The 51,942-nt window shown below is 70.7% G+C and carries 71 protein-coding genes (2 of these 71 cut by a window edge); 18 read left to right on the top strand and 53 right to left on the bottom strand.

What is annotated here, in order from left to right:
• The 13 genes from ABZX10_RS17045 to ABZX10_RS16985 form a co-directional block, all read right to left on the bottom strand.
• A protein-coding gene (locus ABZX10_RS17045; RefSeq protein WP_355542256.1) for a WXG100 family type VII secretion target crosses the window boundary here: on the bottom strand, positions 1-226 show its 5' portion. 86 nt of this gene lie to the left of the window's left edge; 226 of the gene's 312 nt are visible here — the first part of the coding sequence; it begins with the start codon at positions 224-226; its stop codon lies beyond the left edge, outside the window.
• Positions 227-295: 69 nt separating this feature from the next.
• Positions 296-1,039: an ESX secretion-associated protein EspG gene (locus ABZX10_RS17040; RefSeq protein ID WP_355542253.1), complete on the bottom strand. Its 744-nt coding sequence runs from the start codon at positions 1,037-1,039 to the stop codon at positions 296-298.
• A complete protein-coding gene (locus ABZX10_RS17035) occupies positions 1,036-1,989 on the bottom strand; it encodes a PPE domain-containing protein (protein ID WP_355542250.1) in 954 nt (317 codons plus the stop codon). Before ABZX10_RS17035 ends, ABZX10_RS17040 begins: the two co-directional genes overlap by 4 nt.
• 2 nt (positions 1,990-1,991) lie before the next feature.
• Complete coding sequence (locus ABZX10_RS17030) at positions 1,992-2,303, bottom strand: PE domain-containing protein (protein WP_355542247.1); 312 nt, start codon at positions 2,301-2,303, stop codon at positions 1,992-1,994.
• A 70-nt stretch (positions 2,304-2,373) separates the two neighbouring features.
• Positions 2,374-3,726, bottom strand: coding sequence for a hypothetical protein (locus ABZX10_RS17025; protein ID WP_355542244.1), 1,353 nt, complete (start codon positions 3,724-3,726; stop codon positions 2,374-2,376).
• Positions 3,727-3,729: 3 nt separating this feature from the next.
• Positions 3,730-4,029 (bottom strand): hypothetical protein, encoded by a 300-nt coding sequence (locus ABZX10_RS17020; protein ID WP_355542241.1) that lies wholly within the window; start codon positions 4,027-4,029, stop codon positions 3,730-3,732.
• 115 nt (positions 4,030-4,144) lie between these two features.
• Entirely contained in the window at positions 4,145-4,447 is a 303-nt protein-coding gene (locus ABZX10_RS17015; protein ID WP_355542238.1) for a YbaB/EbfC family nucleoid-associated protein, read from the bottom strand.
• A gap of 4 nt (positions 4,448-4,451) precedes the next feature.
• The gene (locus ABZX10_RS17010) at positions 4,452-4,745 is read right to left on the bottom strand and encodes a hypothetical protein (protein WP_355542235.1); all 294 of its coding nucleotides are present in this window, start codon (positions 4,743-4,745) and stop codon (positions 4,452-4,454) included.
• 17 nt (positions 4,746-4,762) lie between these two features.
• Positions 4,763-5,971 (bottom strand): type VII secretion-associated protein, encoded by a 1,209-nt coding sequence (locus ABZX10_RS17005; RefSeq protein WP_355542232.1) that lies wholly within the window; start codon positions 5,969-5,971, stop codon positions 4,763-4,765.
• Between the two features lie 105 nt (positions 5,972-6,076).
• The gene (locus ABZX10_RS17000) at positions 6,077-6,535 is read right to left on the bottom strand and encodes a prevent-host-death protein (RefSeq protein ID WP_355542229.1); all 459 of its coding nucleotides are present in this window, start codon (positions 6,533-6,535) and stop codon (positions 6,077-6,079) included.
• Between the two features lie 62 nt (positions 6,536-6,597).
• Entirely contained in the window at positions 6,598-7,242 is a 645-nt protein-coding gene (locus ABZX10_RS16995; RefSeq protein ID WP_355542226.1) for a DedA family protein, read from the bottom strand.
• A gap of 69 nt (positions 7,243-7,311) precedes the next feature.
• Positions 7,312-8,133 (bottom strand): tRNA pseudouridine(38-40) synthase TruA, encoded by an 822-nt coding sequence (gene truA / locus ABZX10_RS16990; protein ID WP_355542223.1) that lies wholly within the window; start codon positions 8,131-8,133, stop codon positions 7,312-7,314.
• Positions 8,130-9,011 carry a GntR family transcriptional regulator gene (locus tag ABZX10_RS16985; protein ID WP_355542220.1) on the bottom strand — a complete coding sequence of 294 codons (882 nt, stop codon included), beginning with the start codon at positions 9,009-9,011 and terminating at the stop codon, positions 8,130-8,132. The genes truA and ABZX10_RS16985 overlap by 4 nt, the downstream gene beginning before the upstream one ends.
• Before the next feature lie 96 nt (positions 9,012-9,107).
• Here ABZX10_RS16985 and ABZX10_RS16980 point away from each other — a divergent pair, with 96 nt between their 5' ends.
• Both ABZX10_RS16980 and ABZX10_RS16975 read left to right on the top strand, forming a co-directional pair.
• A complete protein-coding gene (locus ABZX10_RS16980; protein WP_355542217.1) occupies positions 9,108-10,295 on the top strand; it encodes an FAD-dependent monooxygenase in 1,188 nt (395 codons plus the stop codon).
• A 97-nt stretch (positions 10,296-10,392) separates the two neighbouring features.
• Entirely contained in the window at positions 10,393-10,854 is a 462-nt protein-coding gene (locus ABZX10_RS16975) for an SRPBCC domain-containing protein (protein ID WP_355542214.1), read from the top strand.
• Between the two features lie 126 nt (positions 10,855-10,980).
• Here ABZX10_RS16975 and rplQ read toward each other — a convergent pair whose 3' ends face one another.
• The 6 genes from rplQ to rpmJ all read right to left on the bottom strand — a co-directional run bounded on the left by rplQ (position 10,981) and on the right by rpmJ (position 14,570).
• Entirely contained in the window at positions 10,981-11,688 is a 708-nt protein-coding gene (rplQ, locus tag ABZX10_RS16970; RefSeq protein ID WP_355542211.1) for a 50S ribosomal protein L17, read from the bottom strand.
• 34 nt (positions 11,689-11,722) lie between these two features.
• Positions 11,723-12,781: a DNA-directed RNA polymerase subunit alpha gene (locus tag ABZX10_RS16965; RefSeq protein ID WP_168547344.1), complete on the bottom strand. Its 1,059-nt coding sequence runs from the start codon at positions 12,779-12,781 to the stop codon at positions 11,723-11,725.
• An 80-nt stretch (positions 12,782-12,861) separates the two neighbouring features.
• Positions 12,862-13,467 carry a 30S ribosomal protein S4 gene (gene rpsD, locus ABZX10_RS16960; protein WP_068573269.1) on the bottom strand — a complete coding sequence of 202 codons (606 nt, stop codon included), beginning with the start codon at positions 13,465-13,467 and terminating at the stop codon, positions 12,862-12,864.
• 21 nt (positions 13,468-13,488) lie between these two features.
• Positions 13,489-13,902 (bottom strand): 30S ribosomal protein S11, encoded by a 414-nt coding sequence (gene rpsK, locus ABZX10_RS16955; RefSeq protein WP_068573267.1) that lies wholly within the window; start codon positions 13,900-13,902, stop codon positions 13,489-13,491.
• Positions 13,902-14,273: a 30S ribosomal protein S13 gene (rpsM, locus tag ABZX10_RS16950; protein ID WP_068522639.1), complete on the bottom strand. Its 372-nt coding sequence runs from the start codon at positions 14,271-14,273 to the stop codon at positions 13,902-13,904. Before rpsM ends, rpsK begins: the two co-directional genes overlap by 1 nt.
• Before the next feature lie 183 nt (positions 14,274-14,456).
• The gene (gene rpmJ / locus ABZX10_RS16945) at positions 14,457-14,570 is read right to left on the bottom strand and encodes a 50S ribosomal protein L36 (RefSeq protein WP_013127970.1); all 114 of its coding nucleotides are present in this window, start codon (positions 14,568-14,570) and stop codon (positions 14,457-14,459) included.
• 227 nt (positions 14,571-14,797) lie between these two features.
• Here rpmJ and ABZX10_RS16940 point away from each other — a divergent pair, with 227 nt between their 5' ends.
• Positions 14,798-15,523, top strand: a complete 726-nt coding sequence (locus tag ABZX10_RS16940) for a S1 family peptidase (RefSeq protein ID WP_355542204.1) — start codon at positions 14,798-14,800, stop codon at positions 15,521-15,523.
• A gap of 74 nt (positions 15,524-15,597) precedes the next feature.
• Here the strand turns inward: ABZX10_RS16940 and infA are convergent, their stop codons facing one another.
• On the bottom strand, positions 15,598-15,819 hold the full coding sequence (gene infA, locus ABZX10_RS16935; RefSeq protein WP_005140011.1) for a translation initiation factor IF-1: 222 nt from the start codon (positions 15,817-15,819) through the stop codon (positions 15,598-15,600).
• 108 nt (positions 15,820-15,927) lie between these two features.
• Positions 15,928-16,473, bottom strand: a complete 546-nt coding sequence (locus tag ABZX10_RS16930) for an NUDIX domain-containing protein (RefSeq protein WP_355542199.1) — start codon at positions 16,471-16,473, stop codon at positions 15,928-15,930.
• A gap of 60 nt (positions 16,474-16,533) precedes the next feature.
• On the opposite strand from ABZX10_RS16930, the gene ABZX10_RS16925 reads away from it, so the two are divergent.
• The 3 genes from ABZX10_RS16925 (at position 16,534) to ABZX10_RS16915 (ending at position 18,737) form a co-directional block, all read left to right on the top strand.
• Positions 16,534-17,835, top strand: a complete 1,302-nt coding sequence (locus tag ABZX10_RS16925; RefSeq protein WP_355542196.1) for a bifunctional o-acetylhomoserine/o-acetylserine sulfhydrylase — start codon at positions 16,534-16,536, stop codon at positions 17,833-17,835.
• Between the two features lie 243 nt (positions 17,836-18,078).
• Entirely contained in the window at positions 18,079-18,318 is a 240-nt protein-coding gene (locus tag ABZX10_RS16920) for an AbrB/MazE/SpoVT family DNA-binding domain-containing protein (RefSeq protein ID WP_355542193.1), read from the top strand.
• Positions 18,315-18,737, top strand: coding sequence for a PIN domain-containing protein (locus ABZX10_RS16915; protein WP_355542190.1), 423 nt, complete (start codon positions 18,315-18,317; stop codon positions 18,735-18,737). Before ABZX10_RS16920 ends, ABZX10_RS16915 begins: the two co-directional genes overlap by 4 nt.
• 4 nt (positions 18,738-18,741) lie before the next feature.
• On the opposite strand, the gene ABZX10_RS16910 is transcribed toward ABZX10_RS16915, so the two are convergent.
• From ABZX10_RS16910 to rpsH, 11 genes are all read right to left on the bottom strand, one after another.
• On the bottom strand, positions 18,742-19,407 hold the full coding sequence (locus tag ABZX10_RS16910) for a hypothetical protein (RefSeq protein WP_355542187.1): 666 nt from the start codon (positions 19,405-19,407) through the stop codon (positions 18,742-18,744).
• 66 nt (positions 19,408-19,473) lie between these two features.
• The gene (locus ABZX10_RS16905) at positions 19,474-20,250 is read right to left on the bottom strand and encodes a MerR family transcriptional regulator (RefSeq protein WP_355542184.1); all 777 of its coding nucleotides are present in this window, start codon (positions 20,248-20,250) and stop codon (positions 19,474-19,476) included.
• 59 nt (positions 20,251-20,309) lie between these two features.
• On the bottom strand, positions 20,310-21,104 hold the full coding sequence (map, locus tag ABZX10_RS16900; RefSeq protein WP_355542181.1) for a type I methionyl aminopeptidase: 795 nt from the start codon (positions 21,102-21,104) through the stop codon (positions 20,310-20,312).
• A complete protein-coding gene (locus ABZX10_RS16895) occupies positions 21,101-21,646 on the bottom strand; it encodes an adenylate kinase (protein WP_355542178.1) in 546 nt (181 codons plus the stop codon). The genes map and ABZX10_RS16895 overlap by 4 nt, the downstream gene beginning before the upstream one ends.
• Entirely contained in the window at positions 21,643-22,962 is a 1,320-nt protein-coding gene (gene secY, locus ABZX10_RS16890; protein WP_355542175.1) for a preprotein translocase subunit SecY, read from the bottom strand. The genes ABZX10_RS16895 and secY overlap by 4 nt, the downstream gene beginning before the upstream one ends.
• Before the next feature lie 313 nt (positions 22,963-23,275).
• Positions 23,276-23,734, bottom strand: coding sequence for a 50S ribosomal protein L15 (gene rplO, locus ABZX10_RS16885; protein ID WP_355542172.1), 459 nt, complete (start codon positions 23,732-23,734; stop codon positions 23,276-23,278).
• 3 nt (positions 23,735-23,737) lie between these two features.
• Positions 23,738-23,917 carry a 50S ribosomal protein L30 gene (gene rpmD, locus ABZX10_RS16880; protein WP_355542169.1) on the bottom strand — a complete coding sequence of 60 codons (180 nt, stop codon included), beginning with the start codon at positions 23,915-23,917 and terminating at the stop codon, positions 23,738-23,740.
• A 3-nt stretch (positions 23,918-23,920) separates the two neighbouring features.
• Positions 23,921-24,565, bottom strand: a complete 645-nt coding sequence (rpsE, locus tag ABZX10_RS16875; protein ID WP_355542167.1) for a 30S ribosomal protein S5 — start codon at positions 24,563-24,565, stop codon at positions 23,921-23,923.
• Positions 24,566-24,608: 43 nt separating this feature from the next.
• The gene (rplR, locus tag ABZX10_RS16870; RefSeq protein WP_355542164.1) at positions 24,609-25,025 is read right to left on the bottom strand and encodes a 50S ribosomal protein L18; all 417 of its coding nucleotides are present in this window, start codon (positions 25,023-25,025) and stop codon (positions 24,609-24,611) included.
• 3 nt (positions 25,026-25,028) lie between these two features.
• Positions 25,029-25,568: a 50S ribosomal protein L6 gene (gene rplF, locus ABZX10_RS16865; RefSeq protein ID WP_068573241.1), complete on the bottom strand. Its 540-nt coding sequence runs from the start codon at positions 25,566-25,568 to the stop codon at positions 25,029-25,031.
• Between the two features lie 15 nt (positions 25,569-25,583).
• Positions 25,584-25,982: a 30S ribosomal protein S8 gene (gene rpsH, locus ABZX10_RS16860; protein WP_068533016.1), complete on the bottom strand. Its 399-nt coding sequence runs from the start codon at positions 25,980-25,982 to the stop codon at positions 25,584-25,586.
• 825 nt (positions 25,983-26,807) lie between these two features.
• On the opposite strand from rpsH, the gene ABZX10_RS16855 reads away from it, so the two are divergent.
• Complete coding sequence (locus tag ABZX10_RS16855) at positions 26,808-27,518, top strand: hypothetical protein (protein WP_355542159.1); 711 nt, start codon at positions 26,808-26,810, stop codon at positions 27,516-27,518.
• Here ABZX10_RS16855 and ABZX10_RS16850 read toward each other — a convergent pair.
• A complete protein-coding gene (locus ABZX10_RS16850; RefSeq protein WP_355542156.1) occupies positions 27,502-28,368 on the bottom strand; it encodes a hypothetical protein in 867 nt (288 codons plus the stop codon). The two genes, ABZX10_RS16855 and ABZX10_RS16850, sit on opposite strands and share 17 nt — an antisense overlap.
• A 130-nt stretch (positions 28,369-28,498) precedes the next feature.
• Here ABZX10_RS16850 and ABZX10_RS16845 point away from each other — a divergent pair, with 130 nt between their 5' ends.
• The 4 genes from ABZX10_RS16845 to ABZX10_RS16830 all read left to right on the top strand — a co-directional run bounded on the left by ABZX10_RS16845 (position 28,499) and on the right by ABZX10_RS16830 (position 32,462).
• Complete coding sequence (locus ABZX10_RS16845) at positions 28,499-28,867, top strand: DoxX family protein (protein ID WP_355542153.1); 369 nt, start codon at positions 28,499-28,501, stop codon at positions 28,865-28,867.
• A gap of 307 nt (positions 28,868-29,174) precedes the next feature.
• Entirely contained in the window at positions 29,175-30,890 is a 1,716-nt protein-coding gene (locus ABZX10_RS16840; RefSeq protein ID WP_355542150.1) for a VWA domain-containing protein, read from the top strand.
• Positions 30,887-31,672, top strand: coding sequence for a hypothetical protein (locus ABZX10_RS16835; protein ID WP_355542147.1), 786 nt, complete (start codon positions 30,887-30,889; stop codon positions 31,670-31,672). Before ABZX10_RS16840 ends, ABZX10_RS16835 begins: the two co-directional genes overlap by 4 nt.
• Positions 31,673-31,703: 31 nt before the next feature.
• Positions 31,704-32,462: a hypothetical protein gene (locus ABZX10_RS16830; protein ID WP_355542144.1), complete on the top strand. Its 759-nt coding sequence runs from the start codon at positions 31,704-31,706 to the stop codon at positions 32,460-32,462.
• A gap of 117 nt (positions 32,463-32,579) precedes the next feature.
• Here the strand turns inward: ABZX10_RS16830 and ABZX10_RS16825 are convergent, their stop codons facing one another.
• The gene (locus ABZX10_RS16825) at positions 32,580-32,942 is read right to left on the bottom strand and encodes a hypothetical protein (RefSeq protein WP_355542141.1); all 363 of its coding nucleotides are present in this window, start codon (positions 32,940-32,942) and stop codon (positions 32,580-32,582) included.
• 113 nt (positions 32,943-33,055) lie between these two features.
• Positions 33,056-33,571 (bottom strand): OsmC family protein, encoded by a 516-nt coding sequence (locus ABZX10_RS16820; RefSeq protein WP_355542138.1) that lies wholly within the window; start codon positions 33,569-33,571, stop codon positions 33,056-33,058.
• Positions 33,572-33,678: 107 nt separating this feature from the next.
• Between ABZX10_RS16820 and ABZX10_RS16815 the strand changes: the two genes are divergently transcribed.
• Positions 33,679-34,908 carry a hypothetical protein gene (locus ABZX10_RS16815; protein ID WP_355542135.1) on the top strand — a complete coding sequence of 410 codons (1,230 nt, stop codon included), beginning with the start codon at positions 33,679-33,681 and terminating at the stop codon, positions 34,906-34,908.
• Here the strand turns inward: ABZX10_RS16815 and ABZX10_RS16810 are convergent.
• From ABZX10_RS16810 to ABZX10_RS16775, 8 genes are all read right to left on the bottom strand, one after another.
• Positions 34,905-36,083: a cellulase family glycosylhydrolase gene (locus tag ABZX10_RS16810; RefSeq protein ID WP_355542132.1), complete on the bottom strand. Its 1,179-nt coding sequence runs from the start codon at positions 36,081-36,083 to the stop codon at positions 34,905-34,907. The two genes, ABZX10_RS16815 and ABZX10_RS16810, sit on opposite strands and share 4 nt — an antisense overlap.
• Before the next feature lie 197 nt (positions 36,084-36,280).
• Complete coding sequence (locus ABZX10_RS16805; protein WP_355542129.1) at positions 36,281-37,006, bottom strand: hypothetical protein; 726 nt, start codon at positions 37,004-37,006, stop codon at positions 36,281-36,283.
• Positions 37,007-37,036: 30 nt separating this feature from the next.
• Positions 37,037-38,377 (bottom strand): phosphatase PAP2 family protein, encoded by a 1,341-nt coding sequence (locus ABZX10_RS16800; protein WP_355542126.1) that lies wholly within the window; start codon positions 38,375-38,377, stop codon positions 37,037-37,039.
• A 167-nt stretch (positions 38,378-38,544) separates the two neighbouring features.
• Positions 38,545-38,730 (bottom strand): type Z 30S ribosomal protein S14, encoded by a 186-nt coding sequence (locus tag ABZX10_RS16795; protein ID WP_068522657.1) that lies wholly within the window; start codon positions 38,728-38,730, stop codon positions 38,545-38,547.
• Between the two features lie 3 nt (positions 38,731-38,733).
• Positions 38,734-39,297 (bottom strand): 50S ribosomal protein L5, encoded by a 564-nt coding sequence (gene rplE / locus ABZX10_RS16790; RefSeq protein WP_126196451.1) that lies wholly within the window; start codon positions 39,295-39,297, stop codon positions 38,734-38,736.
• 1 nt (position 39,298) lies between these two features.
• Positions 39,299-39,604 carry a 50S ribosomal protein L24 gene (gene rplX, locus ABZX10_RS16785; protein ID WP_355542116.1) on the bottom strand — a complete coding sequence of 102 codons (306 nt, stop codon included), beginning with the start codon at positions 39,602-39,604 and terminating at the stop codon, positions 39,299-39,301.
• Position 39,605: 1 nt separating this feature from the next.
• Entirely contained in the window at positions 39,606-39,974 is a 369-nt protein-coding gene (gene rplN, locus ABZX10_RS16780; protein ID WP_068573225.1) for a 50S ribosomal protein L14, read from the bottom strand.
• 131 nt (positions 39,975-40,105) lie between these two features.
• Complete coding sequence (locus ABZX10_RS16775) at positions 40,106-40,333, bottom strand: hypothetical protein (protein WP_355542113.1); 228 nt, start codon at positions 40,331-40,333, stop codon at positions 40,106-40,108.
• On the opposite strand from ABZX10_RS16775, the gene ABZX10_RS16770 reads away from it, so the two are divergent.
• Positions 40,332-40,619: a hypothetical protein gene (locus tag ABZX10_RS16770; RefSeq protein WP_355542110.1), complete on the top strand. Its 288-nt coding sequence runs from the start codon at positions 40,332-40,334 to the stop codon at positions 40,617-40,619. The two genes, ABZX10_RS16775 and ABZX10_RS16770, sit on opposite strands and share 2 nt — an antisense overlap.
• Positions 40,620-40,669: 50 nt before the next feature.
• On the opposite strand, the gene ABZX10_RS16765 is transcribed toward ABZX10_RS16770, so the two are convergent.
• Entirely contained in the window at positions 40,670-41,080 is a 411-nt protein-coding gene (locus ABZX10_RS16765) for a PIN domain-containing protein (protein WP_355542107.1), read from the bottom strand.
• Positions 41,077-41,289 carry a type II toxin-antitoxin system VapB family antitoxin gene (locus tag ABZX10_RS16760; RefSeq protein WP_355542104.1) on the bottom strand — a complete coding sequence of 71 codons (213 nt, stop codon included), beginning with the start codon at positions 41,287-41,289 and terminating at the stop codon, positions 41,077-41,079. Before ABZX10_RS16760 ends, ABZX10_RS16765 begins: the two co-directional genes overlap by 4 nt.
• Positions 41,290-41,416: 127 nt before the next feature.
• On the opposite strand from ABZX10_RS16760, the gene ABZX10_RS16755 reads away from it, so the two are divergent.
• From ABZX10_RS16755 to ABZX10_RS16740, 4 genes are read left to right on the top strand one after another with little or no spacing between them, the layout of a single operon-like run.
• Positions 41,417-42,442 (top strand): DUF559 domain-containing protein, encoded by a 1,026-nt coding sequence (locus tag ABZX10_RS16755; RefSeq protein ID WP_355542101.1) that lies wholly within the window; start codon positions 41,417-41,419, stop codon positions 42,440-42,442.
• A 16-nt stretch (positions 42,443-42,458) separates the two neighbouring features.
• Positions 42,459-43,160, top strand: coding sequence for a hypothetical protein (locus tag ABZX10_RS16750; RefSeq protein WP_355542098.1), 702 nt, complete (start codon positions 42,459-42,461; stop codon positions 43,158-43,160).
• The gene (locus ABZX10_RS16745; protein WP_355542095.1) at positions 43,157-46,468 is read left to right on the top strand and encodes a DUF87 domain-containing protein; all 3,312 of its coding nucleotides are present in this window, start codon (positions 43,157-43,159) and stop codon (positions 46,466-46,468) included. Before ABZX10_RS16750 ends, ABZX10_RS16745 begins: the two co-directional genes overlap by 4 nt.
• Positions 46,465-46,704, top strand: coding sequence for a hypothetical protein (locus tag ABZX10_RS16740; RefSeq protein ID WP_355542092.1), 240 nt, complete (start codon positions 46,465-46,467; stop codon positions 46,702-46,704). Before ABZX10_RS16745 ends, ABZX10_RS16740 begins: the two co-directional genes overlap by 4 nt.
• 191 nt (positions 46,705-46,895) lie before the next feature.
• Here ABZX10_RS16740 and ABZX10_RS16735 read toward each other — a convergent pair whose 3' ends face one another.
• Entirely contained in the window at positions 46,896-48,308 is a 1,413-nt protein-coding gene (locus tag ABZX10_RS16735) for a DEAD/DEAH box helicase (RefSeq protein WP_355542280.1), read from the bottom strand.
• Positions 48,309-48,644: 336 nt separating this feature from the next.
• On the opposite strand from ABZX10_RS16735, the gene ABZX10_RS16730 reads away from it, so the two are divergent.
• Positions 48,645-49,259, top strand: a complete 615-nt coding sequence (locus ABZX10_RS16730) for a hypothetical protein (RefSeq protein ID WP_355542089.1) — start codon at positions 48,645-48,647, stop codon at positions 49,257-49,259.
• Between the two features lie 103 nt (positions 49,260-49,362).
• Here ABZX10_RS16730 and rpsQ read toward each other — a convergent pair whose 3' ends face one another.
• The 7 genes in view from rpsQ to rplB are tightly spaced (at most 14 nt apart) and all read right to left on the bottom strand, a layout consistent with a single transcriptional unit that may run on beyond the window.
• On the bottom strand, positions 49,363-49,647 hold the full coding sequence (gene rpsQ / locus ABZX10_RS16725) for a 30S ribosomal protein S17 (RefSeq protein WP_355542086.1): 285 nt from the start codon (positions 49,645-49,647) through the stop codon (positions 49,363-49,365).
• The gene (gene rpmC / locus ABZX10_RS16720) at positions 49,644-49,874 is read right to left on the bottom strand and encodes a 50S ribosomal protein L29 (protein ID WP_013128010.1); all 231 of its coding nucleotides are present in this window, start codon (positions 49,872-49,874) and stop codon (positions 49,644-49,646) included. Before rpmC ends, rpsQ begins: the two co-directional genes overlap by 4 nt.
• Positions 49,874-50,290, bottom strand: coding sequence for a 50S ribosomal protein L16 (gene rplP / locus ABZX10_RS16715; protein ID WP_068573209.1), 417 nt, complete (start codon positions 50,288-50,290; stop codon positions 49,874-49,876). The genes rpmC and rplP overlap by 1 nt, the downstream gene beginning before the upstream one ends.
• 4 nt (positions 50,291-50,294) lie before the next feature.
• On the bottom strand, positions 50,295-51,104 hold the full coding sequence (gene rpsC, locus ABZX10_RS16710) for a 30S ribosomal protein S3 (RefSeq protein ID WP_068573207.1): 810 nt from the start codon (positions 51,102-51,104) through the stop codon (positions 50,295-50,297).
• A gap of 2 nt (positions 51,105-51,106) precedes the next feature.
• Complete coding sequence (gene rplV / locus ABZX10_RS16705; RefSeq protein ID WP_355542080.1) at positions 51,107-51,508, bottom strand: 50S ribosomal protein L22; 402 nt, start codon at positions 51,506-51,508, stop codon at positions 51,107-51,109.
• Positions 51,508-51,789, bottom strand: a complete 282-nt coding sequence (rpsS, locus tag ABZX10_RS16700) for a 30S ribosomal protein S19 (RefSeq protein WP_068573204.1) — start codon at positions 51,787-51,789, stop codon at positions 51,508-51,510. Before rpsS ends, rplV begins: the two co-directional genes overlap by 1 nt.
• Before the next feature lie 14 nt (positions 51,790-51,803).
• On the bottom strand, positions 51,804-51,942 hold the end of the coding sequence (gene rplB, locus ABZX10_RS16695; protein WP_355542076.1) for a 50S ribosomal protein L2. 698 nt of this gene lie beyond the right edge of the window; only the last 139 of its 837 coding nucleotides appear in the window; the start codon falls outside the window, past its right edge — the gene reads right to left on this strand; the stop codon is at positions 51,804-51,806.

The raw sequence follows: 51,942 nt of genomic DNA, 5'->3' as shown, positions 1-51,942 counted from the left end.
TGAGCATGGTGCTGATGTCGTCCAGCGCGGTGTTGATCTTGGCCGCGCTCTCGTCCCAGCGCGCCATCACGCCGAGGAACGCCACCTGCGCCGCACCCGCCCACACGCCCTGCGTGGCCTCCACGTCGCCCCGCAACTGCCCGAGCGTGCCCTTCATCTGAGCGCCGAGGTCGTCCAGCGTCCCGGCGCCGGTCTTCATCGCCGCGAGTTCGGCCTTGGTCGTCATGTCGTACTCCTCCCCGCCGGACGTGCCGGCACGTCGCGACCCGCACCGGTTGGCACGAGCCGTCCCCGGTCACGGCGTCCAGCCGCCCCCCGGAAGTTCTTCGCAGGCGCTCCGCAGCGCCCTACCGATCCGATGCGCGCTCCCCTCCGCCACCGCCATCCACGCTCCGGCGCCCGTCCCGCCCGCCGTGCGGACGACGACGCGGCCACTCGGCGCGTCGATCACCGCGACGACACCCGCACACCGGGACTCGCCCGCGTGCACCGTGAACTCGACGCTGCGCCGCGACCGCGTGAACACCCTCGCGATCAGCCGCGCCGGATCCACCCCGACCCCGATCGCTCGGAGCCCGGCCGCGACCTCGGATGCATCCCCCGCACTCAGGGCCTCCATGCCCGACGCGGCGGGAAAGGACGCCGCGACAGCCGGATCCGCGGGCGCACCGGCGCCGAGCAACGGCGCGACCAGCACGCCCAGCCGGTCCGCGGAGCCGTCGCAGTGCGGCAGATCCACGGTCGCGGTACCCGCGCTACGGATCACGCGCGCCGTCCGATGTCCCGAACGGGCCAGGCACAGCCTCGAACCCAGCGCATCGGACGCGCGCCCTTCGATCCGCACCTCGGGCGCGGCGAGGACGCCCAGGGCCGCGATCTCGTCGTCGTCCAGGTCGTCGTCCTGCTCCGGCCGCGTCGGCCCGCCGAGCGCCGGTCCACCGGATTCGACGGTGTGCCGAGGATCCGGCGGAGTCCACAGCACGGGCGGCACGTCCGTACCGAAACGGGCTGTGAGCGCGGCGACCGCGTGCACGCTCACAGCTCCTCCACCAGGCTCTCGCCGTGGGCGCCGAGCACCGCGGGCGCGGCGTGCACCACGAAGGCGTCGACCGCATCCTCGTCACCCTCGGAGGACATGGCGCCCGGTGTGTGGGTGACCGCGTGCTTCGCCCCGGCACCCGCCGCCGCTGCGCCCATCAGCCCCGCGGGCATCATCGGAACGCCGCGCCCGCCTGTGGCGGCCGTGTTCCCGGTCGGGCCCGGACGTGCGCCGGTACCCACCTGATCGCGCTGCAGCGCGCTCGCCGGGAACGCGGACAGCGGCGCGGCCGGAACGCCGACACCGCCGGCCGCGCCGCCGCGGCCTCCTCCCGCTCCGGATCCCTTGTCCTTGCCGGACTTCTCGCGCCCCGTGGCCGTCGTCGGGGGCGGCGCGAACTCCCAGGGCGCCCGGAGCGGCTCTGCGGCGCGCTCGAATCCGACCATCACCGCGGCCGCCGTACCGTGTGCCTGCTGCTCGGTCCGTTCCGCATCGGCTGCGGCGCCCACCAGTGCCGCGACGGCGGGCTCCGCGCCGCCGGCGTCCGCCGCGGCCCGAGTGTTCTCCCGGTCCGTACGCATCCTCGTGGCCTCCGCCACCGAGGGCATCGCCCGCGCCGCGGTCTCGTAGGCCGACGCCTGGCCCGCGAGCTTCGCGGCGTACTCCGCGAGGTCGGCCGCATGCCGCGCCAGCCAGCGCGCGTACTCCGGGAGCGGGCCGGTGCGCCGAGCGTCCATGTCCGTGCGCCCCGTGTCCACGGCACCGTCGAGCTGCACGACCAGCCGGTCGAGCTGGACCGCGGCGGCGCCGTAGGCGGACGCGAGCCGCGCGGTCTCCTGCGCGGCGGTGGTGAGCGGCTGCGCGCCGGCGCCACCCAACAGCTCACTCGCGAGCCGCTCGGTGGAACGGGAGTACCAGTCGACGCCGGTGAACCCCGGATCGCGGGGCACCGTCAGACCGCCAGACCGACGACCGCCGCGAGCTCGCCGTCCGTGCGTTGGACGGCCGAGACGTGGCCGCTCACCGCCTCGCCGAGCCTACGCAGCTCGGCGGTGGACGTGGCCGCGGCGCTGGACTGGGCCTCCCCCATCCGGCGCGCGGTGTGCGCCACCGCGACCGACACCTCGTCCCGCCCCGTGGCGGGCGGCGCCGCGTGTGCCGCGAACCGCCGCTGCGCCCCGGTGAGATCCTCGACGATCCGCTCGATGCCGCGGGCGATCTCCCGCGCCTCCCGCGGATCCATGCTGAGCCTGGTACCTGTCATGGTCGTGCACTCCCCCCGAAGTTCTTCTCTCATTCATTAGACGCACCGGCTCCCGGCGCGGTTCCGCCCGCTACAGGCGCAGTTCGACGTCGGCCCCGGAGACGTCCGCAGCCGGCGACGCATCGCCGACCACCTGCGGCCCGACCAACGGCAGTTCCCCGAGTACCTGTTCCCCGTTGTCGCTGGTGACGAGATAGTCGGGCACGGCGTGATCGGCGCCGGATGCCCGCGCGCCCGCGGCGCCGGCCGCGCCCATCGGCATCATCCCGCCGCCCATCCCGCCGCGGGTGATCACCTCCGACGCGGGGACCGTGCGCGCGCCGCCGTCGACGACAGGGGTGCGCGCCGATGGTGTTCCCGGACTCGGCTGTGCCAGGGTCGCGGACGCCGCGCCGAGACCGGCGCCGGTAAGGCCGACGCCTCCGCCGCCCGCGCCGGCCCCCGCGCCCGCGCCGCTGCCCGTGGTCGTGGTCGTGGTGGCCACCGGGAACGCGTCCCGGTCTGCGTCCGGCGCGGCCGTCTCCTCGGACTCCGTGGTCGACTCCGCCAGGCCGCCGACCGCCTCCGCCGCCGAGCTCGCCAGGCCCACTGCTGTTTTCACGGCACCCGAGACGGTGTCGGTGGCGAGCTTCGTCACGCCCGTGAGTGCACCCGTCACCGCGGAGACCACACCCGGGACGATCGACGCGGCCGCCTGCGCCGCGGTCGTCGCCGCGGTCATCGGCGGCGCCGCCACCGGGACCTTGCGGCCCGCGGCGCCCACCTGCGCACTCAGTCCCGAGAGCTGACTCTTCGTACGCGCCACCACCTCCGTCGCATGCGCGAGGTGCTCCTCGGCGGCCGCCACCGCCGCGGCCTGACCGGGCGGGAGCCAGAGCGACGGCCCCAACGCCGCGATCACCGCCATGAACGAGTCGATGATCGCCTGCAACTCGGCCTCGCCCGTGCCGACGACGGTGGCGGCCTCGCCGACGGCCGTGGACAGCTCCGCGCCCTGCTCGGCCGCGAGGCCGGTTCCGGTCGCGGCCTCGAGCCCCTTGCCGGTGGCCGCCGTCGCGGCGGGCCCCTGCCACACGGAGGCGAGCTGCCCGATCGCCTGCATCCCCGTCCACACGCCCTGCTCGAGCGCCTTCGACGCCCCGGCCAGCGCTGCCGACGGGTCCAGCCCGCTGAAGCTGCCGGAACCGAAGGTGGACAGCAGATCTGTCATGGGTTTCACGAGACCCGCCACGTCGAAGCCCGGGAACTCCGGCGCCTCCGGCACGCCCTTCGGGGCTGGTGGGAGATCCTGCTGCGGCGGCTTCTCCGGCGCCGTGGGCACCGGCGGCAGACCGAGCGCGGTGAGTACCTCGTTCACCGGCCGGTCGAGCAGCGCCCGAATCGCCGGGTCCAGCCCGGCGTCCGGTGTCGCGGGATCGGCCATGGCCTACAGCACCGCCGAGGTCAGTCCCGCGACGTTCGCCACCTCGGTGGCGCCGTACGCGGCGACGGTGGCCGACGACGACGCCGCGATCCCGCCGTACAGCACCGCCAGCTCCGCGACGGACTCGACGTGGACCGCCTGCGCCGCCGTGAACGCCGCGAGGAAATCCTGCCCGATCAGCCCCAACGCCGGGTTGAGCGCCGCGACATTGGCCGCCGCATCCACCGACCCCGCCGTCGCGACCGCCACCCCGATACCGGCGTTGGCGGCGCCGAACGCCGCGATCGCCGAATTGATCGCCATGAACATCTCTCTCCCCCATCGTGTTCCCGGGCCCGGTGCGCGAGGCCCTCATCAATTGGACGCACCAGCTCGGGAATCGGATCCCGAAATCTTTCTCCGCCTCTCCGCGTCGCCCTCAGCCGGCCGCGATGTCGGCGTGGAACCGCTCCATGACCGCGCCGCGGCGGGCCGCGACCTCGCGCGCCGCAACGGCGCAGACGTCGACGATGCGCCGGCCGAGCACGGCACCGTCGGACCTGCAGGCCGCAGGCGTGAGCGTGAGGCCGACCAGAGCGCACACCCCGTCCAGCTCCACGCGGATGGCGCCGTCGGGGCTGGACACGGCGACCCGGAGGTCGTCGAGCTCGATCCTGGTGCGGCGCAGCACCCGCAGCTGCTCGTGCGCGCGGGCCTCGATGCGGTCCATCTCCTCACTCATCGGCTCAGACCCGCCGCAGCCACGTGCCGACCGCGTCGTCCGGCCGCTCCTGCGGCGCCGGCAGGTCCGGTAAGCGCATCGCCCGCAGCACCTCCTCCGCGACGCCGGCGCGTTCGAGTTCGGCGCGACGCCGGAGCCCGGCCGTGGTGGCGGCGTCGCGGCACAGCCGGACGATCGCGTCCGCGAGGTCCTGCGGCTCGCGGCGCAATTCGGTCCGCTCGATGGCGATGTGCAGCGGCGTGCCCTGGTCGTTCGCGCGCACCCGCAGGCCACCGTTCGTCGATGTGGCGATGGTCATCTCTCCCCCTTCATGATTCATTCCTCCCGCACGGTGCCGACGGCGCGCTCACACGCCCCCGCCAACGGCGCCGCCGTACGCCCGGCCTCACAGCCCACGCTGAGCTGCGCCGCCCCAGCGACGACCACGTACCAGTCCACGAACCGCTCCGCGTCGAGCTGCTCGCGGTAGCCGATCACCTCCCGCCCCGCTACCCGGGCGGCCGGATTCAGGTCGGTGATCCTGCGGTCGCCGCGCCGGGCGAGAGCCGCCTCGAGATCCGCTGCCACCGCTGCGGCGTCCGACGGCGCCCGCAGGCGGGTCCGCACCACGGTGACGCGACGGCCGTCGTCGGCCTGCGCGAGACGTCGGCCCGGTGCGGGTTCGGTGAGCGCCCACCCCTGCGGGAGGTCGACGACGGCACCGTCGAACGCGACGCGGACGAAGGTCTCCGCGGGCGGCACGGGCCGCCCGGGCGCGGACGGCGGCGTCCCGGGCAGGCACGCGACCACGCCCACGGCGATCACCCCGACGGTCCCGGCCCCGGCGGTGATCAGCGGCCACCGCCGGAATCGTGCGGTCGTTCGTCGCGGCGATTCTTCGGACGAACGACCGGACAATCGCGTCTCCGCCTCCCGCGGGGACGCTTCGAGCGTCGCGAGCACCTCCGCCGGATCCGTCCGGACCACGCGCCAGAGCTTCTCCGCGGCCAGCGCGGCGCGGACGGCCTCGTAGACCTCGGGCGGGCCGTCGACGAGGGCCTGATCGACCCGGTCGTCGAGGACGGCGCGCACCGCCCGCACCGGATCCGGGTGCGACGAGGCGGCGACGGGACGCCAGGCCCCGTCGGCGGATTCGAGGACGTGTGCCTGCGCGACCGGGCCGCGGCACTCGAGGACCACAGCCCGCCGGCAATCGAGGAGGCCGCTCGCGCGGACGAGCGCCTCGGCCCGCGGGAGGACCTCCGCCGCGACGCCGAGAGAGCCCGCGGCCGCCGCGATGAGACTCCGGCGAGGTGCGCCGAAGACGCTGGGCGCCAGCACCGTCCAGAAGCGCGACGGTGCGCTGCCGCTCGCCGCGTCGGCGAGCCACTGCGCCCACCGGCGGGTCGACTCGGCGGGTGTCGCGAACTCGCCCGTGGCCGCCGGTGCGGCCAGGGCGCGCACGGCACCGTCGGGCCCGCGTACGTACCATTCATCCCCCGCGCAATCGATGAGAGTGCGCTTCGGGTCCCCCAACCCGATCATGGCTGGGACTGTAGCGTGAACGCGCCCTCGGCGGAAGCGATTCCGGCCAACAGTCGCGAAATGCAGCCCGGCTACGTCGTTTCGTTCGGGTGGCTCGTGTGACCGTCAGGGCCTCTCGACCGGGTCGCCGTCCGCGCTCAGCCATTCCACCTCTGCACGACCGAGCCCCGCGGCGATCGCGGTCGCCGTCTCCCTCCACGACGTCAGCTCGGCCATCACCAGGTGCGGCTGATCCGTGGAGAACGAGGCCCGCGCAGCGTCAACGAGATCCTGTGCACACCGAACGCGCCCCTCCGCGGACAGAGCGAACATCCAAGGAAAAGCCCGCGTCATCCGATCGGCGAGCGACCCGTCTCCGTCCACAGCCACTCCGATGAGCTGTGCAGCGAACTCAAGGAGACGCGCCCTCCCTTCGGCCTCTCGTTGGGACATGAGGACGAGGTTCTCCCCGTCGCGCCGAGTCACGGTGACCGGGTGGTCCTCAGCCTCTGCGAACACCTCGGCCGACCGCTTACTGAGGTCAGAAGACCGGCGCGTCGTCGCGCGGAACGGTGCTGAAGGCATACTCCGATATGTATTCGGAACGTGTTCGGAAGTCGAGCTGGAGCGCCTACGGCACCCAGACATCAGTTCCTGGCGGGCTCCACCGGAGCCGATTCCGCGGATTCCCGCTTGCGGGCGCGGCGGCGGGTGATCACGGTGACGGCGATCGGGATGATGATCGTCAGCGCCGAGCCGATGAACAGCACCTCGAGATGCTCGCGCAGCAGCGGGATCCCGCCGAGGAAGTAGCCGAGCAGCACGATGCCGTCGCACCACAGGATCGAGCCGAGCACCGAGAACAGGGTGAACCTGCGGTGGTCCATCTTCGAGAAGCCCGCCAGCACCGGGACCAGCGTGCGGACGATGCCGATGAACCGGGCGAAGAGCACCGTGAACGGGCCGTACCTGTCGAAGAAGGCGTAGGTCTTGTCCACCGGATCCTGACCGATGAAGCGCATGACCCTGCCGCGCATCACCTTCGGCCCCGCGTACCGGCCGAGGGCGTAGCCGCACTGGTCGCCGAGGATCGCCGCGATCGGCAGGAACAACAGCAGCTGCCAGAGATGGGCGAAGGGCTGCGGCTGCGCCGCGAAGATGCCGGCGGTGAACAGGATCGAGTCCCCCGGGAAGACGAACCCCACCAGCAGACCGGTCTCGATGAAGATCAGCAGCACCAGGCCGATCAGGCCCGCGGAACCGAGGAAGCCGGTGACGTCGAAGGGGTTCACATCACCCGAGTATCCACGCGGTGAGCGTCGCGATCATGAACTGCGGGCGAACGGCTCCGCAACCTGTCATCAGTCGCCGCAGCAGCCGCCCGCACCGACCTCGCGCCTCTCGCGGGTGATCACGTTCCGCTCGGCGAGCTCGTCGTCCGAGGGGTAGTCGACGCGCACCAGCGTCAGGCCGCACGCCGCGGCCACGTTGATGGCGCTGGAGCGCTCGCGCTCGTCGAGGAGCCCGGCGACCCATTCGGCGGACCGTCGGCCCTCCCCGACCGCGGCGACCGCCCCGACGAGGGAGCGCACCATCGACCAGCAGAAGGCGTCGGCGGAGACCTCCGCGGTGCACACCCCGTCGGCGTCGCGGCGCCAGGAGAAGCGCTGCAGCTCGCGGACCGTCGTCGCGCCCTCGCGCCGACGGCAGAAGGCGGCGAAGTCGTGCAGGCCCAGCAGCCGATCGCTCGCCGCCTGCATCCGCTCCAGGTCGACGGGCCGGCGCCACGGTGCGGTGTCGCGGGCGCGCAGCGGGTTCGCGCCGAAGGGGGCGTCGGTGAGGCGGTACTCGTAATGCCGCCGCAGCGCGGAGAACCGGGCGTCGAAGTCCGCGGGGGCGACGCGGACCGCGGTGACCCGCACGTCCTGCGGGAGCATGCGCGCCAGGCGACGGACCAGGCCGTCGGGGATCAGCACCGGGTCCGGCAGGTCGAAGTGGGCCACCTGGCCCGTGGCGTGCACGCCCGCGTCGGTGCGCCCCGCGACGGTGAGCTGCACCGCGGTCCGCAGCACCGTCGAGAGGTTCTCCTCCAGCACACCGCACACCGTGCGCAGTCCGGGCTGGCGGGCCCAGCCACTGAAGTCGGTGCCGTCGTAGGCGATGTCGAGGCGGTAGCGAGTCATGTCGCGCGTGACTCTACCGCTGTCGCGAGGCCGTCCAGATAGCGCGTGAGGGCGTTGTCCAGGAGGACGTCCACGTCGTACGGGTAGGTGGTGCGCAGCATCCGGGCCATGGCCGGGTATTCGGCGGACGGCGCGATCGCCCGCAGGTCGTCGAGGGTGGTGTCCATCCACTCGTCCTCGGTGACGCCGGTGGCGGCGCGGTCGGCCAGCTCCGGCTCGATCGTCATGCCGAGGCCGCGGACCAGCGTGAGCAGGCACAGGTACTCGGTGAACGCGAGCTGCGGGTCCAGTCCGGCGTCGAACAGCGCGCCCAGCAGGTGCTCCGACATCGGCATCGCGTTGGGCAACACCCCGGGCCGGGTCATCGACAGCGCGCCCGCGAGCCACGGGTGCGCCTTCATCGACTCCCACATCGCGCGCGCCACCGCCTCCACGTCGGCGCGCCAATCCGGGGACCGCTCCGGCAGTTCCAGCTCGCCCAGCACGTGGTCGAGCATCGCGGATTGCAGCTCGACGCTGCTCGGCACGTAGCGGTAGACGGCCATCGTCGGGATGTCGAGCGCCGCAGCGAGCCGGCGCATGGACACCGCCGGTAGGGACTCGGCGTCGGCGATCCGGACGGCCGCGGCGATCACGTCGTGCGCGGTGAGCTCGGGTGCGCGGGGACGATCGGGGGCCAGCACCACACTGCCGCGGCCGGGCGCGGAATCGACGAGGCCCTCGGCCTGCAGCAGCGCGAGGACCCGGGTGGCCGTGCCCATCGCCACGTGGTGGTCGCGCATGATCGCCCGGGTCGACGGTGCGCGGTCCCCCGGGCGCAGCCGCCCGGACGCGATGCGCTCGCGCAGCACCGCGGCGATCTCCTCGGCGCGGTTCACCGGGCGGTCCCAACACTGAGTGCACTAGTGCACTTCCTGCGAATATCCACGTGAACACTGTAGCGTGATGCACTCGATACGGCGTACGTTCGCTTCATGAATCAGCTACGAATCCTCGTCAGCGGCGCCTCCATCGCCGGTCCCGCCGCAGCCCTCCTCCTCGCCCGCCAGGGACACCGGGTCACGATCGTCGAACGCGCACCGTCGCTCCGGGCCGGCGGGCAGACCGTCGACCTGCGGGGCGCCGGCCGCACGGTGATCGACCGGCTCGGCCTCGGCCCCGCCACCACGGAGCGGCTCCTCGATCAGCGCGGCATCGTCAAGATCGACGATCGCGGCCGCCGCGGCGCGTCGATGCCCGTCGAGGCCTTCGGCGGCAACGGCGTCGTGTCCACCCACGAGATCCTCCGCGGCGACCTCGCCGAGGTGCTCGTCGACGCCGTCCCCGACGACGTCGAGTACCTCTGGGACGACACGGTCACCGCGATCTCGCAGGACGGGCGCCGCGCGCGCGTCGAATTCGAGTCCGCGCCGGCCCGGGAGTTCGACCTCGTCGTCGGCGCCGACGGTCTCGGCTCCGCCGTGCGGCGCGCCGCGTTCGGACCCGACGGGCAAGCCCTGCGCCCCATCGGCCTGCGGTACGCCTGGTTCACCGCCGAGATCGACGAGGACACCCGCGGCTGGTATCTCATGCACACCGCGCGGCGGGGCCGCGTGCTCTCGGTGCGACCGTCGCGCACCGAGGGCACCGTCAAGGCCGGACTCGCGATCCGCGGCACGGATGCCCGGCGACTCGGCCGGGAGGAGCAGTTCGCGCTGTTCGAGCGGGAGTTCGCCGACATCGGCTGGGTGGCGCCGCAACTCCTGCGGGCGATGCGCACCGCCGACGACTGGGCGTACCAGGACCTCGCGCAGGTACAGCTCGACTCGTGGACCCGCGGTCGGGTCGCGCTCATCGGCGACGCCGGATACTGCCCCACCCCGCTCACCGGGCTCGGCACCACCCTCGCGCTCGTGGGAGCGTACGTGCTCGCCGGGGAGCTCGGGCGGACCGACGGTGACGTGCCCGCCGCGCTCGCACGGTACGACGCCGTGATGCGGCCCTTCATCGGGCCGGCACAGGAGTTGCCGCCCGGCAGCCCGGCCGGGTTCGCGCCGAGGGGGCGGCTCGGGATCGCACTGGGAGACCTCACCTACCGGACTGCCACACGATGGCCGATGCGCCTGGTCTGGGCGGCGCAGTTCGAGAAGGCCGACGGCATCGACCTGCCCGTGTACGCCTGAGGCGGCTCACGATGTCGGGTCCTGCGGCCACGCGCGTGCGCCTGAACCTGCCCGATGCCGCAGAACCCGACATCGTGAGCGGCGTAGCGTCGGGCCCATGACCGAAACCGCGCAGACCGTGACCGTGTTCGCCGATGTCCCACCGGCCGTGCTGTTCGCGGCGCTGGCCCGCCCCGCCGTCCACGCGGCGACGGACGGCTCGGGCATGCTGCGCGGCGTCTCCGCCGACAGCCCCGAGACGATCACGGGCGTCGGGGACGTCTTCGGGATGGAGATGACCGCCGAGGACGGGCGCGAGTACTCGGTGGACAACCACGTGACCGCATTCGAACCGGAGCGCCGCATCGCGTGGTTGCCGGCCGGACGCGGCAGACCACCCGTCGGGGTCGAGTGGACCTGGACCTTCGAGCCGCAGGACGCCGGCACCGTCGTCTCCGTGACCTGCGACTGGTCACGCGTGACGGACGAGGCGTACCTCGCCCGGTTCACCCTGCCGCGGGTCTCCGCGGAGAAGGTGCGGCGCACCGTCGATGCCGTGATCGCGACGACCCGCACCTGACCCGCGGGTAGGTAGCACCGCACGGAGAAGAAATCCCAGGTCGGCATCTGGCCAACGATGCTGAGTCGGGAGACGACGAAGCCCGCCACCAGCGTGCGCAGGTGGCGGGCTTGCGTGCGGGGGTGACTACTCCGAGTCGGAGGCGTCCTCCTGCTGCGACTTCGGCAGCGAGTAGCCCGCAGCCTCGGCCGAAGCATCGTCGGCGAACCAGATCTCGGCGACCGTCGAATCGAAGAAGCGCGTACCGGGGCGGTGGTACAGCATCGAATCGGCGTTGCCCTTGATCGGGAAGCCCTCGGGGGCCTCGTTCACGTCCTCGAGCGGCGCGTGCGCGCCGGCGGGGAGGTCGGAACCGGCCTCGAGCTCGAGCTCCTCGGCCGGAGCCTCGGTGATCTCCGCAGCCTCGACCGCGGCGGACTTCGCAGCGGCCTGCGAGGCGGCGACGCGGGTGGCGCGCGAGGCCTCGGTGGCGGCGAGCTGCTCGGTCACGATCTCGATGACGGCCATGGGGGCGTTGTCGCCCTTGCGGTTCTCCGTCTTGATGATCCGGGTGTAACCGCCCTGACGGTCGGCGACCGCCGGAGCGATCTCCGCGAACAGCACGTGCACGACGTCCTTGTTGCGGATCTCCTTCATGACCTCGCGGCGGTTGGCCAGCTTGCCGTGCTTGGCATGGCTGATCAGCTTCTCCGCGTAGGGACGCAGGCGCTTGGCGCGGGACTCGGTGGTCTCGATGCGGCCGTGCTCGAAGAGCGCGGTCGCGAGGTTCGCCAGAATGTGCTTCTGGTGCGAGGCCGAGCCGCCCATCCGGGCGCCCTTAGTGGGCCTAGGCATTGTTTCTCCTGTGGGTGTTTACGAGCTCTTCAGCTCAGAGCTGCTCGGTCTCGGCGTAGTCCTGATCGCCATCGGCGTCGCCCGAGAACGACGCGTCGTCGCTCCACGTACCGGTGGCCGGGTCGTACCCGTCGACCTGCGACGGATCGAACGACGCGGGGCTGTCCTTGAGGGCCAGACCCAGCGTGTGCAGCTTGACCTTGACCTCGTCGATCGACTTCTGACCGAAGTTGCGGATGTCGAGAAGATCGGACTCGGTGCGGGCCACGAGCTCGCCCACGGTGTGCACACCCTCGCGCTTGAGGCAGTTGTACGAACGCACCGTCAGGTCGAGGTCCTCGATCGGCAGCGAGAACGCCGCGATGTGGTCGGCCTCGGCCGGCGACGGCCCGATCTCGATGCCCTCGGCCTCGACGTTGAGCTCGCGCGCCAGGCCGAACAGCTCGACCAGGGTCTTGCCGGCCGAAGCCAGCGCGTCCCGCGCGGTCATCGAGTTCTTGGTCTCGACGTCCAGGATCAGGCGATCGAAGTCGGTGCGCTGCTCGACACGGGTGGCCTCGACCTTGTAGGTCACCTTCAGCACGGGCGAGTAGATCGAGTCGACCGGGATGCGGCCGATCTCGGCGCCCGACGCCTTGTTCTGCACGGCCGGCACGTAGCCGCGGCCCCGCTCGACGACGAGCTCGATCTCGAGCTTGCCCTTGTCGTTCAGGGTGGCGATGTGCAGGTCGGGGTTGTGGACGGTGACCGACGCCGGGGGAACGATGTCGCCCGCGGTGACGGCGCCCGGACCCTGCTTGCGCACGTACATGGTGACCGGCTCGTCATCCTCCGACGAGACGACCAGGCCCTTGAGGTTCAGGATGATGTCGGTGACATCCTCCTTCACGCCGGGGACCGTGGTGAACTCGTGCAGCACGCCGTCGATGCGGATGCTGGTCACGGCCGCGCCCGGGATGGACGACAGCAGCGTGCGGCGGAGCGAGTTGCCCAGCGTGTAACCGAAGCCCGGCTCCAGCGGCTCGATGATGAACTTCGAGCGCGCCTCGGAGATGACCTCTTCGCTGAGAGTGGGTCGCTGCGAGATGAGCATTGAGTATTTCCTTCTCTCTGGGCGTCCGCTATTTGACGCCCGTAGAGGGCCGCCGGCGATCTACCGGCGGCCCGTACTACTTACTTCGAGTAGTACTCGACGATGAGCTGCTCCTGGAAGGGCACGACGATCTGCTCACGCTCGGGCACGCGGTGCACGAGGATGCGCAGGGTCGACGGAACCACCTGGAGCCATGCCGGAGCGGTGCGCTCAGCAGCGGTCTCACGCGCGATCTGGAACGGCGTGGTGCCGAGCGACTTCGGGCGCACGTCGATGATGTCGTACTGCGAGACGCGGTACGAGGGAACATCCACGCGGACGCCGTTCACCGTGAAGTGACCGTGGGTCACCAGCTGGCGGGCCTGACGGCGGGTGCGCGCCAGGCCGGCGCGGTACACGACGTTGTCGAGGCGGGTCTCGAGGATCTGCAGCAGGGCGTCACCGGTCTTGCCGGTGGCGGCCTTCGCCTCCTTGTAGTAGCGGGAGAACTGCTTCTCCATCACGCCGTACATGAAGCGGGCCTTCTGCTTCTCCTTGAGCTGCAGGAGGTACTCGGACTCCTTGATCCGCGCGCGGCCGTGCTGGCCGGGCGGGTACGGACGACGCTCGAACGCCTCGGAACCGCCGACGAGATCGACGCCCAGACGACGGGACTTACGGGTGACAGGGCCGGTATAACGAGCCATGGTTTCTCTCTCCTACCTTCCCTAGACCCGACGCCGCTTGGGCGGACGGCAGCCGTTGTGCGGCTGCGGCGTCACGTCGGAAATGGTGCCCACCTCGAGGCCGGCGGCCTGCAGCGAACGGATGGCGGTCTCGCGACCCGAACCCGGGCCCTTGACGAAGACGTCGACCTTCTTGACGCCGTTCTCCTGCGCCTTGCGGGCAGCGTTCTCGGCCGCGAGCTGCGCGGCGAACGGGGTGCTCTTGCGCGAACCCTTGAAGCCGACGTGGCCCGACGAGGCCCAGCTGATCACGTTGCCGTTGGGGTCGGTGATCGAGACGATCGTGTTGTTGAACGTGCTCTTGATGTGCGCGTGGCCGTGCGGAACGTTCTTCTTTTCGCGACGACGCGAAGCGCCCTTCTTCGCGCCGGTGGCGGCGCGCGACTTCGGAGGCATTACTTCTTCTTTCCGGCGATGGTCTTCTTCGGACCCTTACGGGTGCGAGCGTTGGTCTTGGTGCGCTGGCCACGCACGGGCAGGCCACGACGGTGGCGGATGCCCTGGTAGCACTGGATCTCGATCTTGCGACGAATGTCGGCCTGCACCTCGCGGCGCAGGTCGCCCTCGACCTTGTAGTCCGTGCCCTCGATGAAGTCGCGGAGCTTGGTCAGATCCTCGTCGCTGAGGTCCTTGCTGCGCAGATCCGGGCTCACACCGGTCTCGGCGAGAATCTCAGTCGCGCGGGTACGGCCGATGCCGTAGATGTAGGTCAATGCGATCTCCATGCGCTTCTCGCGCGGGAGGTCGACACCCATGAGACGTGCCATTCTTGGCGATTTCCTTTTCTCGTTCGGAGGTCTGCTCCCCGCCCGTCCTCGCTGGTTCCGGCGCTTTCACGCCGGCCGAGGCCCCGGCCTCCGAGCCGGGGGTTCCACAGGGGCCGTCTGCCCCCGCTGGTGCGGAGAGGTCATCAAAGAGTTCCAAGCGGCGAACCGCTCGAAGCGCGGTGACTAGCCCTGACGCTGCTTGTGACGCAGGTTGTCGCAGATCACCATGACCCGACCGTTACGGCGGATCACCTTGCACTTCTCGCAGATCGGCTTGACGCTGGGGTTGACCTTCACGTCAGTCCTATCCAGTTGTTCCGTGTTTTTCCACGCCGCACCGGGTGTCCGGAACAGCGCCACGGCACGCACGACGAAGCCGCGCACGCACGCGATGATCCAGTGTACGCTGCGCGCGCCGCGCTCCCAAATCCGCTGCCGAGCGGGCGCCCGTGCTAGCCTCATGCGCACACGTGACATGCACTATCCGTCACCGAGAATTCCCAATGATTCGATAGGACAGAGACATGCGCATGCCCCTCGTTCGCCGACTGAGCGTCGCCGCGACCGCCGCCGCCGGCATCGCGACGTCGTTGCTGGTCACCGCCGCTCCCGCCGCCGCCGCGCCGCGCATCGTCGTGGGCCCCGGCTCCGAGATCGACGTGGTGCAGAAGCGCACCGGCGACGGGATCGAGGTCGCCGCCTGCACCCTCGGCGTCCTCGCGATCACGCCCAGCGGCGAACGTGTCGGCGTCACCGCCGGCCACTGCGGCCGCGCGGGACAGGATGTCGCGGTGCCCGTGCCCGGCACCGAGCGCACGATCGCCGCGGTCGGCACGATCCGCCAGTCGTCGAACCCGAAGGTGACCAAGGACGGACGGGTCGCGGACTTCAACCAGCCCGACTGGGCGACCATCACCTTCAAGAAGGACGTCCCGCTGAGCACCTCGCTCGGCCGCGTCAAGCCCACCCGGGTGGCCCGCGCCGTCGTCGGCGACCGCGTGTGCCGCCAGGGCCGCACCACCGGCTGGCAGTGCGGCAAGGTCGTCGACGTCGCGCCGACGCGGATCCTCACCGACCTCAAGGGCGATCACGGCGACAGCGGCGGCCCGCTCGTCCGGCTGTCCGACGGTGCCGCGCTCGGCCTCACGACCGGGGGCATCGAGCTGTCGACGAACAGCGGCCTGATGTCGGAGTTCATCGACCTGCAGTTCGTGTTCGCACAGGCCGGCGGCCTGCGACTCGCGGTCTAGCCGCGAGCCCGGACTCCGGGAACGAGAAGGGCCCACCCCGCGGGGTGGGCCCTTCTCGTCGCTGCGCTACGCGGTCACTTGTACCGGTACACGATGCGCCCGCGCGTGAGGTCGTACGGAGAGAGCTCCACGACCACGCGATCCTCGGGCAGAATACGAATGTAGTGCTGCCGCATCTTGCCGCTGATGTGCGCGAGCACCTTGTGCCCGTTCTCCAGCTCGATGCGGAACATTGCGTTGGGGAGCGGCTCGACGACGCGGCCCTCCACCTCGATGGCTCCGTCCTTCTTCGCCATACCCTCCACGATCCTGTTGTCTTCAGCGGACGCCGTGTGCGACCTGTGCCCCTCCGCGAACGGCCGGGCATGCGGCTGGGCGCCGCGCTACCCGTCTATTCTACGCGCTCACGACCCCGCGGCCGAATCCTGGCCGAACGCCCCGTCGGAACCGCCGTCCCGGCTGACGAGGTGCAACGCGAGTCCCACCGAATCGGGGACGAAGTCCGCGGGGTCGGCCGCCACCGCCGCGAGCAGATCGGCCGGCTCCATCCACTCGCCGCTCGCGACCTCCTCGGCTTGGTGGACGAGCGGACCGTCGTACGTGCAGACGTACTGGAAGCAGACGAACCTGGTCCACTCGTCCGCGTACGACCGGACGCCGACGGGCCGCAGCTCGACCCCGTGCACGCCCAGCTCCTCGAAGGCCTCGCGGGCGGCACCGTCGTCCGGCGACTCCCCCGCCTGCAGTACCCCGCCCGCGCAGAAGTCGCGCAGGCCCGGGTAGAGATCCTTGACGACGGTGCGCCGGTGCACGTAGATGCGGCCGGCGGAGTCGAAGACGAGGATCGCCGTCGCGCCGTGCCGGAGGTTCTCCGCGCGCACCTGCGACCGGGGCGCCGCCCCCGCGGGGCGCCCGGCGTCGTCGTAGAGCGCCACGATCTCGTCCGTCATTTCTCCACAGTATGAGCCAAACCCTGGACACCGCGGCGCGCGTGCACTTGTATCGGGGCCATGAGCAATCCGGACAGCCCGAACTGGCATTTCGAGACCACGCAGATCCACGCCGGGCAGACGCCCGACGGGGCGACCAACGCGCGTGCGCTCCCGATCTACCAGACCACGTCGTACACGTTCAACAACACCGACCACGCCGCGGCGCTGTTCGGACTCGCCGAGCCGGGCAACATCTACACCCGCATCATGAACCCGACCCAGGACGCCGTTGAGCAGCGGATCGCCGCACTCGAGGGCGGTGTCGCGGCACTCCTCGTGGCCTCCGGCCAGGCGGCCGAGACGCTGGCCATCCTCAACATCGCGGAGTCCGGCGACCACATCGTCAGCTCGCCCTACCTGTACGGCGGCACCTACAACCTGCTGCACTACACCCTCGCCAAGCTGGGCATCGAGGTGACCTTCGTCGAGAACCCGGACGACCTGGAGCAGTGGCGCGCCGCCATCCGCCCCAATACCCGCGCCTTCTTCGCCGAGACCATCTCGAACCCGCGCGGCCACGTGCTCGACATCGCCGGCGTCTCCGGTGTGGCCCACGAGAACGGGCTGCCGCTCATCGTCGACAACACCGTCGCGACCCCGTACCTGCTCAACCCGCTCGCGCACGGCGCCGACATCGTGGTCCACTCCGCGACCAAGTACCTGGGCGGCCACGGCTCGGCGATCGGCGGCGTGATCGTCGATGGTGGGAACTTCGACTGGACGCAGGGCCGGCACCCGAACTTCACCACCCCGGACCCGTCGTACCACGGCGTCGTCTTCGCCGATCTCGGCGCGCCCGCGTTCGCCCTCAAGGCCCGCGTGCAGTTGCTGCGCGACCTGGGCCCCGCGATCTCGCCGTTCAACGCCTTCCTGCTCAGCCAGGGCATCGAGACGCTGAGCCTGCGCGTGGAGCGGCATGTGGAGAACGCGCAGAAGGTCGCGGAGTTCCTCTCCGGGCAGGAGGGTGTGACCTCCGTGATCTACGCCGGGCTGCCGTCGTCGCCCTACCACGAGCGCGCGAAGGCGCTGCTGCCCAAGGGCGCCGGCGCGATCGTCGCGTTCGAGCTGGCCGGCGGCGTGCCCGCGGGCAAGGCCTTCGTCGACGCGCTGCAGCTGCACAGCCACGTGGCGAACATCGGCGACGTGCGCTCGCTGGTGATCCACCCCGCGTCGACCACGCATTCGCAGCTCACCGAGCAGGAGCAGCTCGAGGCCGGCGTGACGCCGGGCCTGGTGCGCCTGGCCGTGGGCATCGAGCACATCGACGACATCCTCGCCGACCTGCAGGTGGGCCTGGCGGCCGCCGCGGACGCGTCCTAGGTATCCGGGCGATGCGCGCGCTGCGGTGGTTGCGTCAGGCGGTCCGGTCCGCTCTGCGGGACGACGATGCCTGGACCGCGGCCGTGCAGCGCGGGTGCACGTAGCCGGCACCCGGTTCTCCGTGAAGGCACCCCTGAGTCACGGGCTCGGGGGTGCCTTTTTCAGACGCACTCTCGGTCCCGTCCGATTCGGACAGGGAATTCACTGGGATCGAACTGGGACGAACTCTGGTAGAGTGATCCCATGGAAGCAACAGTGGATTCCGTGGGCCGGATCCTCGTCCCGAAGCAGTTGCGTGACGCCCTCGGCATCACACCCGGCTCGGTGGTCGACATCTCCTGGTATGGCAGCGGCGTTCAGATCACCCCCGGTGGCCGTACCGCGAGGCTCGAGCGTGACGATGACGGTCGTCTGGTCGCAGTCGGCGACACCCCCTTCGATGACGACGTGCTGTTCGCGCTGATCGACGCCGGCCGCAGATGACGGCGGCGGCACTCATCGCGGTGGATACGTCCGTCGCGGTCCCCCTCTTATCCACCCTGCACCGGCAACACGACGCCGTCGCCATGTGGGCGTCCGGGAAGAGGCTGGCACTGAGCGGTCACGCGCTTGCCGAGACCTATTCCGCCCTCACTCGGCTCCCGGGCGGGTCACGGGTCGCCCCCACCGATGCGACGGACCTCATCGACGCGAACTTCGAGCAGGTCCTCACGCCGTCGCCCCGCACAACAACCGAGATCCACCGATTGTGCGCGGAGCTGAATATCGCGGGAGGTCCGGTGTACGACGCGCTGGTCGCGTTAGCCGCCCGTGACAATGGCGCCGCACTGGCCACCCGCGACGCCCGGGCGCGTGGCATCTACAGCCTGGTGGGCGTCAGGACGACCTTCGTCGCGGCGTAGCCCGTCACCGTTCCAGGGCCGCCCGGACCTGGCGCTCCAGGGCGACGGTGGCGGGTTTCGGCAGGGAGATGAGACCGTCGAGCTCGGTCCGTGCCCGCTGGTAGGCCTGCTGGCGTTCCGGGCCGGTGGCGGCACCGTCGAGCGCGACGGCCAGGAGGCGTTGCGCCTTGGCGAGGCGCTCCTGCTCGATCGGGGAGAAGTCGCCGCGACGCCGGCGGTGCGCCTCCTGCTCGGCGACGTCGAACGCGGCCGCGTACGCGTGCACCGCGGTGCGGTACTCCTCCACCCCGTCGACCTGCTCCGGGCCGTCCGGGCGGAGCAGATCCGCGCGCCGCTTCGCCTTGTGGAAGTCGACGGTGAGCGGCTCCCGCATATCGACCATCATCGGGAAGTCGAGGATGGTCGACAGGTCCGTCTCGTACTCGAACCAGCGGGTGTCGACGGCGTCGTGGTCCGCGACCGCGCGGGCGAGCTCCTGCCGTGCCTCGGCCGCATCGATCTGCGCGCGGCCCTTCGCCTGCGCCATCGCGGCCTTCGTCTCATGCTTGATGCGGTAGCGCTCGAGCCGACGGTCCGCCCGCCGGTCGCTCCAGCTGACCGCGCCCTTGACGCCGGCCGCGATCACGCCGCTGAACGGGAAGATCAGCCACCAGAAGTTGAGCCACTCCACGCCACCAGGGTAGCGCGATGATTCGGGCCGCTCAGGACATCGTGCCCGTTCCCGAGCGGCCCGGAATCAGTTCTGCTGATCCGCGTTCGCGACGATCACGTCGTGCACGTACTGCGCCAGGCCGGGGGCGATGTCGTCGTAGTGCTTGGTGAAGCGCCCGTCGGCGACGTACATCTGCGCGAGGCACACCTGCATCTCGTAGCCGCAGTCGTAGAACTTCTCGATGCTCGCCCGGTGCAGCTCGGCCAGTTCCCCGGCCTCGACGGTGCCGGGCGCGACGCCGCGGGCCAGGCCGTCGGCGAGCGCCGCCTCCACCGCATCGGTGTCCGCCTTGATCGCCTGCCAGTCCGCCTTGGAGAAGTGCTTCGTGCGCTCCGCACTCTGCTTCCACTCGTCGGTCCCGCCCCAGCGCTGCTGCGCCTCCTCGGCGTACTCGTCACCCATCCAGTGGTCGCCGAAGATCTCGGTCTGCTCCTCGGCGGTCAGCGCGATGCCCTGCTTCTTGCTGTTCATCATGTCCTCCACAGCCGCGACCATCCGGTGCAAACGGTCGATCCGCTCGGTCAGCAGCGTGCGCTGCTGTTCCAGGTGCGCCATGGCGTCGGCCGATGGATCGTCGAGCAGGGTCGCTATCTGCTCGAGGGGGAAGCCCAACTCCCGGTAGGTCAGCACGCGGTGCAGCCGCTCGACGTCGGCGTCCGAGTAGGCCCGGTAGCCGGCGCTGGTCCGCGCCGACGGCGGGACCAGCCCGATCTCGTCGTAGTGGTGCAACGTGCGGACACTCACCCCGGTCATCCGCGCGATGGCGCCGACCGGGTGGAACCGATGCTTCCCTTCGTTCACCGCGACCACACTGCGGCCTCACGTCGCGTGAGGGTCAAGCGGAAAGACATCGACGCAGGTCAGGGGCGCAGGGTCAGGATCCGCGGACCGTCGGCGGTGACGGCGACGGTGTGCTCCCAATGCGCGGCGCGGGCACCGTCGTCCGTGACGACGGTCCAGTCGTCCTCGAGGACGGAGGTGTCGGGGGTGCCGAGGGTGAGCATCGGCTCGATCGCGAGGGTGGAGCCGACGACCAGCAGCGGGCCCTTGCCCGGGTCGCCCTCGTTCGCGAGGAAGGGCTCCATGTGCATCTCGCGGCCGATGCCGTGCCCGCCGTAACCGTCGACGATGGCGAGGTCGCGACCGAGCCGCGCGGCCTGCGCGTAGCTGGCGGTTTCGATGGCGTGCGAGACATCGGTGAGGCGGTTCCCGTCGAGCATCGCGGCGATCCCGGCCTCCATGGCGAGGCGGGTGGCCTCCGAGAGGTCCACGTCCTCCTCGGACAGCTCGCCGACGCCGAAGGTCCACGCCGAGTCGCCGTGCCAGCCGTCGAGGATCGCGCCGCAGTCGATGGAGACCAGGTCGCCCAGCGCGAGCACCGTCTCCCGGTTCGGGATGCCGTGCACCACGACCTCGTTGACCGACGAGCAGATCGAGCCCGGGAAGCCGTGGTAGCCCTTGAACGAGGGCACCGCGCCGGCCTCCCGGATCACGGTTTCCGCGACCTCGTCGAGTTCGAGGGTGGAAACGCCGACGCGGGCGGCGTCGCGGACCGCGACGAGCGCGCGGCCCACGACGGCGCCCGCGGCGGCCATCGCGTCGAGCTCTCCCGCGGAGCGGAAGGGCACGGTCTTCTTACGGCGGAAACGACTCACTTGTCGAGCTGCGCGGTCACGCGGCCGAGCACCTCGTCGACGGTGCCGACGGCGTCGATGTGCGTGACGAAGTCGCCGTAGTAGGCGAGCAGCGGCGCGGTCTGGTTCTCGTACACGTGCAGGCGGTTGCGGATGACCTCTTCGGTGTCGTCCGCGCGGCCGCGGGCGAGCATGCGCTCGACGACGGTGTCCTCGGGGACCTCGAACGAGATCACTGCGTCGAGCTTCTGGCCGGCCTCGGCGAGGATCTCGCCGAGCGCGTCCGCTTGGTCGGTGGCGCGCGGGAAGCCGTCGAGGATGAAGCCGTTCTTCGCGTCCGGCTCCGTCAGGCGCGAACGCACCATGTCGACGGTGACCGACGACGGGACCAGCTCGCCCGCGTCCATGTACGTCTTGGCCTGGACTCCGAGCGCGGTGCCCTCGCTGATGTTGGCACGGAACAGGTCGCCGGTGGAGATGTGCGGAATGCCGTACTTCTCGGACAGCCGCTCGGCCTGCGTACCCTTGCCCGCCCCGGGAGGGCCCAGAATAACCAGTCTCACTTGAGGAATCCTTCGTAGTTGCGTTGCATCAATTGACTCTCGATCTGCTTCGTGGTGTCGAGCGCCACGACCACGATGATGAGGATCATCGTGCCGCCGAAGGGCAGGTTGCTCGTGCTCGAACCGCCGCCCATCTCGAGGAACAGGTTGGGGAGAATCGCGATGATACCCAGGTACAGCGAGCCCGGGAGGGTGATCCGCTGCAGGACGTAGTTGAGGTAGTCCGCGGTCGGCTTGCCGGGGCGAATGCCCGGGATGAAGCCGCCGAACTTCTTCATCTCGTCCGCGCGCTCCTCCGGGTTGAAGGTGATCGCCACGTAGAAGTACGTGAAGAAGATGATCAGCGCGAAGTAGACGACGATGTGCCAGGGGCTCGCGGGATTGACCAGGTTGTTCTGGATCCAGACCACCCAGCTCGACGTCGAGCCGTTCGCGACCAGCTGGATCACCAGCTGCGGCAGGTACAACAGCGACGACGCGAAGATCACGGGGATGACGCCCGCGGTGTTGACCTTCAGCGGCAGGTAGGTCGACGAGCCGCCGTACATCTTGCGGCCGACCATGCGCTTGGCGTACTGCACCGGGATGCGGCGCTGGCCCTGCTCGACGAAGACGACCGCGACGAGGATCACCACGACCGCGACGCACACCAGGCCGAAGACGAGCCCGCCCTGGCTCTGCAGGATCTTCTGCCCGTCGGCGGGCAGGCGCGAGGCGATGCCCGCGAAGATGAGCAGCGACATGCCGTTGCCGATGCCGCGCTCGGTGATCAGCTCGCCGAACCACATCACGATGATCGCGCCGGCGGTCATCGTGACCACGATGACGATCAGGGTGAACAGGTCGTTGTTCGGGAGGATCGGCTTGTCGGCCGGGCAGCCCTGCAGCAGCTGGCCGCGCGAGGCCATCGCGACGATCGCGGTGGATTGCAGCAGTGCCAGCGCCACCGTCAGGTAGCGGGTGTACTGGGTGATCTTCGCCTGGCCGGCCTGGCCCTCCTTGCGGAGGGTCTCGAACCGCGGGATGACCACCATCAGCAGCTGGATGATGATCGACGCCGTGATGTACGGCATGATGCCGATCGCGAACACCGACAGCTGCAGCAGCGCGCCGCCGGAGAACATGTTGATCAGCGAGTAGACATCGGCGTTCGCGCCCTTGCTGACACTGTCGATGCACTCACTGACGTTCTTGAAGTCCACGCCGGGCGACGGCAGCGTCGCGCCGAATCGGTAGAGCACGACGATGCCCAGGACGATCAGCACCTTCCGCCGCAGATCCGGGGTCCGGAAGATCGGGACTAGGGCCGAAAGCACACATCCTCCTGGCAGCCGGGCTACCCCGACGGGGCGCCCCACGTTCGTGGACACGTCCTCCACCCGCGGCGGAGTGTCGTGTCTTCATGGGTAATCCTGCAAACGTATGAACTCTAACAGCCGCTCTCAAAGAGGCTGTTCAGGGTGGGTGGCAGACCGCATGCACGGTCACCGGCCCGCGGGTTCGGAGCGTACCGCCCGGCAGGAGGCGGACGGTCACCGTCGAACCCGCGAAACGAGAGCCGCGGTAGGCACCGGTGACCGGCGCCTACCGCGGCGTCCACGTTCCTTACGCTGGCGCGTAGACCTGGGCCTAAGCCTCGGCCGACGGCTTCAGCTCGGTGGCCGAACCACCGGCGGCCTCGATCTTGGCCTTGGCGGCGCCGGTGACCCTGGTCGCCGTCACATCCACCTTGACGCTGATCTCGCCGTCGCCGAGCACCTTGACGACCCGGTTCTTGCGAACCGCACCGGCGGCGACGAGCTCGTCGATGCCGATGGTGCCGCCCTGCGGGAACAGGCGGGCGATGTCGCCCACGTTCACGACCTGGTACTCGACCCGGTTGCGGTTCTTGAAGCCCTTGAGCTTCGGCAGCCGCATGTGCAGCGGCATCTGGCCGCCCTCGAACGCCACGGGGACGTTCTTGCGCGCCTTGGTGCCCTTGGTGCCGCGACCGGCGGTCTTACCCTTCGAGCCCTCACCGCGACCCACGCGGGTCTTCGCGGTCTTCGCGCCCTTCGCGGGACGGAGATCGTGCAGCTTGATAGCCATTGCTTACACCTCCTCCACTTCCACGAGATGCGACACGACCTGGATCAGGCCGCGGTTGACGGGGTTGTCCTCACGGACGACCTGCTTGCGGATGCCCTTGAGGCCCAGGGTGCGCAGGCTGTCGCGCTGGTTCTGCTTGAGCCCGACGAGGCCTCGCACCTGGGTGATCTTCAGCTCTGCCATGACTTACGCTCCCTGGCCTGCGCGAGCGCGGAGCATGCCGGCCGGGGCGACGTCCTCGATGGGCAGGCCGCGACGGGCCGCGACCTCCTCGGGACGCTGCAGCTCCTTGAGAGCCGCCACGGTCGCGTGCACCACGTTGATGGCGTTGTCCGAGCCCAGGCTCTTGGCGATGACGTCGTGGACGCCGGCCGCCTCGAGCACGGGACGCACGGCGCCACCGGCGATGACACCGGTACCCGGGCTGGCGGGACGCAGCAGCACGACGCCGGCCGCGGCCTCACCCTGCACCGGGTGCACGATGGTGTTGCCGATCATGGGGACGCGGAAGAAGTTCTTCCGAGCCTCCTCGACACCCTTCTGGATGGCCGCAGGAACTTCCTTGGCCTTGCCGTAACCGACGCCGACCATGCCCTGGCCGTCGCCGACGATCACGAGGGCGGTGAAGCTGAAGCGACGACCACCCTTCACGACCTTCGAGACGCGGTTGATGGTGACGACCTTCTCGATGAACTGGCTCTTCTCGGCCTCACGGCCACCGCGCTGATCGCGATCGCGACCGCCACGGCCGCCGCGGCGGTCGTTCGAGTTCTCCGGGCCGTTGTTGCCGGCGGGCCCATTGCCGCCGTCACGACGCTGACGTCCGGGCATCAGGCTGCCTCTCCTTCGATGGAAAAGATGGTGGTGTTGGTCATCAGAACTCCAACCCGCCTTCGCGAGCGGCGTCCGCGAGAGCGGCGATCCGGCCGTGGTACTTGTTGCCACCACGGTCGAACACGACGGCCTCCACACCGGCTGCCTTGGCACGGGCGGCGATCAGCTCGCCGACCTTCTTCGACTGGGCCGACTTGTCGCCGCCCGCAGCCTTGACGTCGGCCTCCAGCGTCGACGCCGCGGCCAGCGTGTGGCCCTTGAGGTCGTCGATCAGCTGCACGTGGATGTGCCGGCTGGAGCGCTTGACGACGAGGCGCGGACGGGCCGCGGTGCCCTCGATCTTCTTGCGCAGGCGGAAGTGACGACGAGCCTTCGACGTGCGACGACGAGTCGAGACGTCCTTGCCCACCGGGATGCGCTTCGGGGTCTCTGCCTGAGTTGCAGTGTTGTTTGACATGAGTTACTTACCCGTCTTTCCGACCTTGCGACGGATCTGCTCACCCTCGTACCGCACGCCCTTGCCCTTGTAGGGATCGGGGCGACGGAGCTTGCGGATGACCGCCGAGATCTGGCCGACCTGCTGCTTGTCGATGCCGGACACGGAGAACTTGGTGGGGCTCTCCACCGCGAAGGTGATGCCCTCGGGCGCCTCGATCGGCACCGGGTGGCTGTAGCCCAGGGCGAACTCGAGGTCCTTGCCCTTGAGCGCCACGCGGTAACCGACGCCGTAGATCTCCATCTTCTTGGTGTAACCCTCGGTCACACCGGTCACCATGTTGGCGACCAGGGTCCGCGACAGGCCGTGCAGCGCACGGTTGCGCCGCTCGTCGTCGGGACGGGCCACCACGACGGCGCCCTCTTCGTTCTTCGACACCGAGATCGGCTCGGAGACGGTCAGCGACAGCTGGCCCTTGGGGCCCTTGACGGTGACGTCCTGGCCGGCGATCTGCACGTCGACGCCCGCGGGAACGACCACGGGGTGCTTACCAATACGCGACATAAGTTTGTTGTCCCCTTACCAGACGTAAGCGAGGACTTCGCCGCCCACGCCCTGCTTGGCTGCCTGGCGATCCGTGAGGAGGCCCGAGGACGTGGAGATGATCGCCACGCCCAGGCCACCGAGGACCTTCGGCAGGTTGGTGGACTTCGCGTACACGCGCAGACCGGGCTTCGACACGCGGCGCAGGCCGGCGATCGAACGCTCACGGCTGGGGCCGTACTTCAGCGAGACGACGAGGTTCTTGCCCACCTCGGCGTCCTCGGTACGGAAGTCGGTGATGTAGCCCTCACGCTTGAGGATCTCAGCGATGTTCGCCTTGATCTTCGAGTGCGGGAGCGTCACCTCGTCGTGGTACGCCGAGTTGGCGTTGCGCAGACGGGTCAAGAAGTCTGCGATCGGATCAGTCATGGTCATGACAGATTCGTCTACCTTTCTCGCAGCGGTTCCCATGCATCGCCGGCGCACTGGTGCCCGCTCTCGAGAAGTGCACGAGGGGCGGGCCTGGGGCGTCCGACGGTGGGCCTACTACGAAGCAAACCGTCCTGCAATACCGTTGCACTGCAGGGATTCCGGACCGGCCGGATGAATCCGTACCGGTTCGGGGATGTGCGCCGGCCGTGCTCGAAGCACGACAGGCAACCTCACTAGTGTAGAGAAAGTCCCGGTCAGAGTCGAATCGTAGGCGGTTCACCCCCCGCCGGACACCCGGGTCGACGGTGCGCCCTCCCCCGCCCGGCACCGGGGTGCCGGGGCACGGGGGCGCTTGGGCCGCCCTTCACCGAGCAGAGCACTCTCGGATTCTGTCCGGATCGGTCAGCGGCGCTCCCCCGCGCGTGCGTCAACGATGCGGACGGCCAGGGCAGCGGCGGCGCAGCCGGGCGGGCGGGCGGACGGGCGTGGCGGGCGGGCGGGCGGCGCACCGTCGTCCCCCGCGCCGCACCGATCCGCGGCCCTCGCGTTCGAGCCCCCACCAGAAGCCGTCCGTCAGGCAGGGGCTCGAACGTCCCCCACGCGGCGTTTCGTCCCCCACCAGACGTCGCGCGCACTGGCAGGGGCTCGGACTTCCCCCGCTCGGCGCCGAATCCCCCACCTGACCCCAGCCCGCCCCCACCCCACGCCGAATCCCCCGCTGCACGCCGGCGCCTTCACCCGACGTCGGATCTCACCATCGCGATTCGCCCGCGCTTCGCCCGCGACGGCGACCGCGCTGCACCCGCGACGCGGCGTAGCGTCTGCGGCATGCCGCGAGCCGACCCCGGGGTCTTCACGTTCCACCTCGTCGAGCTTCCTGCCGCGACCACGACCCGACTCCTGCTCCGGCCGCCGGATCCGCGCACCGTCGACGGTCTGCGGTACGCCGAATGCCTGGCCCTGATGCGCCTCGGCGCGCCGGTGATCTCGCCGAACCGGCTGCAGCTGCGGCGGCTCGCCATGTTCGCTCGCTGGGATTCCGAAGCCGCGATCGACGCATTCCTGGAGGCCGGGGGTCGACGGTTCGCCGGCGGGTGGCACGTGCGGATGGAGTACCTGCGGCGCTGGTCGCAGGTCGCGGCGATCCCCGGGCTGCCCGCCCGTGCGGGGGAATGGGACGAGGACGAGCCGGTCGTCGCGATCACCCTGGCCCGGATGCGGCTGCCGGAGGTGCCGCGGTTCCTGCACTGGGGGCGGCCCGTCGAACGGCTCGTGCGCGACGATCCCGGCGCGACGCTCGCCGGCGCCGCGATAAGGCCGCCCAACACGATCTCGACGTTCTCGGTCTGGCGCTCGGTGCGGGCGATGACGGACATGGTGCACGGTCACAGCGATCTGCCGGATCCCGCGCGGCACCTGGCCGCCATGGAGGAACGGCGGCGGCGCGACTTCCACCACGAGTTCGCGACCTACCGGCTCCGGCCGCTCGCCGAGCACGGCACCTGGGAGGGGCGCAGCGGGATCATCCCGTCCGCGTGAGCTTGTAGTGCAGCCGCAGAGCCGTCGCCGGCCCGAACCGCAGCACGTGGTCGGTGCGCAACACCTGCTCGTCGTCGACGGCGAGCAGGAAGGACTCGTGCAGCGGGACGCGCTGGGCGTAGTCGCGCCCGCGGTCGCGGACCGTGATGTAGGCACCGTCGGAGCCCCAGGGCCCGCGGCCGGAGGCCAGCTCCAGCGCCCCGCCCGCGCGGTTGTGCGGCCGCAGGAAGACCTGGAGGTTGCCCGCCTCAAGCGGGAAGGTGACGTGCACGCTGGGACGATCCGCGCCCGGCAGGGTCCGGGTGGAGTAGCGGCCGCTGAAGACGACGTCGCCGGTGCTGCGCAGGGTGCGGATCCAGCCGGCGGCGATCTGCGCGCCGGTGGCGTCGGTCAGCACCGACACCCGGCCGTCGAGGCCGCGCGCGACATCGAGTGGGCGGGTGGGGAGCGCCAACTGCTGCACGCGCCGCCCGAAGCCGCGGGAGATCACCTCGCCGCCGGGCTGGAACAGCGGCGACCAGCTGCTCCACACCTCCATGCGCCACCGCGCGGTGTGCCGGTAGAAGTCCGTGATCGACGGGTGCAGCGCGGACGGATCGAAGCCCGGCCCGGCCAGCGCGCCCCAGTCCCCGATCAGTCCGGCGTCCGGGAGGTCGTGGTGCACCGCCCCGCCCCGGAGCGCGGCCTCCGCGTCGAGCCACGCCGTCCCGACGGTGCCCGGGCCGACCGTCGGCGCACGCAGCCACGCGTGCTCGCCGCCGAGGTCGATCTCCCTGCCGATCAGGCGCCAGAACTTCCTGGTCGCGAGGTCGACGGTGGCCGCGGCCGGCCGTCTCGCGGCGTCGCGCATGTCGCATCCGCTCCCCTCCGGCCGCTCGCGTGCGGGCCCACCGCAACCCTACGAGTCGGCGGCGGCGCCGGGCGGGGCGCACCGTCGAGCGCCCTTGTCCCGCGGATCCGTGCGGCCTAGCGTGGGGGTCATGTCCTCGGTGAACGATCTCGTCCGGGATCCCCGGCTCTATCAGGCTGCCGCCGCCGGGCAGGCCGCCGACGCCGCCATCTGCATCCAGCCGATCCCGTACGTCGCGCGGTGCCTCGATTCGGTGGGCTGGCCCGACGGTGGCCGCTGGTTCTTCCCGGTGGTCAAGGGCGCGTCCGCGCTGGGGCTCGCGGCGGCGCCGCGGTGGCCGGGGCTGGCCCGGCTCACCGCGATCATGCTGACGCTGTACTTCTGCACGGCCGTCGGCCTGCATGTGCGGGCCCGCGACCTGCGGCTGAACTTCGCGGCCGCATCGTCGCTCCTGGTCTTCTACGGGGCGCTGGCCGTCACCGGACCGCCGCGCCGTTAGTCGGAGCGCGCGCCCTTCGCCTCCTTCACGGCCTTCGCCGCCTTCAGGCCCACGAGCGACGGCAGCACGAGCGTGGCGGCGGCGGTGATCACCCACACGAGCACTGCCGCCGCGATCCACGAGCCGATCCCGCGGATCGGAACACCGCGCCGCGCAGCAGAAGACGGATCATGCGAGGACCGTATCGCCGGCTGCGACCCGCGTCGTTCGATCAGATGAATGTGCGCCGAACCCGGAGCGCACCTCGGTCCGCCGACCGACACTTGCCGTCGGATGACCCACACGCGAGCGGTTTCGAGGTCCGGACATGCGACGACACTCCCGCGCCACGACGTTCCTAGCGACGGTGTGCGCGCTCCTGCTGGCGATCGCCGCCTGCGCCGAGAGCACCGGCGGCGCCCCGACGACTGCCGGCGGCCCCACTCGCGCCCAGATCGCCGCAGTCGCCCCGACCGCGCTGATCATCGACGCCTCGGGTTCGATGACGGAGAACGACGCCCCGGGCCCGCGCATCGACGCCGCGAAGGCGGCCACCCGCGAACTGGTCCGGGCACTCCCCGCCGACGCGAAGTTCGCACTTCTCACCTACGGCACCGCCACCGGGGGTACCGAACCGGAGAAGGCGGCCGGCTGCCGCGACATCACGATTCCGATCCCGCTCGGCGTCCTCGACCGCGACAAGGCCACCGCCGCCGTTGACGGGATCGTCCCGCGCGGCTTCACCCCGATCGCGGATTCGCTGCGCCGTGCCGCCGACCAACTCCCCACGTCGGGGAAGGTGGCCATCGTCCTCGTCTCGGACGGTGAGGACACCTGCGATCAGCCTCCGTGCCCGGTCGCGCAACAACTCAAGCAACAGCGTCCCGAACTGCAGATCTCGACCATCGGCTTCCGCACGGACACCACCGCGTCCGATCAACTCAGGTGCATCGCCAACGCGACCGGCGGGATGTTCGTCACGGCCGCCAATTCAGCCCAGCTCACCGCGCGCCTCATCGCGACACAGGACCAGTCGGCGTCCACCAGCCTGATCGGCGGGACACTGCGCGGAGTCGCGATCGGCGACTCGCTGACGGATATCCGCAAACGCAACGCCGAGTTCCCCGCGGCCGGCAAGCGCGACGGCAACCGCACGATCATCGTCTGGAGGGACTGCGACTGGGTGTTCGGCTCGGACGGCTCGCTGGCGGAGATCCGCCCGCACGGCGATGCGGCACGCACCGTCGACGGGATCGGACCCGGAAGCACCGTCGGCGACGCGCGCAGGTTCTACGGCGATCCCGTCACCGACGGCCCGAAAGCGGGAACGGACGGGGGAAGGTCCTCCGGGCGGACCGTCGTCTTCCCCACCGGGGAGGGGCAGGCCGGGTACTCGATGGACGTCGACGGTGCCGGCGACTCCGGGCGGATAACCTCGCTCATCGTGTGTCTCTGTGTGCCGAAGGGCGCCGTGACCAGCACCGAACAGGTCACGATCCGGCCGTTCACCCGGCACGGCGGCACGACCGCCGGGTGGATCAAGGATCGCAGCAAGATCGGCTCGACCGGGTTCTACGGCTGCAAGGCCGGGCCGGTGAACGGCGTGACCGACGACGGCATGATGTTGTGCACCGGCCCGTCCGGAACGAACACCGGGATCTGCTCCCCCGCGGTCGGCGAGACCTTCCTGCTGTGCGTGCTCGATCCGTGGTCCAAGACGATCACACTGATGGCGCCCGAGGGCACGTCGCTGCCCGCGAACCCCCGGGCGGTCGACCCGCGAACTCCCTACGGACTCGTCCTGCAGGACGGCACACGGTGCACTCTCGCCGGCGCGCGCGGCGTCGCGCCCGACAACAGCACCGTCCCCGGCCAGGCTGCGCCGTACTCCTGCGGCCGTGCCGGCGACGTCTACGCGCCGGTCGGCGCGTTCCCCGCCGACCGCAGCACGAAGGTCTGGCGGGTGACGTTCGGCCAGCCCGGCAGCACGCCCGTGCGAACGGTCGCCGTGACCCAAGCCGTCTTCGTGGGGTACGGCCAATGACGATCGAAACGACGACGCCGATGCGGTACGCAGCCCTGTCCACCCTCTGTCTTCTCCTCGCCGCGTGCGGTTCCGGGGGCTCCATCGAGTCCACTGCCGTCGACCCTTGCGCCGGGGTCGCAGGGTGCGTCCAGGTCGCCGTGGTGGATGTCGACGGCGACGGCTCCCTCGACCGCGTCGGCGTCGTCAACCAGGCGGAGGACTTCATCAACGGCGGGACACCCGACCCGACGACGAAGTCCGCCGGCCCGATCACCGCTCTCGTCGGGATCGGACAGAAGGTCCACCGGCTGACCGTCGAATCGGGAGGCCTGACCTTCCGCGAACCGGCAGAGATCTACCGTGGTGCGTTCGCCATGACCCGCACGCCCGGTGCCGATCTCGTGCTGCACACCGCGATCGGCCAGGGTGGCTCCGACATGTTCGCGGTGATCAGCTGGGACGGGAATGCGCTGGTCACGGTAGCCCCACCACAACCGCTCATCGCCAACGCGGCCGGACTATGGGCCATGGCGTCGTCCCACGGCTACCGCGACTCGATCCGGTGCACGGAGCCCGGCGAGATCGTCCGTGTCCGCCTCGCGACGAGCCTGCAGGACGGCAACCGGAACCTCGACAAGAACGGCGGAAAGCGCGAAGAGGACAAGTACACGTTCGCCGGCGGCGCCTGGCAGCCCGCGGGGTCGGAGAACTTCGCCGACAACAGCCTCAGCTACACCGACGGCTGGTCCTCGCACGCGAACGCCTTCGGTGAGTGCAAGAACCTCGGTCGCAAGCAGTGAGCCCGGAGTTCCCAGCGAAAGGACCTTCCTGATGCATCGGATCGGACTGCACGCCGCCCTCGCCACCACGGCAGTCGCACTGGCACTTACGGCGTGCGGACCGTCGGGCGACGGTGCCGGCGTGCCCGGCCGTAGCACGGCCGTCGACCCGTGCGCCGGCGTCGCCGGCTGCGCTGAGGTCGCCGTCGCGGATGTCGATGGTGACGGTTCCCCGGACCGCGTCGGGGTCGCCAGGCAGAAGGTCGAATCGTCGCCCGAGATAACGACACTCGTCGCGACACGAAACACGGTGCACACGTTGACACTCAAGGCGCGAGGCATCGCCTACCCGACTCCAGCGGAGATCTATCGCGGCGCCTTCGCCATCAGCCGGGCGGAGGGCGCGGATCTCGCGCTCCACCTCGTCCCCGGGCGGGGTAACGCCGAGCAGTTCGCGGTTGTCACGTGGGACGGAGCGAAACTCGTCACGCTCGCTCCGCCGCCGTACGTGAACGGCAACGAGGCCGTGAAGACGACCGACTTCTGGTACCTCGGCTCATCACACGGCACGCAACACACGGTCAAGTGCCTGCAGCCAGCCGAGATCGCTCTCGTTCAGCTGTCGGCCGCGGTCGCCGAGGGAGTACCAGTCGAGGGCGGCGGCAAGCGCGAGGAGGACCGATTCACCTTCGTCGGCTCGGGTTGGCAGGCGTCGGGATCGACGAACGTCGCCGACACGTCGTACAGCTACTCGTTCGACGCGCACACCGCAGTTTTCGCCGGATGCAAGGACGTCGGCCGCAAACCCTGACACCCGTTGCGCTGGTCAGCACGGTAGCGCGACGTCACGTCGCCCGCTCGGCGGGAGTCCGTGCGAAACGGTGGGGTACCACCGGGCAGGTCAGGTCTGGCGCAACGGTGCGCCGGCTCAACGGGGCACCACAACGACTCGGGCTGCGGGCAGCTCCCTGCTGCAGCCCGTGGAATAGCCGTACTCCTGGGCCGCGACCGCGGTCGGACTGGCGCACAGCCAGCCGTCGAATCTCTTGCTGTCGGTGTTCCCCTGCCCGACGAGCGTCTTATCGTGCAGGTATCGATCGATCACCTTGCGCGCCTCCGCGCACGATACCGAGCCCGATCGCACTTCGATGACGCCGACGGTGCCGGTGCGCGGATAGGTCACGGTGCCGCAGGTCGGAGCCGCCTGTGCGGCGCCGCCTCCGAGCACCGCAGCTCCGATCGGGAGGACTGCGAGCGACGTCACCGCCGTCGCCAGGAGTTTGAAGGACATGCCGCTCTCCTAGGTGAATAGCCGGAAGCCTCACGCTATCCCGGGAGCGGCGCACCGTCAGTCCCCCGAACGGACTATTCCGTTCCGGGCGGACCAACGGGTCAACGAAGGCGTCAGTTCACGCGCAGCGTCGTGGTGACGGGCGTCGGGTTCTGGGTGAGGTCCAGGACCGGGCAGTGCGCGTCGACGGTGTCGGTCAGCTCGCGGTACCGCTCCTCGCTGTCCGGGCCGGTGATGTCGACGGTGACCCGCACGGCCGTGAATCCGGGGCGGACGGTGTCGTCGAGGCCGAAGAAGCCGCGCACGTCGAGGTCGCCCTCGGCGCTGAGCTTCAGCTCGTCGATGTGCACGCCCAGCTTGTCCGCGTAGAAGCGGTAGGTCACGACCTGGCAGGCCAGGAGCGCACCCAGGTACGCCTCGACGGGGTTGATCGCGGTGTCGTCGCCGCCGAGCGTCGGGGGCTCGTCGACCACGAGGGTGTGCTGGCGCGCAGTGGTCACGCTGCCGACCGTGCCCTGCGGCACCGCCGACGCCGCGAAGACGACGTGCGCATTGGCGGTGTTGCGGGTGACGGCCTGGTCGGTCGCGTCGATGATGGCGGCGAGCGTTCCGGTGGCGGATGCGGTCATGGGGCACTCCTGGTCTCGGACGGTTGATTCCTCGCGGAACATATGTCCGTTCCCGCGACGGCACAGCGGTTGCGTTCATCGTGATTCCCTGCCGATACGCTGAGCGCGTGTCCACGTTCCTGACGGTCGCCCTGCTCGCGGTGCTCACCACGGTGGGCCTGGTCGGGGCCGTCGTGTCCGACGGTGCCGCCTCCCTCGTCTGGGCTGTGACGACGGTCGCGGTCGCGGGGCTGCTCGCGTGGCGACTGCGGTCCGCGCCGCCGGGGATGGGGCTGGTCGCGGCGTTCGCGACGGGGATCCTCGTCGTCTCCGCGGGCCTGCCCTTGGCGATCGTGCTCACCGAGACCGCGCCGGACCGCTCCCCCGGGTCGAGCTCGGTGCTCGGCGCATCCGACCGTGCGTCCACAGTCGATCCGTCGGCCGAACTGCGCGGCGCCCTGAAGAAGGCCGATGAGGTGCTCCCGGGCGGATCGGACTCGGTGCTGAACATCCGCATCGACGAGTCCTCCACGCAGGTCGGCCTACTGGACCTCGCGAAGGGCCAGCGGGTGTGGTTCCAGTACTCGCGATCGAGCGGGAAGTGGTACGAGCCCAGTCGCAGCGCCACGAACGACCGCCAGGACGCGGTCTTCCGCGCCGCCGACCTCGCCGCGCTGGATCTGACCGCCACTGCTGCGAAGGCCACCGCCGCCGCCGACCGGATCGCGATCGACCGCAGCAACCGGCACGCCGACGACGGCATCCAGATCGAGCGGCGCTACCAGGACCGCAAGCTGATCGTCGAGTTCCACATGTCGGGCGAGGAGATCCACGCCGACCAGACCGGGAACCTCCCCGACAACCTCGCGCTGGCGAAGCTCGACGGCCTGCTCCCCGTCGCCGAGCGCGCGCTCCGCGACAGCGGCGTCGACCCCGCACAGTCCTTCCTGAGCGGGCTCGAGTACCGGGTGTTCGCGCCGAACGCCACCGCCGTCTCGGGCGAGGAGGGCCGCCTCAGGCTCAGCGTCCAGGGCGGCGGCCGGAGCGGGAGCATCGAGGTCACCGTCGGGCGGTTCCCGATCGTCAGCCTGCGGCCCAGCTCCGGCACCGCGTCGAATCCGTTCGCCCTCAGCGCGCTCACCGCGGCCGGGCTGGAGCGCGCCCGCGCCGACCTGGCCCAGCGCTCCGCCGTCCCCACCGTCGACGCGAACGCCGTCAGCCTGCAGGTGGAACGCGACTTCACCTCGTCCTCGCTGCGCTCGCGCGGCGCCCCGCCGATCCTCAACCTCGGCCTGGGCCCGAAGGCCGAGGCGTACTACACGTTGGGCGGCGACTTCCTCCGGAGCACCCGGACCTAGGCCTTGGTGGTGAGGCGGCGCACCGTCGACACCTCGGACTCCCGGTAGGCGCGCCCGTCCGGCCAGAGCAGGTCGTGGAACCATTGCGCGGGCTGCCGCGCCCCGACGTAGGGCTGCTTCCACGAGTCCCACGGGTAGTAGGTCTGACTGCGGCCGGCCACGAAGCCCCACTGGTAGGCGTCGATGCCGAGCTCCTTGCAGATCGGCAGGATCGTCTCGATCGTGCTGCCCTGCGGGCGGGCCATGTACTCGGTGAGCAGCATCGGCCGGCCCTGCTTCGCGAGATCCGCGGCCATGGCGCGGAACTTCTCCGGCGGGTCGTAGCTGTGGAAGCTGATGACGTCCGACTGGGCGAGCTGAATCGCGCGGATCTCGGGGCGGGTGTCGGCCCAGACGCCGGAGGTCAACGGCTGCGTCGGGCCACCCGCGCGGGCCCACGCGAAGGCCTGCGGCAACAGCTGCGCGACGCGGGCCACCTTGTCCGGCGGGCTCAGCGGGTAGGAGTCGGCGAGATTCTCCGGCTCGTTCCACACGTCCCACGCCACCACACGGGGATCGTTGGCGAAGGCCTTGACCACGCCCGTGGCGTAGGCCTGCAGCGTCGAGGTGTCGGGGTTGGTCAGGCCGGCCGCGCCCGGGCTCTGCACCCAGGTCGAGTTGTGCACGCCGGGCGTGGGCTCGCGCTGGACGCCGGGCTTCGGGTTCGGGTCCCAGCACGAGTCGAACAGCACGAACATGACCTTGATGCCGTTGGTGTTCGCGAGGGTGAGGAACTGGTCGAGGCGCGCTGTGAAGCCGGTCGGGTCCGCGGTCCACAGCTGATCCTGGAGGAACACGCGCATCGTGGTCATGCCGAGCCCCTTCGCCCAGCTGAGCTCGAGGTTCATCCGCACCGGGTCGAAGGTCTGCGCCTGGAACATCTCGAACTGGTTCCCGGCGTTGGCGTTGATGTAATTCGCGCCGACCATCCAGGGGTTCTGGGCGCGCCACTGCTGCGCGCGTTCGGGGGTCCAGCGGGTGGCGGGCCCGGCGGGCGCACCCGGCGTCGTCGGCCCGACGGTGCCGCCCGCCCCCGGTCCGGAGCCGGGGTCGGCGGCGGCCCGCGCCGCGATCATCGCGGCCGGCACCGCAGCGGCGGCCGCACCCAGCAGCACCCGTCGAGTCACAACAGTCACACTGACACCATAAGCAACAATTGTCACGGAAGTGTTGCGGCGCGCGGCAGCGGTCGCCGCGGACCAACGGGCGTTTCGGGTGCGGATGGCCTCCCGCACCCGTTTCGCGCAGCCGCACCCTGCATGCCGGGTGCGCTGGCGCAGTGCGGGTGCGGATGGCTTCCCGCACCCCTTCTGCGCGCAGCGATCGGTTCCGATCAGCTCTCGATGGCCTTGCGGGCCTCGGCCTCCAACTCGGCGCGGAACCGTGGCGGCGCGGGCAGGACACCGCGGTCGACCAGGCGGTCGACAGTGCTGACCACCTGGTTCAGATACGCCGCCCGCTCGGCGGCCGCGCTGGACGAGGCGTGCCGATAGAGCTTGAGGCCGCGGTCGAGATCGCGCGCGTCCTCCGCGGGCAGCCCGGCAGTGCCGGTGCTGCGGGCGTGCCGATCGGCGGCGTACCAGCTGGTGCGCAGGTCGGTGACGGCGTCGGCGTACTCCGCGGCGGACTCCTCGCCGGGGTACTCGTCGGTGCGCAGGGCGCCCGCGTGCTCGAGAGCGTCGTGGAAGGCGATGACCTTGGGCGAGCTGAGGTCCCACATCGCGGGGAAACGCAGCAGCATCTCCGGGTCGAGCTCGTAACCCGCGTACTCGGAGAGGACCTCGTCGTGCCGACCCGTCGCACGCTCCCACAGCGCCCTGCCCGGCGGTGCCGGGGCCGGCTTCGGCTGCGCGCGCGGCCGCTCCGGTGCGGGCGCGTCGACGAACCGGAGCGGATCGGGCCGGCGCACCGCCGCCGCATCGCCGGGACCGGCGAGCACCACGACCATCGCGACGATCAGGCCGCCGGCCAGGAACAGCATCCCGATCGGCCCGATGAACCGCGTGGCGATGAGCCCGACGGCCGCGACGCCGAGCGCCACCGCGATCGCGCTACGCATCGGAATCACCCACATCGGACAGCGTAACCGTCAGGCCGCGAGCGCCTGCTGCCCCACCGGGGGTGCGGTGGCGGCATCGTCGGGCGACGGGGGCCGCGCGATCCGCGCGTAGGCGACCACCATGACGCCCACGAGGCCCAGCAGTGCAACGGCGGCCAGGTGGCCGCTCTGCGCCATCGGGACGCTGAGGTAGCGGACGGCGAGCAGGATCGCGGTGAAGGCCGCCGTCCCGCCCACGACGGTGACGATGCGGCGCGGGTGCCAGCCGTCCTCGGGCCGGATCATCGCGGCCTCGAGCGTGAGGGCGAAGACGAGGCCGGCCACGAGGTCGACTCCGTAGTGGGCGCCGAGGCCCAGGGTCGCCGAGATCGTGCACACCCACCAGACGACGCCGAACAGCTTGAGCAGGCGCGGCCCGCGCAGGGCGTGTACGAGGATCGCGGTGGCCCAGGCGGTGTGCAGGCTGGGCATGCAGTTGCGCGGCGCCAGCTGGCTGAAGTAGGCCGAGACGGGCTCGAGCGAGGTGGGCGCCACGTGCGGCCAGACGTTCATCCAGCCGGCGCCGGCCACCTCGTTGCCGAACGCGTACGCGGGGCCGACGACCGGGAACAGGAAGTAGACGATCGGGCCGATGGCTCCGATGAGGATGAAGGACTTCACGATGTGGTGCCGCGGGAAGCCCTCGGTGGAGCTGCGCCGCAGCTGGAAGTAGGCGACCACGGCCGCCCCGACGGGCAGGTAGGTGTACACCTTGGTGATCAGCCACAGGTACCAGCCGTGCTCGTGCACGAACCGGCCCATCACCCACGACGGGCTGCCGAGCGCCCGGTCGGCGACCTCGACGAAGTGATCGGCGACCTCGGGCAGCGCCTGCATCGTCAGCCCCAGCCAGACGGCGGAGACGGCGTTCGCGGCGATGAGGATCGCGGCGACGCCGGCGGCCTTGAGCGCCGCAGCGCGCTCGGGCCCGGTCAGGCGGGTGCCCGCGTACACGGTGAGCGCGAGGAGCCCCCACATCACACCGTTGCCGAAGTGCAGCGGCGACCCCACCGCCAGGCGCTCGGCGTTGAACAGCACCTCCACGCCGGCCACGACGCCGAGGAAGGGCAGCCGCAGCCGCGCGGGCATGCACATCAGGGCCAGCGCGAGGGCCGCGACCTTCACCTCACCGGTGACCGGGCGGCCGACGAAGTCGGAGACGAGGCCGTGCACCGGCCCGCGGAGCCCGTAGTACGTCGCCGCGGCCTGGATCACCAGGACGAACGCGACGACGCCGAGCACCGCCCAGGTCCATTGCCGTTGTCCCCAGCCGTGGCGGGGATGCTCCCCGCGTGGACCCCGCGGGAGCGCGAAGTCTGCACGCACCAACATGAGATGACAGCATAGTTAACGGACGGGTAACTCTGTGAATCCAGACGCCGTTTCGTGACGGAAAACGCTCGAAACGACAGCGGGCGCGCATCCCCGAAGGGATGCGCGCCCGTGATGTCCGTGTCCGGTCAGGCCCGGACGGTGTCCCGGTCAGGCCCGGGAATCACTCACCAGCTGCTCTTGTGCACACCGGGGAGCTCGCCGGCGTGCGCCATCTCGCGCAGGCACACACGGCAGAGGCCGAACTTGCGGAACACCGAGTGCGGTCGGCCGCACTTGTTACACCGGGTGTACGCGCGGACGGCGAACTTCGGCTTCTTGTTGGCCTTGTTGACCAGCGCCTTCTTTGCCATGGCTCAGTTCTCCTTGAAGGGGAAGCCGAGGTGCTTGAGCAGTGCGCGGCCTTCCTCATTGTTGGTGGCAGTGGTGACGACGGTGATGTCCATGCCGCGCGGGCGGTCGATGGAGTCCACGTCGATCTCGTGGAACATCGACTGCTCGTTCAGGCCGAACGTGTAGTTGCCGTTGCCGTCGAACTGGTTGCCGTTGAGGCCGCGGAAGTCGCGGATACGGGGCAGCGCGATCGAGGTGAGGCGATCGAGGAACTCCCACATGCGGTCGCCACGGAGGGTGACGCGCGCGCCGATGGGCATGCCCTCGCGCAGCTTGAACTGCGCGATCGACTTGCGGGCCTTGCGGATCTCCGGCTTCTGGCCGGTGATCAGCTCGAGGTCCTTGACAGCGCCGTTGATCAGCTTCGCGTCACGGGCGGCGTCGCCGACACCCATGTTCACGACGACCTTGACGACGCCGGGGATCTGCATGACGTTGTCGTACTTGAACTCGCTGTTGAGCGCGTCCTTGATCTCGGCGCGGTAGCGCGCCTTCAGCCGGGGCTGGGTCTTCTCAGCGGTGCTCATATCAGATGTCCTTCCCGTTCTTGCGGGAAATCCGCACGCGCTTGCCGGTCTCCTCGTCGGTCCGGTAGCCCACGCGGGTGGGGTTACCGTCCGAGTCGACGACCATGACGTTCGAGACGTGGATCGGGGCCTCGCGGACCTCGATGCCGCCCTGCGCGGTGGCGGAGGTGCTGGTGTGCTTCTTGATCCGGTTGACGCCCTCGACGAGGACCTTCTCAGCCTTCGGGAAGGCCTCGACGACCTTGCCCTTCGCGCCCTTGTCGGGGCCCGAGATCACGATGACGGTGTCGCCCTTGTGCACCTTCATGTCAGAGCACCTCCGGGGCCAGCGAAACGATCTTCATGAACTTCTTGTCACGCAGCTCGCGGCCGACGGGGCCGAAGATGCGGGTGCCACGAGGGTCGTTGTCGTTCTTGATGATGACAGCGGCGTTCTCGTCGAACTTGATGTACGAGCCGTCCGGACGGCGGCGCTCCTTGGAGGTGCGCACGATCACGGCCTTGACGACCTCGCCACGCTTGACGTTGCCGCCGGGGATGGCGTCCTTGACGGTGGCGACGATGATGTCACCGATGCCGGCATAGCGGCGCGAGCTTCCACCGAGCACGCGGATGCAGAGGATTTCCTTAGCACCCGTGTTGTCGGCGACCCGCACTCGCGATTCCTGCTGAATCACTAGCTGATCTCCTCAGACCTGGATTTTCATGCGCGCCGGATTACCGACCCGAACACGCGCGGTCCGCCACCTGTGACACGAGGCCGCAGGCAACCGCTCCATGATAGAGGAAACCGCAGGTCGCTGTCGAATCACGCCCGGTCGTGCGCTCGGCCCCAGCCGCCCAGGCCCGACGGTGCGCCGCCCACCCGGCGTGTCCTCCGTTCGAACGACACGATCCTGTCGATCACCGGCTCGTCGCTGTCGACGACGTCGGTCACCTCCCGCGGCACGAACGCGCCGGGCGACACCGACACCGCGGATTGCACGTACCAGCTGGCACCCGAGCGCCCCCTGCGTATCACCACGTATCGGTACATGGACAACCATCACGGCCACGTCGGCGTCTACGACAAAGGCGGCGACTTCGGCGGCAGCTCGGCGCAGCAGGTCTTCAGCTCGGCGTCCAGGATCTACCAGGACGTCGCCCCTCCCACCGTCGATCTATGGCCCGAAATCCAGGCCGGACTCGTAGTCGCCGGATCGGACGCGGTACTCGCGGGGAAGGGCGACTTCTGGTACTGGATGAGCTTCAGCGGGGGCGACGCGAACAACACCGCCCTGTTCACGCCGATCATGACGGCGATCGCCGGGGCGATCGCGTAGCGCTCCGCGCCCACCGCGCGATGCGCACCACAACCGTCAGGTCCGACCGCTCACCCTGGCGCGATGTACTCGTGCCGCAGGTCGCTCACACGGGCGATGTAATCGAAGTCATGGTCGGCCGCGAGCACGGTCGCGTCGTTGACGATGGCGTACGCGGCTATGAGGATGTCGGTAGGGCCCGCGGCGCGGACCAGCCCTGACGACCACAAGCCGGCCTGAATATCGAGGACGAGCGACTCTTCGGGCGCGTTCTCCAGCGGGAATCCCTGGGACATCTGTTCGCGATACCGCAGGTGTTCGTCGGGCGTCCGCGCGCTGTGACAGAACTCGAGCACCTGCGGCGGACACGTGACGAACAAGTCGGACGGCGATCGCTCGATCCGCCGCAGACGTTCCGTGATCGCCTCATCCCCGGCCACGAGCCGCGCCCACGCCGAGTTATCCACGAGGTAGTCCGTCACGGCGTCTCGGCCGGGCTGACCACGGGTGCACCGAGGCCTTCTGGAAGGCCGGAGAGCCCGGCGATGCCGTTGATCATCGCGCCCTTCTGCTTCGAGGCGATGAGACGTCGGAGAGCGAGATCGATGACGGAGCGGTTCGATCGCTCGCCGGAGAGCTCCCGGGCGCGCTCAAGGAGACGCGGATCGAGATCGACGCTAGTGACCGTCATGGGTCCACCCCCTCAGTTCTATACAACCAACTATATAACTCTGCTCCACCGCGCGCCACGATCGACCGGGCAGCCATTCGGATGACGCTGCTGTGCGCCGCGACCGGTATGCCGTAACTTCCAGGACGTGCAGCTCTCCGACCTCCCGCCGGGCGGGGTGACGCGCCTGCGGGCCACGTCCCCGCTCGCGCTGGCGGCCGCTGCCGAGCGCCGCGGGCCGGAGGACCCGATCGTGGTGTTCCCGGGGCTCACGCAGCCGATGGGATCCTCGCCGAGCGCGGTCATCGAGGACGTGCTCGCGCGGACCGCCGCGGTCGCGTTCGAGCTGTTCCCCGCGTGGCTGCCCGCCGCCGACGGCACGGGGGGCGCCCCCGAATCCGACGGCGTCCTGGACCGGTTCGCGGTCCGCTCGCTCAGTCACCGGCACGACGGCGCCGCGGGGCTCGGCACGGCCCTCGGTGCGCTCGCGACGGCGGCCCTGCGCCCCGAGTCGATCGCCGCCTTCACCCGGTTGCCGGCGGCGGACCGTCGCAGCGCTGTCGAGTACGCACTGACCCACAGCTACGGCGCCCGGCGCGCCGCCCTGGCGCTGGTGGTCGACCGGCTGATCGCCCCGCACCAGGCCGACGCGTTGGCCGTCGGCGCGCAGTGGTTGGCGCGCGGCGGCTGCGCCGTCTGGCTGCTAGGCCCCGGTGCGGCACCGCTGGACCGGTTCCCCCTCGTCGACGGTCCGCCGGTCCCCGACGACGAGGACGCGCGGCCGACCGAGCACACGGTGGGCCTGGAGCCCGCCCCGGTCTACCCGCCGGTCGCGGGCAGGCCGCATCCGGCGAGCGCGGCGGAGAAGTACCTGGAGCAGGGGCTGGCGCGCGTGGAGTGGGCAGCGGCGCGCTACTGGAACTACGCCGTCGACCTCGGGCCGCTGCACCCGCCCGTCCGGGTGGATCTGCTCTTCCCGGAGCCCCGGCTGGTGGTCGAGATCGACGGCCCGGACCATCGCTGCGTCGAGAAGTACGAAGCCGACCGGCGCCGCGACGCCGACCTCCTGCTCGCCGGTTTCCACGTACTGCGGCTGACCAACGCCCGGATCCTGGGAGACCTCGCCGAGTCGATGGCCGTCATCCGTACATTGGTGCTGTCGGGAACGCGATGACAGAAGGGCGAGTCGGGTGAGCGAGTCGATCGCCGGTCTCACCGGCACGGAGACGACGGTGCTGCTGGTCCTCGCGGCCGCCGTCGAACCGGTCCGCAATCCCGACCTGAAGCTGCTCGGACCGGCGCTCGAGGCGCCCGCACGCCGGCGGCTCGTCGATCGCGGACTCCTGGACGTGGCGAAGGGATCCCGCGGCGCGCTCGTGCTCTCCCTCACCGACCGGGGCTGGGCCGCCGCCGCCGCCCTGCTCGAGTCCCCTCCCCCGCCGCGCGCGACCCCGCAGCTGCGCGCGATGCTCACGTTCACCGCGGGCATCGGCCGCTACCTGCGCCGCGAGTCACTCGCGCTCGGCGAGGTCATGATGCCCGGGCCGGGCACTTCGGGGCCGGCACCGTCGGCCCCCGGCCCGGCACCGTCGGCCTCCGTCCCCCGGCCCGACGGTCCGCCCGTGCCCGAGCCCGCGGGCACCGTCGAGCGGGTGCGCGCGGCGTACCGGCGGATCGCGGCGCCCGGCGCGTGGGTGGCGCTGTACCGCCTGCGCGCGGCGCTGCCCGATCTGCCCCGCGCGGAGCTCGACGACGCCCTGCGCGACCTCTACCCCGAGCCCGGCGTGCACATCGTCGCGGAGGACAATCTCAAAGCCCTCACCGCCGAGGACCGCGCCGCCGCGCTGCACCTCGGCGGCCGGCCCCTGCACGCGATACGGATCACCAGATGACCTTGTCCGACGAACAGCGCACCGCGCTGCGTTCCGTCCGCCTGAGCTGGGCGCCCACCTACGAGGAGGTCTGGGACACCGCCGAGGAGGCGCAGTACCACCACGTCGACGGCCTGCACACCGACGTCTGGGAGGACCTCGAGGACGCGCTCGGCGACGCGGTCGCGTCCACCGGCGCCTCCCCCACCGGACTGGTGATCACCGGCAACGCGGGCACCGGGAAGACCCACCTGCTCACCCGGTTCCGTGCCGATGTGCAGTCGGCGGGCCACTACTTCGTCCTGCTCGAGCTGCTCGACGCGTCCGACTTCTGGCGCGCGGCGCTCACCTCGCTGCGCAGCTCCCTGCTGCGCCCGGCCCGCGACCACGAGACCCAGCTCGCGCAGCTGCTGTGGCTGCTCTCGGACGAGGCCGGGCTGTCGCGGGCGCACCGTCGGGAGTTCTCCGGCGACGCGGTGCCCACCCCAGCGGGCCTCGACGCGCTGGTCGCGGCGATGAGCAAGCGACGCCCGCAGGTTCGGCAATACCACGGCGTGCTGCGCGCGCTGGTGCTGCTCGGCTCTCCCGACACCCGCCTCGCCGATCTCGGCTCCGCCTTCCTCGACGACATCGAGGTCGAGGAGACGGCCGCCGAGCGCCTGCACTGGGGCCTGCCCGCCCACGGCTTCCCCGCGGTGGAGACGGTGCGCGCGATCTCGGCGTTCATGGCCGAGACCGCGGCCACGGTGTTCGCGGTGGACCAGATCGACACCCTGCTCGCGCAGTCCGCGGCCACGCTGACCTCCCCCGATGCCGCGGAGTCCGAGGTGATCGAGCAGGTCGGCCACGGCCTGATGTCGCTGCGCCAGGGCCTGTACCGCACCGTGACCGTCGCCTGCATGCTGCCGACGGCGTGGGAGACGCTGTCCAGCCGCGCGACCGCGTCCGTGGCGGCCCGGTTCCGGGTGGTCGGTCCGCTGAAGTCGCTGCCCGACGGTGCCATCGCCCGCGCGATCGTCGAGCGGCGCCTGACGGCCGCGTACCGGGCGAAGCATTTCGTGCCGCCCCACCCCACGTGGCCCGTCGCGCCGGAGGCCTTCGCCTCGGCGGTGCACCACACCCCGCGCGACCTGCTCACCAAGGTCGACGCCCACATCCGGGCGTGCGTGTCCACCCGCTCGGATTTCGAGCTCGCCTCCTTCGACGACGGTGCGCCGCGTCCGGCACCGTCGGTCCCGGCACCGGCGCCGACGGTGCCCGTCCCGGCTCCCGCGGACGCGCCCGTCGACGTGCTGGCCCGGATCGACGAGCAGTTCGAGGCGCTGCGCCTGCGCGCCCAGGTGGGCGACGTCGCGACGGACCAGAACGTCGCCGACAAGCGGATGGGCACGCTCATCGAGGCGGGCCTGCGGGCCTGGACCCGCGAGGACGGCGGCGAGGGCTTCTCGATCGAACGCGGCAACAAGCAGCTCGACGGCCGGCTGCGGCGGCGCCTGCCCGGCCGCGTCGAGGACGAGCAGCACTGGGCCTTCCGGGCGATCCCGGCGGCACACCCCGTCGCCGCCACCAACCGCGTGCAGGGCGCCGCGACCGCGGCCGGCGTCGCCGCGGGCATGGACCGCCGCAAGCTCTTCCTGCTCCGCTCCACGCCCTGGCCCACCAGCCCGAAGGCATCGGCCGTGATCGCCGATGCCGTGGACCGCGGCGCCGAGCTCCTCCCCCTCGACGAGGGCGATCTCGCGACCCTCGACGCGCTGAGCCGGATCATCGCGAACTCCCCGGAGGGGCTCGACGAGTGGCTGACCGCCCGCCGTCCAGCGCACGGGCTGCGGATGTTCGCGGGCCTCGCGCGCACGGCACCGACGAGCGAGCGCACCGCGCCCGCGCACCGGCGTGGGCCGGGTTCGGGACGGGCGGGCAGCCTCATCCCCGGCGACGCCGTGGGCCGCGTCGGCGGGCTGTCGAGCGCCGTGGCGGACGTCATGTTCGGCGGGCCGCCCGCCCCGCGCCCCGGGCCCGCCCCCGCGCCGGAGGCCTCGGCGGCGGCACCGTCGGAGCCCGGGAGCGTTCCCGTGGGCACGACCGGCGACCGGGCGCCCGTCCTGCTCGACCTCGCCGAGCTGCGCAGGCACACCGCGATCTTCGCGGGCTCGGGCTCGGGGAAGACGGTGCTCATCCGCCGCCTCATCGAGGAATGCGCGCTGCGCGGGGTCTCCGCGATCGTGCTGGACCCCAACAACGACCTCTCCCGGTTGGGCGAGGCGTGGCCGCAGGCGCCGTCGGGCTGGTGGGAGGGCGACGCCGAGCGGGCGCAGCGCTACCTCGCCGACACCGAGGTGATCGTCTGGACGCCGAACCGCGAATCGGCGAGACCGCTCGTGCTGCAGCCGATCCCGGACTTCGCCGCACTGCGCGCGGGCATGGACGACGCCCGCGACCCGAACAGCACGGACGCACAGGAGGCCCGCGAGGGCTTCGCGATGGCGGTGGAAGCGTGCGCGAGCGCGCTCGAGCAGCACGTGGGTGTCGGCGGCATGCGGCGTGAGCAGCAGCGCGCGATCCTGCGCGAGGCGCTCGACGCGTACGGCCGGCGGGTGGACCGGTCGGACGTGCGCGGCTTCGCGGACTTCCTGCGGGAGTGGGATTCGACGCGCAGCAGCCTCGGCAGCGCCGACAAGCTGGCCCCCGAGCTGGCGGAGAACCTGCAGGCGGCGCTCATCAACAACCCGCTGCTCGGCGGTCGCGGCGAGGCGGTGGACCCGGTGACGCTGCTGACGCCGTCGGCGGGAAAGCGCGCGCGGATCTCGGTGATCAGCCTCATCGGCCTGCCCGACGAGACGCAGCGGCAGACCTTCGTCGCGCAGCTGCAGCTGGCGCTGTTCTCGTGGATCAAGCGGCATCCGGCCGGCGATCGACCGCTCGGCGCGCTGCTGGTGATGGACGAGGCGCAGCAGATCGCGCCGTCGGGATCGGTGAAGCCGTCCACGGAGTCCACGCTGCTGCTCGCCTCGCAGGCCCGCAAGTACGGGCTCGGACTGGTGTTCGCGACACAGGCGCCGAAGGGCCTGCACGACAAGATCGTCGGCAACAGCGCCACGCACTTCTACGGCAAGCTCAACGCGCCGGTGCAGATCCAGGCCGCCAAGGACCTGGCCTCCGCCCGCGGGGGCCGGATCGACGGGATCGGCGGGCTCGGCCCGGGCGACTTCTACCTCGGGGCCGGGGCGTCGACGGTGCGCCTGCACGCCCCGATGTGCCTCTCGCATCACGCCGCGAGTCCGCCCACTGAGGACGAGGTCCTCGCCATCGCACGAAGGAGTACGACATGAGCCGGAAGAAGATCAGCTGGAGCCAGTTGTCGCCGCGCGCCAAAGCGGCGATCGTCGCGACCGCCGCGGTCGACGCCGGACTCCGGGCCTGGGCCCTCGCCGACCTGGCCGGACGCGACGACGCCGCGGTCCGCGGCCCCAAGAAGCTGTGGGGCCTCGGCCTCGGCGTGGTCAACTCGGCGGGCGTCCTGCCCGCTGCGTACCTGCTCCTCGGCCGCGCGACCCGCATGGCGTAGTCGGCGTCGGGCGCCCGGCCGTCTCGGTGCCCACACACCAGTTGTGCCCGGCGCGGCGGTCCTCACATCCGTTTGTGCCTGCCTCCGGGTGGCTCTCACACCCGACATGCACGGCCACCGCCACCGTCACACCCCGAACGCCTGTCCATGTCCGGTCCTCACACCCGGAATGCCTGCTGCGGTGGTGGTGATCAGCCCGCGGGGCGGGTGGCGCGGCGGCGGGGCTGCTGGGCGCGTCCCTGCCCCTGCGGGCGTCCCTGGCCCTGCGCCCGTCCGCCGGACGGTGCCTGGCGCTGCTGCCCGGAGCGCTGACCGCCCTGGCCGCGCCCGGTGCCCTGACCGGCGCTGTGGCCGCGACCCGAGGCCTGACCCTGCCCGCGCCCGGCACCGTCGGACCGGGCACCCGTGCCCTTGCCGCGCCCGGCGCGACCACGCCCCGGGGCGTGCCCGCCACCGGCCCGACGCTGCTGCTGCGGCGGCGCGACCGGCGCCGGCTCGACATAGGGCGCCGTCTCCCCGACCAGATCGACGACGACCGGTGAGGTCGCGGTGACCGACGTCGGACGCGCGGAGATCGCGGCCTTCTTCAGCAACACCTGGGTGTCCTTGCGCTGCTCGGGGGTCATCACGGTGACGACGGTGCCCGAGCTGCCGGCGCGGGCGGTGCGGCCGCTGCGGTGCAGGTAGGCCTTGTGCTCGGCGGGCGGGTCGACGTGCACGACCAGCTGCACGTCGTCGACGTGCACGCCGCGGGCGGCGATGTCGGTCGCGACGAGCACCCGCGCGGTGCCCGCACTGAACGCCTCGAGGTTGCGGTCGCGCTGCGGCTGGCTCAGGTTGCCGTGCAGGTCCACCGCGGGGATGCCCTGCGCCGTGAGCTGCTTGGCCAGCTTCTTCGCCTGGTGCTTGGTGCGGGTGAACAGGATCCGCCGGCCGGTGCCGGAGGCGAGGACGCGGACCAGCTCGCTCTTCTCGTCCTTGCCGCTCACCTCGAAGACGTGGTGGGTCATGTCGACGACCGGCGAGTTCTCGGGGTCGACGGAGTGCGAGACCGGGTCGGTGAGGAACTTGCGGACCAGCTTGTCGACGCCGTTGTCGAGCGTGGCGGAGAACAGCATGCGCTGGCCGCCCGCCGGGGTGGCGGCGAGGATCCGGGTGACGACGGGGAGGAAGCCGAGGTCGGCCATGTGATCCGCCTCGTCGAGCACGGTGACCTCGACGCGCGACAGATCGACGATGCGCTGGCGCATCAGGTCCTCGAGGCGACCGGGGCAGGCCACCACGATGTCGACGCCGTTGCTCAGCGCCTGCTCCTGGCGACCCTGCTTGACGCCGCCGAAGATCGTGGTCACCCGCAGGCCGGCCGCGCGGGCCAGCGGCTCGACGGTCGCGGTGATCTGGGTGGCGAGCTCACGCGTCGGCGCGAGCACGAGGCCGGAGGGCTTGCCGGCGGGGGCGCGATGGCCGGCGATGCGCGCGACCAGCGGGATCGCGAAGGCAAGGGTCTTGCCCGAGCCGGTCTTGCCGCGACCGAGGACGTCACGGCCGGCGAGGGTGTCGGGCAGCGTGTCGGCCTGGATGGGGAACGGGGTGCTGCGGTCCATGTCGTGGAGGGCGGCGATGAGGTTCGACGGGACGCCGAGGTCGGCGAAGGAACGAGTGGACACAGGGGTGCTCACGGCAGGTGATACCTAACACTGGTGGGTGGCGAAGGCGACGGTGGCCGCATCCGTTCGCCGCAAGAAAAGAACCGGGAGGTGGTCTCGAGCCGCGTTCGGCGAGACAGGGGCCCGGGAGCCCTACGACGGCGCGGCACGATGAACGTCCCGCATGTTCCCCAGCGTAGCAAATCTGTTCGCACGAGCGTGCATACTTGAGGGGGACGTGCCGACGCTCACAGTCCTCGCGGCGGTACCCCTGATGCAACGCGGAGGCGCTTCATGCGCGACAATGCAGTGATGGAGGCGTGCACGTCGACGCACGCCGGGGGAGGCAAGAACATGACCGCACGTACGACCCGTCTCTTCCGTGGACGCGCCGCAGCGGCGCTCGCCGCGGGTGCTGCTGTGGTCGCCCTGGCCGGCTGCGCATCCGTACCCGGCACGGGCTCCGCCGACCCGCAGGACGTGGCCGCCTACCAGAGCACGATCGCCGCCTCGCGCGCCGCCGCCGCTGCCGCGGCCGGCAAGTCGGCGTGCGCCTCGTGGCAGGCCGGCTACGACATCCGGATCGTCGCCAGCCGCGCCACGGTCGCCTTCACCAAGGATCCGAAGTGGACCTGGGACGGCATCACCACCCTGCTCAACGCCGAGCTCGCGGCGATCGACACGGAGTCGGGCAAGCTGCCCGGCGTCATCACCACGGCCCAACCCGCGGCGTCGATCCTCACCGCGATCACCGACTACAAGTCCAAGCTGGACGCCTACGGCGCCGCGCTGCGCGTCGACCAGGCGGCCCGCGCTTCGGGCGATGCCACCTGGGCGAAGAGCAACCCGGCGTTCGAGGCGCTGGGCACTGCCGCGACGGCCGTCAAGCGGGTGTGCCCGTCGTCCTGACGTCATCACCCTCTGCCGCACGTTCTGACTCCGAGCACGACGAAGCCCCCGGCCCCTCCTCGCGGAGGTGCCGGGGGCTGTTCGTTCGGTGGTGCGGAGCGGCCTACTTGGCCTTCTCCAGCACCTCCACCAGGCGCCAGTGCTTGCTGGCGCTCAGCGGACGGGTCTCCATGATCCGGACGCGGTCGCCGACACCGGCGACGCCCTCCTCGTCATGCGCCTTCACCTTGGAGGTGGTGCGGATGATCTTGCCGTACAGGGAGTGCTTCACGCGGTCCTCGAGCTCGACGACGATGGTCTTCTCCATCTTGTCGGACACGACGTACCCGATGCGCACCTTGCGGCTGTTGCGCTCCTCAGTGGTCACGGTGCTTTCCTTCTCGCTCATGCGGCGTCACCCTCCGGGCCCGAGGCCAGGCCGAGCTCCCGCTCGCGCAGGATCGTGTAGATCCGGGCGATATCAGTACGCACGGTGCGCAGGCGACGGTTGTTGCTCATCTGCCCGGTGGCCATCTGGAAGCGCAGGTTGAACAGCTCCTCCTTGGCCTCGCGCAGCTTCTCCACCAGCTCGTCCGCGGTGAGACCGCGGAGATCAGCGGCGACGGTGTTCGACATCAGAACTGCTCCTCTCGGGTCACGATGCGGGTCTTGCAGGGGAGCTTGTGCTGCGCGCGGCGCAGGGCCTCGCGAGCGGTCTCCTCGTTCGGGTAGGACATCTCGAACAGCACGCGACCGGGCTTGACGTTCGCCACCCACCACTCGACGGAGCCCTTACCGGAACCCATGCGGGTCTCGGCCGGCTTCTTGGTCAGCGGGCGGTCCGGGAAGATGTTGATCCAGACCTTGCCGCCACGCTTGATGTGGCGGTTGATGGCGATACGAGCGGACTCGATCTGACGGTTGGTGATGTAGGCGGGCTCGAGAGCCTGGATGCCGTAGTCACCGAAGGTCACCTTGTTGCCGCCCTTGGACTGGCCGGAGCGACCCGGGTGGTGCTGCTTGCGGTGCTTGACGCGACGGGGGATCAACATGGCGTCAGCCCTCCTGGTTCGTTGCAGCCGGAGCCGCCGCCACCGGAGTGTCCTCCGTTGCGGCGCGACCGGCCTCGGTGCTGGTGGCGGTCGTGCCCGACGCGCCGCTGCGACGCGGGCGCTGGGGGCGCTCACGACGCGGGCCGCGACGGTCGTCGTTCGACGGTGCCGCCAGCTCGCGCCGGCCGCCCACGACGTCGCCCTTGTAGATCCACACCTTGACGCCGATCCGCCCGAAGGTGGTCTTCGCCTCGTGCAGGCCGTAGTCGATGTCGGCACGCAGCGTGTGCAGGGGCACGCGGCCCTCGCGGTAGAACTCGCTGCGGCTCATCTCCGCGCCGCCCAGGCGACCCGAGCACTGGACCCGGATGCCCTTGACGTTCGGCTGACGCATCGCCGACTGGATCGCCTTGCGCATCGCGCGACGGAACGCCACGCGGTTGCTCAGCTGCTCCGCGATGCCCTGCGCGACGAGCTGGGCGTCGGCCTCGGGGTTCTTCACCTCGAGGATGTTCAGCTGCACCTGCTTCTTGGTGAGCTTCTCCAGCTCGGAGCGGATGCGGTCGGCCTCGGCGCCGCGGCGGCCGATGACGATGCCCGGACGCGCGGTGTGGATGTCCACCCGCACGCGGTCCCGGGTGCGCTCGATCTCGATCTTGCTGATGCCGGCACGCTCGAGGCTGTCGGTCAGGCGCTTACGGATCTGGACGTCTTCCTTGACGTACTCCGAGTACTGCTTATCGGCGTACCAGCGGGACTTCCAGTCCGTGGTGATGCCGAGGCGGAAGCCGTGGGGATTGATCTTCTGACCCATGCTTACGCTCCCTTCCGGCTGTTGCGGCTGGCGGCGGGCTTCTTCGCGTCCAGCGACTCCACCACGACGGTGATGTGGCTGGTGCGCTTGCGGATCCGGTACGCGCGGCCCTGGGCCCGCGGCTGGATGCGCTTCATCGTCGGGCCCTCGTTGGCGTACGCCTCCGAGACCACCAGAGTGCGCGGGTCGAGACCCAGGTTGTTCTGCGCATTGGCGATGGCCGAGGCGAGGACCTTCGCGACGGGCTCACTCGCGGCCTGCGGCGCGAACCGCAGGATGGCGAGCGCCTGCTCGGCGTCCTTGCCGCGGACCAGGTCGATGACCCGCCGCGCCTTCATCGGGGTGACCCGGACGAACCGCGCGGTGGCGGACGCCGAGGTCGCTGCTGCTGTGTCGTTGCTCATTAGCGGCGCTTCGCCTTCCGGTCGTCCTTGATGTGGCCCTTGAACGTCCGCGTCGGGGCGAACTCGCCCAGCTTGTGACCCACCATGTTCTCCGAGACGAACACCGGCACGTGCTTGCGACCGTCATGGACGGCGAAGGTGTGACCGATGAAGTCGGGGATGATGGTGGAGCGGCGCGACCAGGTCTTGATGACCTGCTTGGTGCCCTTGTCGTTCTGGACGTCGACCTTCGCGAGGAGGTGGTCGTCGACGAACGGGCCCTTCTTGAGGCTGCGTGGCATTCTCTAACTCCCTCCTAGCGCTTGTTCTTACCGGACTTGCGGCGACGCACGATCAGCTTGTCGCTCGCCTTGTTCTTGCGGGTACGGCCCTCGGGCTTGCCCCACGGGCTCACCGGGTGGCGGCCACCGGAGGTCTTACCCTCACCACCGCCG

It is taken from the genome of Tsukamurella sp. NPDC003166 (assembly GCF_040611135.1).
GTDB lineage: Bacteria > Actinomycetota > Actinomycetes > Mycobacteriales > Mycobacteriaceae > Tsukamurella.
Note: the sequence above shows the minus strand (reverse complement) of the source record. Positions and strands in the feature narration are given on the sequence as shown.

Excerpts from the sequence above, each read along its gene's own strand:
- rplE (WP_126196451.1), bottom strand. The coding sequence starts at position 39,297 with ATGAGCACCGCTGAGAAGACCCAGCCCCGGCTGAAGGCGCGCTACCGC.
- ABZX10_RS16855 (WP_355542159.1), top strand. The coding sequence starts at position 26,808 with ATGCCGCGAGCCGACCCCGGGGTCTTCACGTTCCACCTCGTCGAGCTT.
- rpsS (WP_068573204.1), bottom strand. The coding sequence starts at position 51,789 with ATGCCACGCAGCCTCAAGAAGGGCCCGTTCGTCGACGACCACCTCCTC.
- ABZX10_RS16795 (WP_068522657.1), bottom strand. The coding sequence starts at position 38,730 with ATGGCAAAGAAGGCGCTGGTCAACAAGGCCAACAAGAAGCCGAAGTTC.
- rpmC (WP_013128010.1), bottom strand. The coding sequence starts at position 49,874 with ATGTCGAACACCGTCGCCGCTGATCTCCGCGGTCTCACCGCGGACGAG.
- rplF (WP_068573241.1), bottom strand. The coding sequence starts at position 25,568 with ATGTCGCGTATTGGTAAGCACCCCGTGGTCGTTCCCGCGGGCGTCGAC.
- ABZX10_RS17015 (WP_355542238.1), bottom strand. The coding sequence starts at position 4,447 with ATGAGTGAGGAGATGGACCGCATCGAGGCCCGCGCGCACGAGCAGCTG.
- ABZX10_RS16920 (WP_355542193.1), top strand. The coding sequence starts at position 18,079 with ATGGAAGCAACAGTGGATTCCGTGGGCCGGATCCTCGTCCCGAAGCAG.
- rpsQ (WP_355542086.1), bottom strand. The coding sequence starts at position 49,647 with ATGAGCGAGAAGGAAAGCACCGTGACCACTGAGGAGCGCAACAGCCGC.
- ABZX10_RS17025 (WP_355542244.1), bottom strand. The coding sequence starts at position 3,726 with ATGGCCGATCCCGCGACACCGGACGCCGGGCTGGACCCGGCGATTCGG.
- rpmD (WP_355542169.1), bottom strand. The coding sequence starts at position 23,917 with ATGGCAGAGCTGAAGATCACCCAGGTGCGAGGCCTCGTCGGGCTCAAG.
- ABZX10_RS16735 (WP_355542280.1), bottom strand. The coding sequence starts at position 48,308 with ATGGACCGCAGCACCCCGTTCCCCATCCAGGCCGACACGCTGCCCGAC.
- infA (WP_005140011.1), bottom strand. The coding sequence starts at position 15,819 with ATGGCGAAGAAGGACGGAGCCATCGAGGTGGAGGGCCGCGTCGTCGAG.
- rplR (WP_355542164.1), bottom strand. The coding sequence starts at position 25,025 with ATGTCAAACAACACTGCAACTCAGGCAGAGACCCCGAAGCGCATCCCG.
- ABZX10_RS16745 (WP_355542095.1), top strand. The coding sequence starts at position 43,157 with ATGACCTTGTCCGACGAACAGCGCACCGCGCTGCGTTCCGTCCGCCTG.
- ABZX10_RS16775 (WP_355542113.1), bottom strand. The coding sequence starts at position 40,333 with ATGTACCGATACGTGGTGATACGCAGGGGGCGCTCGGGTGCCAGCTGG.
- ABZX10_RS16820 (WP_355542138.1), bottom strand. The coding sequence starts at position 33,571 with ATGACCGCATCCGCCACCGGAACGCTCGCCGCCATCATCGACGCGACC.
- ABZX10_RS16825 (WP_355542141.1), bottom strand. The coding sequence starts at position 32,942 with ATGTCCTTCAAACTCCTGGCGACGGCGGTGACGTCGCTCGCAGTCCTC.
- rplP (WP_068573209.1), bottom strand. The coding sequence starts at position 50,290 with ATGTTGATCCCCCGTCGCGTCAAGCACCGCAAGCAGCACCACCCGGGT.
- ABZX10_RS16730 (WP_355542089.1), top strand. The coding sequence starts at position 48,645 with ATGCGCGACAATGCAGTGATGGAGGCGTGCACGTCGACGCACGCCGGG.
- ABZX10_RS16760 (WP_355542104.1), bottom strand. The coding sequence starts at position 41,289 with ATGACGGTCACTAGCGTCGATCTCGATCCGCGTCTCCTTGAGCGCGCC.
- ABZX10_RS16835 (WP_355542147.1), top strand. The coding sequence starts at position 30,887 with ATGACGATCGAAACGACGACGCCGATGCGGTACGCAGCCCTGTCCACC.
- rpsE (WP_355542167.1), bottom strand. The coding sequence starts at position 24,565 with ATGCCCGGACGTCAGCGTCGTGACGGCGGCAATGGGCCCGCCGGCAAC.
- ABZX10_RS16975 (WP_355542214.1), top strand. The coding sequence starts at position 10,393 with ATGACCGAAACCGCGCAGACCGTGACCGTGTTCGCCGATGTCCCACCG.
- ABZX10_RS17010 (WP_355542235.1), bottom strand. The coding sequence starts at position 4,745 with ATGACCATCGCCACATCGACGAACGGTGGCCTGCGGGTGCGCGCGAAC.
- ABZX10_RS16915 (WP_355542190.1), top strand. The coding sequence starts at position 18,315 with ATGACGGCGGCGGCACTCATCGCGGTGGATACGTCCGTCGCGGTCCCC.
- rplV (WP_355542080.1), bottom strand. The coding sequence starts at position 51,508 with ATGAGCAACGACACAGCAGCAGCGACCTCGGCGTCCGCCACCGCGCGG.
- ABZX10_RS16980 (WP_355542217.1), top strand. The coding sequence starts at position 9,108 with ATGAATCAGCTACGAATCCTCGTCAGCGGCGCCTCCATCGCCGGTCCC.
- ABZX10_RS16940 (WP_355542204.1), top strand. The coding sequence starts at position 14,798 with ATGCGCATGCCCCTCGTTCGCCGACTGAGCGTCGCCGCGACCGCCGCC.
- ABZX10_RS17000 (WP_355542229.1), bottom strand. The coding sequence starts at position 6,535 with ATGCCTTCAGCACCGTTCCGCGCGACGACGCGCCGGTCTTCTGACCTC.
- rplO (WP_355542172.1), bottom strand. The coding sequence starts at position 23,734 with ATGGCTATCAAGCTGCACGATCTCCGTCCCGCGAAGGGCGCGAAGACC.
- ABZX10_RS16965 (WP_168547344.1), bottom strand. The coding sequence starts at position 12,781 with ATGCTCATCTCGCAGCGACCCACTCTCAGCGAAGAGGTCATCTCCGAG.
- rpsC (WP_068573207.1), bottom strand. The coding sequence starts at position 51,104 with ATGGGTCAGAAGATCAATCCCCACGGCTTCCGCCTCGGCATCACCACG.
- ABZX10_RS16930 (WP_355542199.1), bottom strand. The coding sequence starts at position 16,473 with ATGACGGACGAGATCGTGGCGCTCTACGACGACGCCGGGCGCCCCGCG.
- ABZX10_RS16740 (WP_355542092.1), top strand. The coding sequence starts at position 46,465 with ATGAGCCGGAAGAAGATCAGCTGGAGCCAGTTGTCGCCGCGCGCCAAA.
- ABZX10_RS17030 (WP_355542247.1), bottom strand. The coding sequence starts at position 2,303 with ATGACAGGTACCAGGCTCAGCATGGATCCGCGGGAGGCGCGGGAGATC.
- rplX (WP_355542116.1), bottom strand. The coding sequence starts at position 39,604 with ATGAAGGTGCACAAGGGCGACACCGTCATCGTGATCTCGGGCCCCGAC.
- rpsH (WP_068533016.1), bottom strand. The coding sequence starts at position 25,982 with ATGACCATGACTGATCCGATCGCAGACTTCTTGACCCGTCTGCGCAAC.
- ABZX10_RS16925 (WP_355542196.1), top strand. The coding sequence starts at position 16,534 with ATGAGCAATCCGGACAGCCCGAACTGGCATTTCGAGACCACGCAGATC.
- truA (WP_355542223.1), bottom strand. The coding sequence starts at position 8,133 with ATGACTCGCTACCGCCTCGACATCGCCTACGACGGCACCGACTTCAGT.
- ABZX10_RS16845 (WP_355542153.1), top strand. The coding sequence starts at position 28,499 with ATGTCCTCGGTGAACGATCTCGTCCGGGATCCCCGGCTCTATCAGGCT.
- rpsK (WP_068573267.1), bottom strand. The coding sequence starts at position 13,902 with ATGCCTCCGAAGTCGCGCGCCGCCACCGGCGCGAAGAAGGGCGCTTCG.
- ABZX10_RS17005 (WP_355542232.1), bottom strand. The coding sequence starts at position 5,971 with ATGATCGGGTTGGGGGACCCGAAGCGCACTCTCATCGATTGCGCGGGG.
- ABZX10_RS16850 (WP_355542156.1), bottom strand. The coding sequence starts at position 28,368 with ATGCGCGACGCCGCGAGACGGCCGGCCGCGGCCACCGTCGACCTCGCG.
- ABZX10_RS16840 (WP_355542150.1), top strand. The coding sequence starts at position 29,175 with ATGCGACGACACTCCCGCGCCACGACGTTCCTAGCGACGGTGTGCGCG.
- ABZX10_RS17020 (WP_355542241.1), bottom strand. The coding sequence starts at position 4,029 with ATGGCGATCAATTCGGCGATCGCGGCGTTCGGCGCCGCCAACGCCGGT.
- rplQ (WP_355542211.1), bottom strand. The coding sequence starts at position 11,688 with ATGCCTAGGCCCACTAAGGGCGCCCGGATGGGCGGCTCGGCCTCGCAC.
- rpsM (WP_068522639.1), bottom strand. The coding sequence starts at position 14,273 with ATGGCACGTCTCATGGGTGTCGACCTCCCGCGCGAGAAGCGCATGGAG.
- rpsD (WP_068573269.1), bottom strand. The coding sequence starts at position 13,467 with ATGGCTCGTTATACCGGCCCTGTCACCCGTAAGTCCCGTCGTCTGGGC.
- ABZX10_RS16770 (WP_355542110.1), top strand. The coding sequence starts at position 40,332 with ATGGACAACCATCACGGCCACGTCGGCGTCTACGACAAAGGCGGCGAC.
- ABZX10_RS16805 (WP_355542129.1), bottom strand. The coding sequence starts at position 37,006 with ATGCGTAGCGCGATCGCGGTGGCGCTCGGCGTCGCGGCCGTCGGGCTC.
- ABZX10_RS16830 (WP_355542144.1), top strand. The coding sequence starts at position 31,704 with ATGCATCGGATCGGACTGCACGCCGCCCTCGCCACCACGGCAGTCGCA.
- ABZX10_RS16800 (WP_355542126.1), bottom strand. The coding sequence starts at position 38,377 with ATGTTGGTGCGTGCAGACTTCGCGCTCCCGCGGGGTCCACGCGGGGAG.